Annotated in this window: 42 protein-coding genes (1 of these 42 running past the window's edge); 30 read left to right on the forward strand and 12 right to left on the reverse strand. The window is 40.4% G+C overall.

Annotated features, from left to right (window positions below; translation table 11 throughout):
- Positions 1–370 precede the first annotated feature (370 nt).
- The 3 genes from CWB85_RS10355 (at position 371) to CWB85_RS10365 (ending at position 3,555) form a co-directional block, all read left to right on the forward strand.
- Positions 371–2,551, forward strand: coding sequence for a tetratricopeptide repeat protein (locus tag CWB85_RS10355; protein WP_138554814.1), 2,181 nt, complete (start codon positions 371–373; stop codon positions 2,549–2,551).
- A 110-nt stretch (positions 2,552–2,661) separates the two neighbouring features.
- On the forward strand, positions 2,662–2,859 hold the full coding sequence (locus tag CWB85_RS10360) for a hypothetical protein (protein WP_016709211.1): 198 nt from the start codon (positions 2,662–2,664) through the stop codon (positions 2,857–2,859).
- A 12-nt stretch (positions 2,860–2,871) separates the two neighbouring features.
- On the forward strand, positions 2,872–3,555 hold the full coding sequence (locus CWB85_RS10365; RefSeq protein ID WP_249314829.1) for a response regulator: 684 nt from the start codon (positions 2,872–2,874) through the stop codon (positions 3,553–3,555).
- 51 nt (positions 3,556–3,606) lie between these two features.
- On the opposite strand, the gene CWB85_RS10370 is transcribed toward CWB85_RS10365, so the two are convergent.
- The 4 genes from CWB85_RS10370 to nirB form a co-directional block, all read right to left on the reverse strand.
- Entirely contained in the window at positions 3,607–4,878 is a 1,272-nt protein-coding gene (locus tag CWB85_RS10370) for a nitrate- and nitrite sensing domain-containing protein (protein WP_171039003.1), read from the reverse strand.
- A 283-nt stretch (positions 4,879–5,161) separates the two neighbouring features.
- Positions 5,162–6,025 carry a uroporphyrinogen-III C-methyltransferase gene (gene cobA / locus CWB85_RS10375; protein ID WP_138554817.1) on the reverse strand — a complete coding sequence of 288 codons (864 nt, stop codon included), beginning with the start codon at positions 6,023–6,025 and terminating at the stop codon, positions 5,162–5,164.
- A 23-nt stretch (positions 6,026–6,048) separates the two neighbouring features.
- Entirely contained in the window at positions 6,049–6,396 is a 348-nt protein-coding gene (gene nirD / locus CWB85_RS10380) for a nitrite reductase small subunit NirD (RefSeq protein WP_138554818.1), read from the reverse strand.
- Entirely contained in the window at positions 6,383–8,953 is a 2,571-nt protein-coding gene (gene nirB, locus CWB85_RS10385; protein ID WP_138554819.1) for a nitrite reductase large subunit NirB, read from the reverse strand. The genes nirD and nirB overlap by 14 nt, the downstream gene beginning before the upstream one ends.
- A gap of 594 nt (positions 8,954–9,547) precedes the next feature.
- Here nirB and CWB85_RS10390 point away from each other — a divergent pair.
- The 10 genes from CWB85_RS10390 (at position 9,548) to CWB85_RS10435 (ending at position 21,893) form a co-directional block, all read left to right on the forward strand.
- Positions 9,548–10,885, forward strand: a complete 1,338-nt coding sequence (locus tag CWB85_RS10390; protein ID WP_016709218.1) for an RICIN domain-containing protein — start codon at positions 9,548–9,550, stop codon at positions 10,883–10,885.
- 196 nt (positions 10,886–11,081) lie between these two features.
- On the forward strand, positions 11,082–13,349 hold the full coding sequence (locus tag CWB85_RS10395) for an agarase (RefSeq protein WP_138554820.1): 2,268 nt from the start codon (positions 11,082–11,084) through the stop codon (positions 13,347–13,349).
- The gene (locus tag CWB85_RS10400; RefSeq protein WP_138554821.1) at positions 13,339–14,325 is read left to right on the forward strand and encodes an SMP-30/gluconolactonase/LRE family protein; all 987 of its coding nucleotides are present in this window, start codon (positions 13,339–13,341) and stop codon (positions 14,323–14,325) included. Before CWB85_RS10395 ends, CWB85_RS10400 begins: the two co-directional genes overlap by 11 nt.
- Positions 14,326–14,501: 176 nt before the next feature.
- Entirely contained in the window at positions 14,502–15,611 is a 1,110-nt protein-coding gene (locus tag CWB85_RS10405; RefSeq protein ID WP_138554822.1) for a mandelate racemase/muconate lactonizing enzyme family protein, read from the forward strand.
- A 10-nt stretch (positions 15,612–15,621) separates the two neighbouring features.
- Entirely contained in the window at positions 15,622–16,644 is a 1,023-nt protein-coding gene (locus tag CWB85_RS10410) for a zinc-dependent alcohol dehydrogenase (RefSeq protein WP_138554823.1), read from the forward strand.
- A gap of 11 nt (positions 16,645–16,655) precedes the next feature.
- A complete protein-coding gene (locus CWB85_RS10415) occupies positions 16,656–17,420 on the forward strand; it encodes an SDR family oxidoreductase (RefSeq protein WP_138554824.1) in 765 nt (254 codons plus the stop codon).
- 4 nt (positions 17,421–17,424) lie between these two features.
- Entirely contained in the window at positions 17,425–18,873 is a 1,449-nt protein-coding gene (aldA, locus tag CWB85_RS10420; protein ID WP_138554825.1) for an aldehyde dehydrogenase, read from the forward strand.
- Positions 18,874–19,075: 202 nt separating this feature from the next.
- A complete protein-coding gene (locus tag CWB85_RS10425; protein WP_138554826.1) occupies positions 19,076–20,248 on the forward strand; it encodes a cytochrome P450 in 1,173 nt (390 codons plus the stop codon).
- 40 nt (positions 20,249–20,288) lie between these two features.
- Positions 20,289–20,597, forward strand: a complete 309-nt coding sequence (locus CWB85_RS10430) for a 2Fe-2S iron-sulfur cluster-binding family protein (RefSeq protein WP_138554827.1) — start codon at positions 20,289–20,291, stop codon at positions 20,595–20,597.
- 18 nt (positions 20,598–20,615) lie between these two features.
- Positions 20,616–21,893 carry an NAD(P)/FAD-dependent oxidoreductase gene (locus tag CWB85_RS10435; protein WP_138554828.1) on the forward strand — a complete coding sequence of 426 codons (1,278 nt, stop codon included), beginning with the start codon at positions 20,616–20,618 and terminating at the stop codon, positions 21,891–21,893.
- Positions 21,894–21,899: 6 nt separating this feature from the next.
- Here the strand turns inward: CWB85_RS10435 and CWB85_RS10440 are convergent, their stop codons facing one another.
- Positions 21,900–22,763, reverse strand: coding sequence for a helix-turn-helix domain-containing protein (locus CWB85_RS10440; protein ID WP_249314831.1), 864 nt, complete (start codon positions 22,761–22,763; stop codon positions 21,900–21,902).
- A gap of 105 nt (positions 22,764–22,868) precedes the next feature.
- On the opposite strand from CWB85_RS10440, the gene CWB85_RS10445 reads away from it, so the two are divergent.
- Positions 22,869–23,687: an IolE/MocC family protein gene (locus CWB85_RS10445; protein ID WP_138554829.1), complete on the forward strand. Its 819-nt coding sequence runs from the start codon at positions 22,869–22,871 to the stop codon at positions 23,685–23,687.
- Positions 23,688–23,743: 56 nt separating this feature from the next.
- Here the strand turns inward: CWB85_RS10445 and CWB85_RS10450 are convergent, their stop codons facing one another.
- The 3 genes from CWB85_RS10450 to CWB85_RS10460 all read right to left on the reverse strand — a co-directional run bounded on the left by CWB85_RS10450 (position 23,744) and on the right by CWB85_RS10460 (position 28,138).
- Positions 23,744–26,095, reverse strand: a complete 2,352-nt coding sequence (locus CWB85_RS10450; RefSeq protein ID WP_138554830.1) for a beta-galactosidase — start codon at positions 26,093–26,095, stop codon at positions 23,744–23,746.
- Positions 26,096–26,181: 86 nt separating this feature from the next.
- Entirely contained in the window at positions 26,182–27,291 is a 1,110-nt protein-coding gene (locus CWB85_RS10455; protein ID WP_138554831.1) for an NHL repeat-containing protein, read from the reverse strand.
- An 82-nt stretch (positions 27,292–27,373) separates the two neighbouring features.
- On the reverse strand, positions 27,374–28,138 hold the full coding sequence (locus tag CWB85_RS10460) for a phytanoyl-CoA dioxygenase family protein (protein ID WP_138554832.1): 765 nt from the start codon (positions 28,136–28,138) through the stop codon (positions 27,374–27,376).
- Between the two features lie 235 nt (positions 28,139–28,373).
- Here CWB85_RS10460 and CWB85_RS10465 point away from each other — a divergent pair, with 235 nt between their 5' ends.
- The 4 genes from CWB85_RS10465 (at position 28,374) to CWB85_RS10480 (ending at position 34,608) form a co-directional block, all read left to right on the forward strand.
- Positions 28,374–29,144 carry an IclR family transcriptional regulator gene (locus CWB85_RS10465; protein ID WP_138554833.1) on the forward strand — a complete coding sequence of 257 codons (771 nt, stop codon included), beginning with the start codon at positions 28,374–28,376 and terminating at the stop codon, positions 29,142–29,144.
- A gap of 306 nt (positions 29,145–29,450) precedes the next feature.
- Positions 29,451–32,222: a TonB-dependent receptor gene (locus CWB85_RS10470; RefSeq protein WP_138554834.1), complete on the forward strand. Its 2,772-nt coding sequence runs from the start codon at positions 29,451–29,453 to the stop codon at positions 32,220–32,222.
- Between the two features lie 76 nt (positions 32,223–32,298).
- Positions 32,299–33,867 carry a tryptophan halogenase family protein gene (locus CWB85_RS10475; RefSeq protein ID WP_138554835.1) on the forward strand — a complete coding sequence of 523 codons (1,569 nt, stop codon included), beginning with the start codon at positions 32,299–32,301 and terminating at the stop codon, positions 33,865–33,867.
- Positions 33,868–33,888: 21 nt separating this feature from the next.
- The gene (locus tag CWB85_RS10480; protein WP_249314833.1) at positions 33,889–34,608 is read left to right on the forward strand and encodes a SapC family protein; all 720 of its coding nucleotides are present in this window, start codon (positions 33,889–33,891) and stop codon (positions 34,606–34,608) included.
- Positions 34,609–34,897: 289 nt separating this feature from the next.
- Here the strand turns inward: CWB85_RS10480 and CWB85_RS10485 are convergent, their stop codons facing one another.
- From CWB85_RS10485 to CWB85_RS10505, 4 genes are all read right to left on the reverse strand, one after another.
- Complete coding sequence (locus CWB85_RS10485; protein WP_016709237.1) at positions 34,898–35,194, reverse strand: type II toxin-antitoxin system RelE/ParE family toxin; 297 nt, start codon at positions 35,192–35,194, stop codon at positions 34,898–34,900.
- Between the two features lie 7 nt (positions 35,195–35,201).
- Positions 35,202–35,444 (reverse strand): type II toxin-antitoxin system Phd/YefM family antitoxin, encoded by a 243-nt coding sequence (locus CWB85_RS10490; RefSeq protein WP_016709238.1) that lies wholly within the window; start codon positions 35,442–35,444, stop codon positions 35,202–35,204.
- A gap of 737 nt (positions 35,445–36,181) precedes the next feature.
- Positions 36,182–36,796, reverse strand: a complete 615-nt coding sequence (locus CWB85_RS10500) for a GntR family transcriptional regulator (RefSeq protein ID WP_138554836.1) — start codon at positions 36,794–36,796, stop codon at positions 36,182–36,184.
- Between the two features lie 105 nt (positions 36,797–36,901).
- The gene (locus CWB85_RS10505; protein WP_016709240.1) at positions 36,902–39,238 is read right to left on the reverse strand and encodes a beta-galactosidase; all 2,337 of its coding nucleotides are present in this window, start codon (positions 39,236–39,238) and stop codon (positions 36,902–36,904) included.
- Positions 39,239–39,558: 320 nt separating this feature from the next.
- Between CWB85_RS10505 and CWB85_RS10510 the strand changes: the two genes are divergently transcribed.
- From CWB85_RS10510 to CWB85_RS10565, 12 genes are all read left to right on the forward strand, one after another.
- Positions 39,559–41,154, forward strand: coding sequence for an MFS transporter (locus tag CWB85_RS10510; protein WP_016709241.1), 1,596 nt, complete (start codon positions 39,559–39,561; stop codon positions 41,152–41,154).
- Positions 41,151–42,089, forward strand: coding sequence for a sugar kinase (locus CWB85_RS10515; protein ID WP_138554837.1), 939 nt, complete (start codon positions 41,151–41,153; stop codon positions 42,087–42,089). The genes CWB85_RS10510 and CWB85_RS10515 overlap by 4 nt, the downstream gene beginning before the upstream one ends.
- Before the next feature lie 9 nt (positions 42,090–42,098).
- Positions 42,099–43,187: a glycoside hydrolase family 117 protein gene (locus CWB85_RS10520; RefSeq protein WP_138554838.1), complete on the forward strand. Its 1,089-nt coding sequence runs from the start codon at positions 42,099–42,101 to the stop codon at positions 43,185–43,187.
- A gap of 11 nt (positions 43,188–43,198) precedes the next feature.
- Positions 43,199–44,254 (forward strand): UDP-glucose--hexose-1-phosphate uridylyltransferase, encoded by a 1,056-nt coding sequence (locus CWB85_RS10525; protein WP_138554839.1) that lies wholly within the window; start codon positions 43,199–43,201, stop codon positions 44,252–44,254.
- Positions 44,251–45,405 carry a galactokinase gene (gene galK / locus CWB85_RS10530; RefSeq protein ID WP_138554840.1) on the forward strand — a complete coding sequence of 385 codons (1,155 nt, stop codon included), beginning with the start codon at positions 44,251–44,253 and terminating at the stop codon, positions 45,403–45,405. Before CWB85_RS10525 ends, galK begins: the two co-directional genes overlap by 4 nt.
- 11 nt (positions 45,406–45,416) lie before the next feature.
- A complete protein-coding gene (galE, locus tag CWB85_RS10535) occupies positions 45,417–46,439 on the forward strand; it encodes a UDP-glucose 4-epimerase GalE (protein WP_138554841.1) in 1,023 nt (340 codons plus the stop codon).
- Between the two features lie 2 nt (positions 46,440–46,441).
- On the forward strand, positions 46,442–47,425 hold the full coding sequence (locus CWB85_RS10540) for an aldose epimerase family protein (protein WP_138554842.1): 984 nt from the start codon (positions 46,442–46,444) through the stop codon (positions 47,423–47,425).
- An 18-nt stretch (positions 47,426–47,443) separates the two neighbouring features.
- Positions 47,444–49,783 (forward strand): alkaline phosphatase D family protein, encoded by a 2,340-nt coding sequence (locus CWB85_RS10545; RefSeq protein WP_138554843.1) that lies wholly within the window; start codon positions 47,444–47,446, stop codon positions 49,781–49,783.
- A 206-nt stretch (positions 49,784–49,989) separates the two neighbouring features.
- Positions 49,990–53,448 (forward strand): TonB-dependent receptor, encoded by a 3,459-nt coding sequence (locus tag CWB85_RS10550; protein ID WP_138554844.1) that lies wholly within the window; start codon positions 49,990–49,992, stop codon positions 53,446–53,448.
- A 77-nt stretch (positions 53,449–53,525) separates the two neighbouring features.
- Positions 53,526–55,412, forward strand: a complete 1,887-nt coding sequence (locus CWB85_RS10555) for a TonB-dependent receptor plug domain-containing protein (protein WP_138554845.1) — start codon at positions 53,526–53,528, stop codon at positions 55,410–55,412.
- A complete protein-coding gene (locus tag CWB85_RS10560; RefSeq protein ID WP_249314835.1) occupies positions 55,378–56,760 on the forward strand; it encodes a cytochrome c in 1,383 nt (460 codons plus the stop codon). Before CWB85_RS10555 ends, CWB85_RS10560 begins: the two co-directional genes overlap by 35 nt.
- Before the next feature lie 7 nt (positions 56,761–56,767).
- Positions 56,768–57,671 carry the 5' portion of a DUF7133 domain-containing protein gene (locus CWB85_RS10565; RefSeq protein WP_016709252.1) on the forward strand. The gene runs 548 nt beyond the window's last position, so only the first 904 of its 1,452 coding nucleotides appear in the window; the start codon lies at positions 56,768–56,770; the stop codon falls past the right edge of the window.

The following is a 57,671-nucleotide window of genomic DNA, read 5'->3' on the forward strand; positions in this document are numbered from 1 at the left end:
ATATTATTATGATAATATTTTGAACGCAACTATTTTCGACCTCTGAACAGTGATTATACCAATCGTGTTAAGTTACTGACCATTTATAGCGACAGATAAATACAGTGATAACAAGGCATAAATTTTGACATGTAGTTGTTCTACTTGAAAAATTTATAACGCAGTTAGCGCTTTATTTAGCCCGCTAGAATGGTTAAATATTTAAGTCGATTGGTATTAATCCCTTATTAATCATGAAATAATGTCAGCTATTTTTATCTGTTTTATATAATTAATAAGTGTAAAATTAAGGATAAAAATGGCTGTATATATAGTGTAAAGGCTATCTATTTAGCATTCATTCGCATCACTTAAAATTAGAATAAAAATAATGCAGCATCTATTAATCGTCTTCTTATTGGTAATACTCTCACTTTCTTTTCACTCTTGGGCGGATCCTTTAGGCACTGCAGCGTTTGAGCGTTTTGTGCAAGGGATAGAGCAACAACAAAAGAAAACAGATACAGTAACTCAGGGGAAAGCGCTTTTAGCAGAATCATTGACTGAAGAACAGCGTGCATATGTACTACACAAAGTTGCTCTAGCGAATAATAAATTAGGACAATTTGATGAAGTCGAGCGTGATTTAGACAAATTAGAAGCGCTATTGAAAAGCTATGATAGTAACGAGTATCGTGGCAAGTTGTATATTACGAGAGGCGATTTAGCGATTAATTTAGGGCAGTTTAATTCTGCTCAGAATCACTTTAAAAACGCGATTGCGATGTTTGAGTTAACAAAAGACTACCGTATGCTCAGCCACACCCTCCGTTTTTACTCATTTTCACTTAAAGCGAACGGTCAATTTAGCGAGGCACTGATCGCTGTTGAAAAAGCCAAAGAAGCCGCAAAGCTGGCTGAAAATACGCCAGTTACAATGGCCGCTTTTAATGCTGAAGCAGGTATTTATAATGATTTAAAACTACCAGAAAAAGCACTAAAACTGCAGTTAGAATTATTAGCTTATGTTACTACACAAGCTGAAAACCCAAATACTTGGTATGCGCAGTTACATTATAGTATTGGTGATAGCTATGCGACGTTAAAAGAGCACGAAAAAAGTTTAGATGCGTATAAAAAAGCCTATCAGTATGATCTAGAAAATCAAATGTTTAACTACGCGGGTTATGATTTAGTTCAGATCAGCCGTCAACTTATGGCACTCAAGCGCTATGACGAAGCGCCAAGTTATTTACAACACGCTTTGGATTTATTTACAGAACTGGATAGCCCGAGAAATATAGCTTGGGTAAAAGGTAATCAAGCTGAACTCCAATTACTTAAACATCAGTATGCAACAGCGATTAACTTATTCAAAAGTGTCATGGCTAGCTTGGATGCTGTGGAAGATAAAGCGTTACATCAAGAGTTTTCACTTTTATATGCAAAGGCTTTACTTGGTACACAGGAGCAGCAGCGAGCGGTTAAAGTTTTAGAGGGCATATCGACAAACGAATCCACTTTTGAAGTACAAATGATGAAGCTCAACTTATTATCTCAAGCATATAGTGAGCTCAATAAGTTTGCTGATGCTTTTGCCATGAAGCAGCAGTCCTATACTATGCTAGAAGAGCAACTCGAACAGGATGCTAAGTCCAAAGCTTTAGGTTATGCAGCTCAAACGCAATATCAAACTACTCAAATTGAGCTCGCTGAGATTAAAAATCAACACAAGATCAACGAGATTAAAAATCAACAATATCTACTCATAATAGGTACTATCGCATTAATAATGTTGATTGGGTTGGTGGTTACTTACATTCTTTATCAACAGAAAAAGAAAATGAGCGAAAAAGAAGCACAAGTGCTCAATAATTCGATACAACTTAAGGAACAATTATTGGCAGATGTGTCGCATGAATTACGCACACCGTTAACTGTTTTAAAATTAAATATAGAGTCATTAGAGCATAATTTAGTTGAAAACCCAGATACGACTTACAAGATTTTACATCAAAGATTAGACCGCTTGAATCAGCTCATTACCGATATTTATGAACTTGCGCAATCAGACAGTGGTAGCTTTGTATTACACACAAAAAAATACAATGCGTATGAGCTGGTAAGTCACTTTGCTGATGATATTGCAACGCTAGTCACAGCTGCGGGGCTAGAGTTTAGTCAACACGTTAGTATTGATAAAACAATTACTATTGAGCTTGACAGTGATAGATTAAATCAAGTTATTCATAATCTGGCGCGTAATACAGTGAATTATACAGATACCCCAGGTAAGGTGATGTTTACTTCGCAAATAGAAAGTGGCTATTTAAAGTTATGTTTAAGTGACTCAAGCCCTGGTGTTTCTGAAGCGGACTTCGTTAATATTTTTGAGCGATTATACCGTTGCGATAAATCAAGGAGTCGTGATTTAGGTGGTTCAGGACTGGGCTTGGCCATTAGCCACAAAATAGTGTCTTTACACGGTGGGCAAATTAATGCGCAAGCCAGTGAATTTGGTGGGCTTGCAATTACAATATTACTGCCAGTTGAAAAGAGCAAATTACTGTAAATGATAGTGATTATCCATATTTCCTCCATATTGTTGAGCTTTAATAGCACCATTAAAGCCCAGTACCAAATGGTATTTGGTGTAAATATAAAATGGATAAGGCACACACTATGTCTTTTACACAAGCTATCTCACCACAACTCAGTTTTATAGAGCTGATAAGCCCATGTGATCATGATTTGCTTTCAGAGATCTCCAGCAGTGACGATATACCAGAGATTTTGGCTATGTTATTACTCGACGAAACATTATCATCTACTTTGAAGTTCTCAATAAAAAAACAGTTAAAAATGTTACAACAAAAATAAATGGGCTTTTACATGCAACACGTTTTGATAGTCGAAGATGATGCCGATATCGCACATCAAGTAATATTATTTTTTAAAGCGTCTGGGTTTAAAACAACTCACATTATGGATGGCGCTTCTGTTGTAGCTTGGGTTAAGTTAAATACACCAGACACTATCATTATGGATGTTATGTTGCCAAACCAAGATGGGGTCGAGTGCTTAAAACAAATTAGACAGTTTTCGATGGTGCCTATTATTATGGTAACAGCTAAAGTTGCAGAAGCCGATCGTCTGAGGGGACTGGAACTAGGGGCGGATGATTATGTTTGTAAGCCCTTTAGTGGCGCTGAGTTAGTAATGCGTGTGAAAGCGATTTTGCGCCGTTGTAGTGCACATGAATCGCAAGTGCATATGGAAGAACTCATCGAAGTAAATACAGATAACTTGACAGTGAGAATTAAAGGGCAACAGTTAATTCTCACTAAAGTTGAATTTGATCTCTTCTCACTTTTGTATCATGCACCGAATCGTATTTTTTCTAGACAACATATTCTGGAGCACTTACAGCCAAGTAATTTTGATATTGCAGATCGCGTAATTGATAGCCATATAAAAAATATTCGTAAAAAAATAAAACATTTAAACTTCTCTCCTAAGATAGTCGGCTCTGTATATGGAGCTGGCTATCGTTTTGATAAGCAGCAAATAGGCTAAGCGAAAATACCTGAACTATATGTGACCAATCGCTAATTGTATTGTCTTTGGCTAATCCACTAGCGTAATTATTTGCTCTGCAACTTGATGTAAACTGACATGGTTATCCATAGCTTGTTTTTGTAATTTTTTATGTGCTTGGGCCTCGGTCAATTTTAATTGTTCAATAAGTATGAATTTAGCTTGGTTAATGGTTTTTTGCTCATTGATAACTTTTCTGGCTTCGCTAAGTGCATTATTTATTTGTTTTATATGCTGACTTTGTTCGGCAATTAAATCGTACATGGTTTTATTTGCTGCGAGTTTCTGTGCTGCTACATTGGTATTTGCAAAGCCATTTAACTCAGCTGATAAAAGTGTAGCTGTGGTGAGCACACTGAAATCGGGACTGTCCTTAGTAAGAATAGCTAGCGTGCCTTGATGGGTATCTAAACTTTGCTTCGCTTCAACTATCCGCTCTTTTGCTGCCGATATTAAACGCTTAGAAATTTGTTGTTCTATTTGATGCATAATATCAATTCTGGCGGTTGCTATGTCAAACCAGACTTCACTAAGCTGTGACAATTCTTGATTCTTGCTTGGATCTAACTGGTGCAGCATAGTGCGTAGTTTTTCTATTTCTTGGCTTGACTCATCCTGTAGTAGAAGCTTGTAGCTTAGAGTAAGTTGCTCATCTGCATATTGACGAAAAAAATCAAAGCTGGTTTGTTGGTTTTGTTGAAAATGACTTAATAGTGCTTTTTGTTCAGCATCAAACTTATTACTGGCAAACGCCATTGCCCCATAAGCACGTTCTTGGCCGGCATACTCTTTACCTTGTATAAAGTTAAAATAAGCAACTAAGATGCGGGTGATCACCGGATCACTGGCACCATCAGCGGTTTCTAAAAAGACATTTAATAAGCTGGTGATTATTTGCGTAAAAGACTGTGTTGACTGGCTAGCACTGAGCGCTTGTTTGGCCACTTTTTCACGTAAGGAATGCAGTGTGTCCAGCGATTGTAGACTGATAGTTATTAAATTATATAGGCGGCTATTACCTACGCCGGGTTTGGTACATAAATAAGTTTGCGCGAGTGATTCAAATAAAGCGTGTTGTAAAATATCGGAGTGTTTTATTTGTTGTTGTAGTTGTTGTGCAAAGAGGGTTCTGTTTGAGGCGAGATAAATATTACTCATTGCTCGCTCTTTTTGTAGTTGATGGACAAATTGACCGAGCTTTATTAGGTTGTAACAACTTTTTTGTAACTGTTCTAGCGCGTGGATCTCTTCGTATTTAGCGGCTAATAGAAATTTTTTAGTGAGCGAATTATTGTGAGCCATAAATAGTTTTTTTGTGTTGTTATTTATGCTGACAGTTGCAACCTTCATTCCAGTTAAAAATAAACCCGAAATTTACCAAAGTTTAAATTAAAACTGTTTAATAACATGGTCTTATAGTTTTATTGCAAGGAGTTGAATGATGCTAAATTGAGCCGCTAGACTAAAATGATGTATTTTGGTGCAAAGAATGCACTGCAACGATGCTTACAGAAAGTGCGCTTGCTCAGTATTTTACTCCCGTAGGTTGAGAGCAAGCGCGCGTATGATTAGTGTTTATTGGTTGTTAAACCCCATAGGCTGTAACATTAAGTAACTCAGGGCTAATTGGCATAGTGTGATCAATTACCTCACCGATAATAATTAGTGTAGGGCCGTGGATCGCTTCTGAAGAGGGGATCTTATAGGCTTTATCCAATGTTGAAGTATTCACTCGTTGCTCTAAGGTGGTTGCTTGTTCAATCAGTGCAATAGGGGTGTCTTTTGGCCAACCAACAGCAATAAGCCCAGAGACTAACTGCTCTAATCTATTTAATCCCATATATACGACTAATGTGGAATTATCGCCATTGGGTATATAACGGTATTTTTGCCAGTTAGGTTGCTTTTTAGGGTCGCTAAATTGGGCCGTCATAAAGGTAATACTGGCCGCAACATTACGCTTAGTTAGTGGAATTCCGGTATAAGCAGAGGTTGCACATGCGGTAGTGACACCCGGTATAATCGCAAACTTGATTGCAGCCTGTTGCAGTGCGTCAGCTTCTTCACAGCTACGTGCAAAAATACTCGGATCGCCCCCTTTTAAGCGCACTACGGTTAAGCCTTGTTGCGCATATTTAACGAGTTGTTGGCAAATTTGCGGCTGTGTCATTGAGTGTTTACCAGCACGTTTACCAACAAATACGCGTTTACAGCTGGCAGGCAGTGAGGTGATCAGTTCATCGGCTACCAACCAATCATATAAGACGACATCGGCAGTGTCTAAGATTCGCTGTGCCTTGACGGTAATAAGCTCAGGATCGCCAGGGCCGGCGCCAATTAAGTACACGTGTCCCGTTTTACCTTTACGACTTTGGCTTGCAGTATTGCGGGTAAAAATGTTATCAAGCCAGTTATTTTCTATGCTTGAAAAGTATGAAAATACACTCATAATTATCTCACTTTTTAACAGGCTTAACTGGCTGCCAACACCGGTTGACAGCTAATAAACACTTGATCCTGCTCTACTTTAGTTTGATAGACAGGTACCCGAATTGTTTCTGCTTCTAAGCATTGACCGGTTTTTAGGCAAAAATGCTGTTTATACAATGGCGAAGCGACTACTAAGTTCTCTTGTAGTGAGCCAACAATTCCCCTCGCTAACACATTTGCTTTGCCGATGGGGTCAAAGTTACTAATAGCAAAAACTGATTGCTCATCATCAGGAATATAAAATACGGCAACTTGTTGATTATTAACCTGTGCGCAGATACCACTATTTAATACTAAATCATTTAATGTACCAATATTATACCAAGACATCTTCTTGCTCCTGTGTAATTTCTGTTACTGCGATTGGGCGTTGCTGCGTATATTTAAGTGTGCTTTTCTCAGCTTCAGTCGCGGGGCGGATCTGATTGCGTTCTTGAACAAACACAATATTTTCATCGGCATCCGGGCTATTGACGAATTGACGGAAACGCTTAACTGCATTTGGATCTTCAATGGTACGTAGCCACTCACATGCATAGGTGTCAGTGATATACGCCATTTGTTGCTCAAGTTCAGCACAAATACCTAAGCTGTCTTCAATTACAACTTGGCGTAGGTAATCTAATCCGCCTTCGAGGTTTTCAAGCCATACAGACGTACGTTGTAGCTTGTCTGCGGTATTAACGTAAAACATTAAAATACGGTCGATATAGGCAATCAAAGTGGGTGTGTCTAAATCGGTCGCAAATAAGTCTGCGTGGCGTGGACGCATACCGCCATTACCACATACATAAAGGTTCCAACCATTTTCGGTGGCAATAATACCAATATCTTTGCTTTGCGCTTCAGCACATTCACGGGTACAGCCTGATACGGCCATTTTTATTTTATGTGGCGAGCGTAGACCTTTATAGCGATCTTCAATTGCAATGGCTTGGCCAACACTGTCTTGCACACCATAGCGACACCAAGTGCTACCGACACAGGATTTTACAGTACGCAATGATTTACCGTAAGCGTGGCCGGTTTCAAACCCTGCGGCTATCAGTTTTTCCCAAATTACTGGCAATTGTTCAAGACGCGCACCAAATAAATCAATACGTTGTCCACCCGTCACTTTACAATATAAGTTAAACTCTTTAGCAACTTCACCAAGTACTATCAGCTTATCAGCCGTTACTTCACCGCCAGCGATTCGTGGCACAACGGAATAAGAGCCATCTTTTTGCATATTAGCTAAATAAGTATCGTTGGTATCTTGTAAGCCAACATGCTGCTCCTCTAAGATATAGTCATTCCATGTTGATGCTAAAATTGACCCCACAGCAGGCTTACAGATCTCACAACCATGGCCTTCACCATGGCGTTTAAGCAACTCAGCAAATGTTTTTATTTTCTCTACTTTTACAAGGTGTAATAGCTCTTGACGAGAATAAGCAAAGTGTTCGCACAGATGGTTATTTACTTCAACACCACGCTCTGCAAGTTCGGCATCCACAACCGATTTAAGTAGTGCGGTACAGCCACCACAACCAGAGCTTGCTTTAGTACAAGTTTTTACTGCGCTAAGTTCATTTGCGCCATTATCGATGGCGGTGATGATGTCACTTTTACAGACATTGTGACATGAACAGATCGTTGCGGAATCGGGTAACGCACTGCTTGAGAGTGTTGGGGCACCTGCGCTATCTGGTAAAATAAGGCACTCTGGGTGTTCAGGCAGCGCCATATCATTGAGCATGTACTGTAATAACGTGTCATAATCGCTGGTGTCACCTACTAACACTGCGCCTAGTAACTTATCACCAGCTTCGTTGAGGACTATTTTTTTATAGCAATCACGAATTGGATCTTGATATATCAATTCTTTCGCATTAGCGGTTATACCATGGGCATCACCAATTGAGCCTACTTCAACACCCAACAATTTAAGCTTAGTGCTCATATCGGCGCCGTTAAATTGAAGGTCGCCACCTGACAGCTGACTTGCTGCAACTCGTGCCATATTGTAGCCAGGGGCGACTAAACCAAATAATTTCTTATCCCATAGTGCACATTCACCAATCGCAAAAATATCTTTATCTGATGTTTGACATGCATTATTAATTACGATCCCGCCGCGCTCACCTAAAGTAAGTCCAGCTTTATTACCTAGGTTATCGTATGGGCGAATACCTGCGGAGAACAGCACTAAATCGGTTTCTAAGTGGCTGCCATCTGCAAAATTTAAGCGGTAACGACATTGCTCACCAGCTACAATTTCACTGGTAGCTTTACCTGTGTGTACACTAACACCGAGTTCTTCAATTTTATTTCTTAGTAATTTACCGCCTTGTTGGTCAAGTTGTACCGCCATTAATTGCGGTGCAAACTCAACTACATGCGTATCTAAGCCTAATTGTTTTAATGCATTTGCAGCTTCTAATCCAAGTAAACCGCCACCAATCACCACACCTACTTTGCTATCATTAGCACAGGCTTTGATTTTTTCTAAGTCTTCAAGGGTGCGGTATACTAAACAGTGAGATTGGTCATTACCTTTAATGGGCGGCACAAAAGGGTATGAGCCAGTTGCCAAAACTAATTTATCATAATCGAAGTGTGTGCCATCAGCTGTTACGAGCTGCTTTTGCGTCACATCAATGTGTTCTACCCACTGGCTAGTATGGACAGTAATATTAAGATTTTGGTAGTTTTCATGGGTTGTTAACGCTAAATCGGCGGCTGTTTTACCATTAAAAACACTGGATAAATAGACCCGATCGTAGGCAAGGTTAGCTTCACCACATAATACCGTGATCTGCGCATGTTCATCGCAACTACGCATTTGCTCAACAAAATGGTGCCCCACCATGCCATTGCCAATAACGAGAATTTTCTGTGGCATTTGTCTTTTCCTTCAAGCTGACGGTTTAAATTTTGGCAATAAAAAAAGCCCGACACAGTAAACCTTTCGATTAGTGTGCGCGGGCTTCGTTGCCATTACTGCAAAAGCAGTTTTATTGTTATGTGTCTAACTAAGCAATATTATTGCCATATTTATAACTTAATGTTTTTTATAAATTTTGTGTTTTTTCTTTATCAGCTGATCACTGAAACGTTTATTGCTGGTGCAAGCTGGGCACTGAAAGGGTGCAGTTGCGCTAAATAATGGCCCTGCCAGCAACGTAATAACTGACGTGGCTATTAATAGATTCAATCTTTATGTTTTAACCAGTTATGTAAATACAGCTGCAAGAGCTCATTCTTACAGGTGTTCAAAAGGTTGTATTAAATGCAACAACAAGTCTTGTGCGATTACCTGTATTACTATGGCGTTAACTTATTTACACTGCACACTGTTAAAGCATGAGCACCAAAAATTGATTAATGTTAATGGTTTTTTGTTAACAAAGTGTTTATTTTGTTTTTTATTTGTACTAGTCTGTATTGGTCACATTGTGTGACCAAAATGACAACATCTAACTTTTAAGAGGCAAAAATGAAAAATAACCTTTTGTTGATCGGCTGTGTTTTAACATCTACAAATTTAATGGCCAACGATTGGGATGCAATTCCATTACCAGTCGCGCCTGACAATGGTAAAGTTTGGCAGCTACAGGAAGAATACTCAGATTCTTTTAATTACACAGGGAAGCCGGCGGCATTTACCAGTAAATGGAACGATACCTACTTTAATAGCTGGACAGGTCCAGGCTTGACCTATTGGCAACGTGATGAGTCTTGGGTTTCTGATGGTAATTTAATTATTAGTGCTTCACGTCGTGCAGGTACTGATCAAGTCAATGCAGGGGTGATCACTTCAAAAACTAAAGTCACTTTCCCAATATTTTTAGAAGCCAGTATTAAGGTGAGTAACCTAGAGTTATCTTCAAATTTTTGGTTGCTAAGCGATAATGATGAACGCGAAATTGATGTACTAGAAGTATACGGTGGTGCGCGTGATGAATGGTTTGCTAGAAATATGTCGACGAACTTCCATGTTTTTATTCGCGATCAACAAACAAATCAAATAATCAGTGATTATAATGACCAAACCCATAATACGCCAAGCTGGGGAACATACTGGCGAGAAGGCTTTCATCGCTTTGGTGTGTATTGGAAAAGTCCAACAGATGTCACATTTTATATTGATGGCCAGCAAACGCCAGATGGTTCTTGGGCACAAGTAGTCATGAAAGACAAAGACTACACTGGGGCTACGTTAAATAAGAACACACATAATATGGATCAATCTGCTTATATTATTATTGATACTGAAGATCATGATTGGCGCTCAGAAGCGGGTAATATTGCAACTGATGCAGACCTAGCCGATGACAGTAAAAATAAAATGTACGTTGATTGGGTGCGCGTGTATAAACCCGTTAATGCAGCAAATACAAGCACTGTTACTAGTGGCGCGCAAATTAAAGCAAAACACAGTCAAAAGTGTATCGATATTAAAAACGGTGCAATGAATAACGGCAGTACTTATCAGCAATGGAATTGTAATTCTAATAACGAGAACCAAGCATTTGAGCTCGTTGAACTCGCAAATAACGAATATGCTATCAGTTCACAATTAACTGGCTTGTGTATGCAAATTGCAAATTCAAGTACCTCAAATGGCGCTGGGGTTGAACAGTGGGTGTGTGATCACACAAAAGCCAATCAACGTTTTACACTGAACAATACAGGAGATGGCTACTTTGAGCTTAGATCAAGCTTAAGTAATAAATGTATTGATATAGCAGGTAAATTACAAACCAATGGCGCGTCAGTTGTGCAGTGGCAGTGTTATAACGGCGATAATCAACGTTTTCAGCTGATTGAGTAAAAAGCAGCATATATTTTTTACAAACATAAAATTGTTAACAATTAATTGTTATTGATTTTGTGTTGTGTAATTATTCTACATAGTACCTAACCGCTTTTATTGCAAAAGCGGTTCTTTCATAATAAAAGAATAGGCTTGCTATGAAAAAAACACACACAAGAATGTTTATATCTCATCAGTACTACTGCTAGGCACTATGTTGTCAGGTTGTACTAATAATCAACTCGAAGAAAACACGCCCGCAGTCGACACAACAAAAAAAGAGCACATGCTGTGGGATTTCGAAAAACCTGAATACCAGTCTTTTTTACAGCATCACAATGCCACGACTAAGCTAATTGAACAGCAAGGTAATCATAAGTTACAGGTTATATTTGCAGCCAAAACTCATCACGAAAGCGATATTGAATTTGTAAATAGCTCAACGTGGAATTGGCAAGCGTTAGGCAACTTTGCTTTTGCACTTGATATAGAAAACCCTGATAAGGCGTCTACCCAGTTATATATAAAAACAGTGGATGATAATGGTAGAGCACAAAGTCGCAGTGTAGTGGTGCCAGCTGAATCAAATAATACTTATTATATTGAGTTAAAAGGGGCCGATTTAAATACAGAGTCGGGTATACGCTCCAACCCGCCTAGTTGGCATAGTAGTTATACCCCGGTATTGTACCGAGGGGGTGAAAAGAACATTGATGTTAGTAAAGTAACCAAGGTGACGTTTGGCACAAAAGGTTTGTTAGCGGATAAGCAATTACTAATCGATAATGTAAGACTAATAAAGCCAACCAACTTTGACACCGAATACCTAGTAGGCTTGGTGGATGAGTTTGGCCAAAATGCCAAGCGTGATTTTAGCAACAAGGTTTCATCCACAGAGCAATTACTTGCAATCTCAGCGCAAGAGCAAAGACAACTGAAAAAGTCACCTGTTGAGGGGCGCTCAACGTTTAGTGGTTGGCAAGCGGGACCAAAACTTAAAGCAACCGGCTACTTCAGAACCGAAAAGTACCAAGGCAAATGGAGTTTAGTTGACCCGCAAGGTTATTTATTTTTTTCAACTGGTATTGCCAATGTACGCTTAGCGAATACCACCACAATTACAGGTTACGACTTTGACCAAAAGTACATTAAGCAAAGGGCGGCGGGTGATCTGACTCCTGAGGATTCAATCGGCTTAAATACGGCACCAAAAGCTGCGTGGCCATCACGTTATATCAGCTCAGAGCTGCGCGCTAACATGTTTAACTGGTTGCCTGACAGTGATGATCCTCTTGCCGACAATTATGGCTATCGCCGTGAAGTGCATAGTGGGGCAGTTAAAAAAGGTGAAACATTTAGTTTTTATCGAGCAAACTTACAACGCAAATACCAAACACGTGATGAGCAAACATTAATGAAAAAATGGCGCGATACCACGACTGATCGTATGTTGTCGTGGGGATTCACCTCTTTTGGTAATTGGCTTGACGATGATTACTATCAGCAAAACCGACTCCCTTACTTTGCCAATGCATGGATCATCGGTGATTTTAAAACAGTAAGTAGTGGTAATGATTACTGGAGCCCGCTACCTGATCCATTTGATCCTGTTTTTATTAAGCGCGCGGATATCACCTTAGCAACCGTGGCAGCGCAAGTGAACAATAGTCCATGGTGCGTTGGTGTTTTTATTGATAATGAAAAAAGCTGGGGCATGATGGGCTCAGTTAATTCGCAATATGGGTTAGTGATCAACACATTATCTGTAAATGCAACACAAAGCCCTACTAAAGCTGAATTCGTAAAACTGATGAAAGATAAGTACCAAGATATAGCTGCTTTGAATGCTAGCTGGAACAGCAATATTGCATCGTGGCATGAGTTTTCTAGTGGCATTACAGTCAAAAATATCAACAAGCAAGTTGAAGCTGATTTTTCCACTATGCTATTTCATTATGCTAACCAATATTTTGCCGTGGTAGAGCAAGCAACAGCAAAACACTTACCAAACCATCTCTATATGGGAGCTCGTTTTGCTGACTGGGGCATGACGCCAGAAATTCGTAACGCAGCAGCTGCTCATGCTGATGTGGTTAGCTATAACTATTACCGAGAAGGGCTCAATGATGATTTTTGGCACTTTTTAGCAGACATTGATAAGCCAAGCATTATTGGTGAGTTTCATAATGGGGCGTTAGATTCTGGACTATTAAACCCAGGGCTTATTCACGCCGAGTCGCAACACGACCGCGGTGTTAAATACCAACAATATATGTATAGCGTGATCGATAATCCATATTTTGTCGGGGCGCATTGGTTTCAATATATAGATTCGCCATTAACAGGGCGTGCCTATGATGGCGAAAATTATAACGTTGGCTTTGTTAATGTGGCAGATATTCCTTACATGCCCCTTGTTAATGCTGCTAAAGAAGTTAATCAGCAACTTTATCAACGCAGGTATACAAATAATGCTAACTAGTTATATTCAGGCTTGGGTAGTGCTTACAGCTGTGCTTATTAGCACCGCTGTAGATGCAGAGCCAGTGATAAAACAAGGCCCGTATGAAATCTACGATAACAGGGCGTTGCAGGTTTTAAATTTAGATGCACCAATCGAAACACTGGCAGCTGGTTTTGAGTGGCTTGAAGGGCCCGTATGGGTTGAAGACGGTGGGTATTTGTTGTTTTCAGATATTCCCAGCCACCGAGTCTATCGCTATCAGCCTGAGCAAGGTGTGCACCTTTATTTAGCCGATAGCGGTTACTCAAATGGCCTAGCCCTGAATAACCACAATGAGTTGGTGTTATTGCAATCACGCTCACGAAAAATTGTCACTATGACATCGTCGGTTAATGATCCTAAAACAAACTATCGCGAATTAGTGAGTCGTTATCAAGAGCAACAGCTCAACAGCCCAAACGATGGTATTTTTAATCAGCAAGGTACTCTATTTTTTAGTGATCCCCCTTATGGACTGGCTAAGCAGCTTGATGATCCCGCTAAAGAGCTAAGCTTCCAAGGGGTATATTCATTGAATGCAAAAGGCCAACTTAGTGTGCTTGATAAGCAATTAATTTACCCAAATGGGGTTGCGTTGTCTGGGGATGAAAAAACACTGTATGTGGCGGCATCAAATCCTGATAAACCCGCTTGGTATCGATATCAATTAAACCAAGATGGCACTGTTAAAAATAAAACGTTATTTTATCAATTGCCGGCAGTGGCAGATAACAGTCATGGTCTACCGGATGGATTAAAAATTCATCCCACTGGGATTATATTTGCAACAGGGCCTGGTGGGCTTTGGTTGTTTGATGAAAACGCTCAGCTATTAGCCAAAGTATCATTGCCTACCATCAGCGCAAACTTAGCATTTAATGCCCAACAAAACCGTGTGTATATAACCGCTCATACACATTTATTGTCATTTTCTTTAAACACTGGTCTTCAATAATCGTTTAGATCACTAGCAAGTTAAGCGGTTGCAGCTTAACTTGCTAGGCCACTCTTAGCTGCACGTCTGCGGCAAAGTTATTTTCATTTTATTAACTATATTACCTTTACAATAAATTTATGTTGTTGTAGATTGTTAACAATAGACAGTATCTTGTAAACTAAACTGGTGGCTAGATGAGAGATTCATTGCGAGCAATAAAAAATATAAAAGTAGAGTATTACCAAATTCCTCTCGCTGAGGTGTTAAGTGATGCTAAACACGGTGATCATACTCATTTTGAAGTTATCGCAGTGCGTATAATGACCAAAGACGGTTACGAAGGTATGGGTTACACCTATACCGGCGGTAAAGGTGGCCGCGCTATTTATTCGTTATTAAATGACGAAATTAAACCTGGTTTGATCGGGGCTGATTCATCAGCAATTATGTCAATTTGGGATAAGCTACAGTGGGACCTACATTACGTAGGCCGCGGTGGTTTATTAAGCTTTGCAATCTCTGCAGTAGATATTGCTTTGTGGGATATCAAATGTAAGCGCTTATCAGCACCACTTTGGCAAGTTGCTGGTGGACACAGAGATAAAACCGCGTGTTATGCCGGTGGTATTGATCTTAACTTTGATCAGCAAAAGCTCCTTAAGAATATTCAAGGTTACTTAGACCGTGGTTTTAATGCGGTAAAAATTAAAGTAGGCAAACAAGATTATAAAGAAGATGTGGCACGAGTGACCGCCGTTCGTGAGCTAATTGGTGCAGATAAAACGTTAATGGTTGATGCTAATTACTCGATGAATGTAGAACATGCAATCCGTTTTGCAAAAGCCATTGAGCAGTTTGATATAACCTGGTTTGAAGAGCCAACAATTCCAGATGATTACAAAGGGTTTGCACGGATTGCGCAAGCGACCTCAATTCCTTTAGCTATGGGTGAAAACCTACATACGTTATATGAATTTGGTTATGCGATTGATCAAGCAAAACTTGGCTTTTTACAACCTGATGCCTCAAATATCGGCGGTATAACAGGGTGGTTACATGTTGCTAGTTTAGCGTATACCCACAACTTGCCGATTTGTAGCCACGGTATGCATGAATTACATGTATCGCTATTGGCTTCACAACCTCATGCGGGATTCTTAGAAGTACACTCATTCCCGATAGATGAATACACCACGCGACCATTACAACTTGATAACGGCGAAGCCTGTGCACCAGATTTAATTGGTACCGGTGTCGAGTTTGACGCGCAATTAGTTAAGCCTCATTTAGTTAAGCAATCATAAGGTATTTACCATGCAAGCAGCAGAATATATTGGCAATAAATCATTTCGCATCGTCGAAGGAAAACAAGTAAAGCCACAAGCAGATGAAGTACGTTTAGATGTTGGTTTTGTTGGTATTTGTGGTACCGACATGCATATTTATCATGGCGTAATGGATCAGCGCGTTAACCCTCCGCATACCATAGGCCATGAAATTTCAGGTGTGGTTGCAGAGCTTGGTAGCAATGTAACTAACTTAAAAGTGGGTGATCGTGTCGTTGTACGCCCACTTGATTACTGCGGTGATTGTCCTGCATGTAATGCCGGCCATAGCCATGTATGTCATAACCTGAAATTTATGGGTATTGATTCAGTTGGCGCGTTTCAAAATTCATGGACAGTAAAAGCGCGTACTATTCATAAACTACCTGACAACGTAACACTTGAGCAAGGCGCATTAATTGAGCCTTTATCTGTTGCCTGTCATGATATTTCGCGTTCACGCTTAAAAGCCGGTGAAAAAGCAGTAGTGATCGGTGGCGGTCCAATTGGGCAACTCGTGGCCTTGGTTGCTAAAAGCGTCGGTGCTGACGTGTTGATCTCTGAAGTAAATAACGAGCGTCGTAAGTTTTCTGCGCGTTTTGATATTGAAACCATCAACCCACTAGAACAAGACTTGCAAGAGAATGTGTCTAAATGGAGTGATGGCAAAGGCGCTGATGTTGTTTTTGAAGTATCGGGTGTGCAACCTGCAGTTGAAGCTATGACCCAAATTGCAGCAGTACGTGGCCGCATTTGTATGGTTGCTATCCATTCTCAAAAGCCGCCAGTTGATTTGTTTCAATTCTTTTGGCGTGAACTAGAACTTGTTGGCGCACGTGTTTATGAAGATGCTGATTTTGAAATGGCGATTGATTTAGTTGCTCGCGGCAAAATTGATTTAGAACCATTTATCACTTCGGTCAGTGAACTGGCTGATATTAGCTCAGCGTTTGCTAGCATGGACAATAACCCTACGGGTATGAAAGCCCTTGTTTCTTGCCAAATTAAGTAATGGAAAATAACATGTTAGATAAATTTAGTCTTAAAGGTAAAACAGCATTAGTCACAGGTTGTAGCCGTGGTATTGGTAAAGCAATGGCACTGGCATTGGCTGAAGCCGGCGCTGATGTAATTGGCGTATCAGCGAGTTTAGCAAAATCAGGATCCGATGTTGAAACGCAAGTGCTTGCTCGTGGGCAAATGTTTTATGCTTACCAATGTGATTTTTCTAATCGTGAGAGCTTATATGCTTTTATTAATGATGTGAAAAAAGATCACCCTAAAATTGATATTCTAGTCAATAACGCAGGCTCAATTTTACGTGATCCGGCGGTAGAGCACAGTGATGAATATTGGGATAAAATCATTGAGATTAACTTAAACTCACAATTTATTTTAAGCCGTGAATTAGGTAAGGAAATGGTGGCTCGTGGGCAAGGTAAAATTATCTTTACTGCGTCATTATTAACCTTTCAGGGCGGGATCACCGTACCTGGTTATGCAGCAAGTAAAGGAGCGATTGGTCAATTAACCAAAGCACTTGCTAACGAGTGGGCCAGTAAAGGTGTTAATGTGAATGCCATTGCACCGGGGTATATTGCCACTGATAATACCGAAGCATTAAGAAATGATCCTGAGCGTGCAAAATCGATTCTAGATCGTATACCACAAGGTCGTTGGGGAACACCTGATGACTTTAAAGGGCCAACCGTATTTTTAGCATCAGATGCCTCAAACTACATGAACGGTAGTGTTCTATTAGTTGATGGCGGCTGGATGGGACGATAAAACCATGACAATAAAAAACAACGTAAACTTTATAAATGGTGAGTATATTAGCTCATCAAATAGCGACACCATCAGCGTGCTCTCACCCAGTACCGGCGAGCAAGTGGGTGTCATTCCTAAAGGCAGTGTTGAAGACGCACAACTTGCGCTTGAAACAGCCACGGTAGCACAAACTCAGTGGGCACAAAAAACACCGCGTGAACGCGCTACAATTTTACGCCGTTTTGCTCAAGGTATTCGTGATAATAACGAGCGCCTTGCTGAGCTATTAGTCCAAGAGCAAGGCAAGTTAATTGATGTTGCGCGTATGGAAGCCAATGTTACAGCCACATTTATTGAATATGCCTGTGATAATGCGTTGACGATCAAAGGAGATATCATTCCTTCTGATCACGAAAACGAAAAAATCTACATTCATAAAGTTCCCCGTGGTGTGGTTGTGGCAATCACAGCATGGAACTTCCCGTTGGCATTAGCGGGGCGTAAAATTGGTCCTGCGCTTATTACTGGTAACTCAATAGTCATTAAGCCAACCCAAGAAACACCATTAGCTACGATGGAATTGGGTGAAATTGCCAATCAAGCAGGTATTCCGCCAGGTGTGATCAACATTGTTAATGGGACAGGCTCAGTCGTTGGCCAACACTTATGTGAGAGCCCGCTGACAAAGCTAATCACCATGACCGGTAGTACCCGTGCAGGGCAAATTATTCATCAAGCAAGCGGTAAAAACTTAACCCCAGTAATGCTAGAACTTGGCGGTAAAGCACCGTTTATTGTGATGGAAGATGCTGATCTTGATAAAGCCGTTGCTGACGCTGTGGTAGCGCGTTTTGCTAACTGTGGTCAAGTTTGTACCTGTGCTGAGCGCTTATATGTGCACAGCGATGTCTACGATAGCTTTATAGAAAAATTCATTCCAAAAGTGCAAGCCCTTAAAGTAGGCGACCCAATGGACCCAAGTTCAGATATGGGGCCTAAGGTCAATCAAAGTGAAATTAATAATATTCACTCAATTGTTGAAAAAGGCATTGCACAAGGCGCTAAGCTTGTAACTGGTGGTAAAGTTGCCACAGTAGCAGGGTTTGAAGGCGGCAATTGGTATGAGCCAACGGTACTGGTTGATGTTGAGCAAGACAACATTTTAGTGCACGAAGAAACTTTTGGGCCGGTATTACCAATCATCAAAATCAACAGCATTGATGAAGCCATTGCTTATACCAACGACAGTGAATATGGACTCTCAGCGTACTTATACACTAAATCTATGGAATACATTCATCGCTCAATTGCAGAAATGGAAGTGGGTGAAGTGTATGTTAACCGTGGTTTAGGTGAACAACATCAAGGTTTCCACAATGGCTGGAAGCTAAGCGGTATGGGCGGTGAAGATGGCCAATACGGTTTAGAACAATATCTTGAGAAGAAAACCGTTTATTTAAATGAGCAGTAATTAGGCAGGGTGGATTCTCTCACATTTGCCCACCTAAAGCCGATGCAAACGCATCGGCTTTTTTGTGCCTGTGAGTTAATTAACGCCATGCTAAAAAGGACATGAAATTACCATTTTTTAATCTATTTTGCGTATTTAAGCCAAAAATATCAGACTAGTATAGTGCATTAAATTTACATTTTTGGTCGTAAGGTATTTCAGCATGACAGCAAAAGTTACAGGTGTGAGTGATTTTCCTGATGCATTCAAAGAGCAACGTAATGCATCGGGCATTGGGCAAATGGACGATCAGAATGATCCCGTAAATATGCTCTTAGGTTTAAAAGATGTACGAAAAGCCGCGCATAATTGTACGGTGTTTCAGTCAGGTGCTAAACCTGGGCGGATTGTTATTCCATCTGAAGTGGCAATTCGTGAAACACGGCAAATTCCTTTTGAAGTCGACCCGCCAGAGCATGGTGGCTTTCGTGAGTTATTAAACCCATGGTTTAAACGCCCGTTAGACGATGCGTATCAAGCTAGTTTACAGCAAATCATTGATGACACAATTGACTGTGCTTTGCGTGCGCAATCACTGGATATTGTGAGTGAATTTGCATTGCCCCTGCAATCGAAAGCGCTGACGTTGTTATTAAATACCACGATGGATAAAGCGCAAACCTGGATTGATTGGGGCACCCATGTATTTAGAAGCGAAAATAGTGATTTAGATGGCGATAAAGCTAATATTCTCTATGACTATATTGATCATGAAATAGATAAAGCTATTGCTAACCCAAGTGATGACTTGTACTCAGTATTACTTGCCGCGCAAGTGAATGGTCAAAAAATGACGAAAGAGCAAGTTAAAGGCGTCATGATCCTAACCTTTGCTGGTGGCCGCGATACGGTAATAAATGCCATCACCAATTCAATTGCTTACTTTAGTGAAAATATCAGTGACTTACAGCGTATTCATGATGAGCCTGAAATCATCAATCGTGCTGTTGAAGAGCTTATTCGTTACTTCTCACCATTAACACAGATGGGGCGTGTTGCAACCGAAGATACTCAAGTCTGTGAGCATGCAATAAAAGCGGATAGCCGTATATCACTATGTTGGGCATCGGCAAATCGCGATGAAAGCGTGTTTAAAAACCCTAATAACGTTGATTTTGATCGAAAAGTAAACCCTCATGTGAGTTTTGGCTTTAGTCATCACAACTGTTTAGGGGCCACTCATGCACGACAATTATTACGTCAATTAGTGTTATCACTGGCAAGTAAAGTAGCCAGCATAGACATAATCAAAGCCGTCGAAAACATTGAAAAGCTCGGTGAGTTTTCACGCAAGGTAGGCTTTAACCGCCTACAAGTCAGTATAAAAGCAAAGTAACGAACACTGTAGCAAGTGCAAAAAATAAGAGGATAGAACGATGGCTAAAGTAATTTTTATGACAAAAACCAATGGCGCTGTTGAGGTTGAAGGAAGCAGCGGCTCATTAATGGAGTTAGCTGCCGCGAATGGCGTTGCAGGTATTGATGGTGACTGTGGCGGCGTATGCTCATGCGCAACATGTCATATTTACGTTGCGCCTGATGATTTTGAAAAAATAGGCGCACCAGATGAAATCGAAAGTGACATGCTAGAACTTGATGATAACGTGACTGAATATAGCCGTTTATGTTGTCAAATTGAAGTTTCTGAAGATCTCGATGGCATGACCTTTGTTGTTGCTAACTAGATAGTTGAGCGATTTATTATGCAAAATATACACTCACCAACGCATTCACTTGATTTAAATATAGTGATAATAGGCGCCAGTCACGCAGGTGTGAACCTTGCGTTTAATTTACGTCAGCAAGGCTGGCTTGGCAGTATTACCTTAATAGATAGTGATCCTGAGTTACCTTATCACAGGCCGCCATTGTCTAAAAAAACATTGCAAGCAAGTGACACATTATCAACACCGCTTAAAGCTGAAAAAGCCTACACAGATAACAAGTTAGTACTGCGACTAGGGCAAACGGTGACAGCCATTGATAAGCAAGCAAACGTAATTACCTTAGATGATGACAGCCGCCTTACGTTTGATAAATTGGTGCTAGCAACGGGGTGTTCTGCTTTTATTCCGCCCATACCTGGATTGATCGATACCCTTGATGAGGCGGGTAACCCCCAGTATTTTGCAATGCGAACGTTTGCGGATGCCAAAGCGATTAAAGCTGCTTTAAATAACAGTACAGACAAACAGGTTGTCATTATTGGTGGCGGTTATATTGGGCTTGAATCAGCGTCATCGTTTGTTGCATTAGGCGCTGATGTAACCGTGATTGAAAAACAAGATAAAATATTATCACGTGTTACATCAAGTGTGATGTCTGACTTTTTAACCCAACTGCACCTAGGTAAAGGCGTAGCTCTACACACAGGCAAAGACGTTGTCGAAATACAACACCAAGGTAATAAACACCAGGTTGTGTGTAGCGATGGTAGCCATTATCTCGCAGATTTTATTTTAGTCGGGGTCGGCGTTAGGCTAAATACGCAATTGGCCAGTGATGCGAGCTTGGCGATTGAGCAAGGTATTAAAGTGAATGATGTTTGCCAAACGTCTCACCCTGATATTTTCGCAATTGGTGATTGTACAACGCACTTTAGCAAAATTTATCAACGTTGGATCCGTTTAGAGTCAGTACAAAATGCCGTTGATCAAGCTAAATCTGTGGCGCAGTGTCTAACGAATAAAGCGCCATTAGCTCCTGCGGTGCCTTGGTTTTGGTCAGATCAATACGAGTACAAATTGCAAATTGTTGGTTTGTCACAGGGGTATGACGAATTAATTGTTCGTGAAGATTCACCGACACAATTTTCGGTGTGGTACTTCAATGCTGAGCAATTGTTATGTGTTGAAGCGGTTAACAATAGCAAAGCCTATGTACTGGGTATGCAAGCAATTAAACAAAATTTACAGGTTAATAAACAGGTATTAAAAGACACCACAACGGCACTTACAAAAACATTATTACTAAGTGAGTAGCTGGCTTTAGGGCTGTAACTTCTGGCGATATTGTTGCCGATATTGGTAGGGGGTCACTTTGAAGTGATGCTTAAATTGCTTAATAAAATACGACGGGCTGGAAAAGTTTAAATCGTACGCTATTTCGGTCACCGATACATCTGTTTGTCCTAGCAGGCGTGCAGCGCTGTAAAGCTTGTGCTGCATAAGGTGATCAGAATAAGGCACTCTAAAGTGCTTCTTAAATACCCGCGAAAAATACGACGGCGATAAATGGCAAAGTTTCGCGGCTTGCTCAAGTGACAGGGTTAAGCCGTGGTTTGTTTTAAGTTCATTAATTATTGGTGTCAGCTTTTTAAAGCTGGCTGAGCCGCTTAATGGTTTTTGCTGCGCCGATAAGCTGCTTTTACCGTATTCGCACACCATCGTAATTAAGCTATTAAACAGTTGAGTACAGGTTTTACTTTTAGGGTTTTCGTTAAACTCACTCAGCATCCACGTGAGTAATTTATGAATTCTTTTTTGTATTTCAATACTAAAGCTTAAATGTAAACCGGTTTTAAGCAGCTCAGTAAACTCACTTAAAGCCGGATCGTTTAGGCGTTCAGGCATAAATTGCACTATGTACCAAGATTTAGAGCGAGGTTTGAGCTCAAAGTCATGGGTTTCCATGGCGGGGGTAAACACGGCTTCATAATCAGCTAATGTTGATTCACCTTGATGGTAAAAATAAGTGCCATCAATGCGTTCAAAAAATATAAATTCATGCACTTGATGAAAGTGCATAAAACACGAGTAAGCATCGTGCTGAAGATAACTAACGTGATGAATTTCAAACTCGTAGCCGTCTTTAATAGAAAACGGTTCACAATAGATTGTTGGCTTTGGCATATAGTTTATTGTTAACAAATTATAGTTGAGTTTAGCGTGCATTATTTATTGCTGCAATGATTGTGTAACAGCTGTGCATGCTGAATTTAGATAAAAGGCACTATTATGAAATTAAAGTTTTTATGCCCTTACTGGGGTTGTGAAGGGACAGCAGCCGATGAATTTGTAGCAAAGGTACTTGATGCTGGATTTGCTGGAGCAGAAATTAACTTTCCAGCAGATGAAAAGTTTATCAGTGGCATTCAACGTGCCGCCAATGAAGATAATTTTAGTGTGGTAGCGCAACAATGGCTTGCACCTAAGGTTGAATCGTTTGCACAATATCGTGCTAAATTTAATGCACGATTACGTTTTTTAGCAACACTCAACCCTGTGTTTATAAACTCACATACCGGAAAAGACTTTTATAGCGTTGCACAAAATAGCCTGTTACTCAACGATGCTTTAGCGTTAGAGCGTACTTTGGGTATCACAATTACTCATGAGACTCACCGAGGACGGTTTAATTTTGCAGCCTTTGCTACAGAGCCGTATCTTCAAAAATTTCCAGCTCTAAAATTAAATGCTGACTTTTCGCATTGGACTAATGTCAGTGAAAGTTACCTAGAGGAACAACAAGGGTCACTAAAACGCGCGCAACAGCACAGTTATTATATTCACGCTCGAGTAGGTCATACTCAATCAGCACAAGTGAATGACCCATTTAGCCCCCAATGGCAGGAAACATTAAGCTTGTACGTAAAGTGGTGGCAACAGATTATTGATCTAGCACAAGCACGCGGCCAGCAAACATTTTATATTTGCCCGGAATTTGGACCTTGGCCTTATATGCCTAATAAACTTAATTCGACGATACCATTAACACAGCAGTGGCAGCTTAATGTGCGAATGAAAGAGTATCTGATGAAGCACTTAATTGTGTAGGTATGACCGGCTAGTGAATACACGCCGGTCATGTGGTTCAGCTTCATTGAGGAAAGCTACTTACCATAGCGCTTTTCGTACATGGTGGAGGTAACGTCTTTTACTGCTTCGATCATTTCAGGGTAGGGGATGTCAGTGGTGGTAACAAAGCCTATATTAGCGTTTTCACCATCAAATGCCCGCCCAGATACGGGTTCATCAACATATTGGAACCAATGAGCGCCAACCATGTAGGGTTTTTCGAGTACGCTTTGCATGTAATTTTTATACATAGCAGCACGGTCTGTTTGATTTGCAGCGTGAACAATACCTGGGTTAAACAAGCCTGAGTCGGTAGCTGTACCAATATGGAATTCGCCAATTACAACTGGTAGATCAACGTCTTCTAAAAATTGCCAGTAATGATCTTGCATACCTTCCTCGTAAATATTAAAGCTCAATACATCCGAGTATTTTACCGACGCTTTAATAATTTCATCTGGCATGCCCCAGTTAGCCATGCGAGCACCCATGTATAAATGATTAGGAAGCTTTTTAGCTAATGTACCATTGACTACTTTAAAGTATTGTTCGCCTAGCATTTCTAACATTTTCGATATGTCGGCTATTTGTGCGTCAGTGTAGGTAGTAAACGTAACGCCATTATTAAGTTCATCCCAACTTGAAATATCGCTTTGCCATGCTTTATTTAGTGCATTTATTGAGGTGTACTTTTGTTTAAGGTGTGTTGCAAATGCGTGTTTAGCTGGGCTTTGCTGTGCATCTTTTGATAGGGCATCGAGTATGATCCCGTAGCGTTTTTCTACGCTGCCTTCACGTTCGCCCCAACTTTTTTCGTTATCGATAAATATGCCTATACACCAAGGTGATGATTTAATGCTTTTAGCTATGGCATCAATGGTAATTTCTGCGCGTTTTTTAAACTCAGGATCATAAAAATCGGGCATCAGTCCCCAGTGATTAGTATGTCCAGAGAGTGTTTTAAAGTCGCCGATAATCCAACCATTGGCAAAATAGGGCACTGATTCTTTATCGTAAAAAGCCGGATCGACCCAGTTGCCAAATGATGTAAAACCCCAATCCTTCATGCGATCAAGTGTTACCTCATGCCATTTATCTAAATATGATTTAGGTGATGTTTCGCCATAGCGACGTTGTAAGTTTGCACGGTAAAAACTATATGTTTCGCCATGTGCAACAGGGCCTTTATGTGTTGAGCGTCGGTAACTGTAGTGCTCGCTAAGTGGCTCATTGTAATCGGGCAGCCATTGAAACATATTATGACGAAGCTCAGAGGTAATAAAGCGGCTTTGGCGAGCGTCATCTGAGACTTTAATGATCCCCATCGAATCTTCAGGGGTGATCTCATCGCTACTGCGATTGCGGACCGAATCATCTTTGAAGTCTACGCCGGTAATGGTGGTAAGATTAGCCATGCGCACATTGGCCGGGCCATGGGAGAAAAATAAGTAGCCTTCAGGGTCAACCATCCACCATTTACCGTCTACTTTTTCTGTTCTGAAATAGCCTGTGGCCTCTAATTTAGGACCTTTGGCATAACCACCAAATCGAGAGCGGTCGCTCATGCCTTTGGATTTTTCAAGTTCAGCTAATTCAATATCAGCCAAACGTTTAAGCTGCTCATCTGAGGTGATAGTTAACGCATTGGTTTGTTTTGTGTATTGACCATATTTATCAATTATATTGACCATCCAATTGGGATCGGATGGTGGGTTTTTTCTGAGTTTAATATCACCAATTAATAATGACTTATCTTCTAACACACCGATAGTGAAGAGGTTCATTGCACTAATTTTTGTAAAGTCGCCGCCATCATCACGCCAAGAGCGCCACACCATTAATCGATCATTTGTTTGCCAAGGTGGTGCATCTCCCCACATGCCAGTATTGGTTTGGGCTTCTTTACCATCTAACGGAAAATACACAGTACCTGAGTAATTCGCCGGTAAACTAACCGAGCGGCTTTGTAGTTGCCCTTCTGGGTTTTCTATTGATAGGTAAACGTGTACTGAGCTGGCGCTGGTATTTTCAACGTCAAAAGCCACGTTATAGTTATTATACGATGATAAATCCCAAGGACTGGGTGGGGCTATTTTTAGTTCAGAAATATTTCCCTTTGCAGAAAAATTTAACGCTAACTTATTACTATTTGCAGACTCAATGAATTGGTGCGATGTGTGCTTATCGAAAAACCAGCTTTGCTGTTGTTGCTTTGAAAAATCAACCAGTTTAGTTAATGTTTCAGCTTGATAGAAAGGATCCACTGGGGTGTTAGCTGCGCGCTCTTGCACAGGTGTTTTATTTGTATCGCTACACCCATTGGCAAAAATACAGGCTAAACTGAGCGCAATTAAGTTAACAGTCAGTGAAGTGTGAGTTGTTGTCATAATAGTTTTGATCCTGTTGTAAACTAGAATGAATAACATACGATCATTGTTAACAATAAACAATGATCGTATTCACTTTTATTGCATTAATTCTGTTTTATTAACTTCATAGGATAACTATTTGACGAGTTCCATTGGCCAACATAAAGATTGTCATCTTGATCAACACAAATACAGTGTACATGGTTGAATATTTGCCAATCTGTTTGCATTGGCTGTAATTCGCCTTCTATATATACAGGTTGTGGCGCACCCAAGTTAGCCACTATTTTATTTGATTGATCAAAAATACTGATAAAACCAGAGTCATCGGCATTACGCTCGTCAATATGCGACCAACACACTGGAGCGTAAAATAGTTCACCTTTAAAAACTGGCCCACCAATATACGCGCCGTTCGCGCTTATTTTTGAAAGGTATTCACCTTGTAGAGAAAACACTTTTAAGCACTGTTCAAAACGTGAACTGACAATTAAAGTCGGGTTGGTGGCATCACGTAAGTCAACCTCGATGCCATGGGTATTATGTAAGTTGTAGTTAGCATCGCTGTTATCATGCCCACCCCAGTGCTTGATATACCGGCCGTGTTTATCAAAGTGCAGTAAAAAATCACTACCGTAACCATCAGTAACGTATAAATCACCATTTGGAGCTATGGCTATATCAGTAGGGCGAAAGGGCTGCTGTGGCGTATAAGCACCGTATGTTTGCGGGTGGCCAATGGTGTAAACAAGCTTGCCATCTAAAGTCATTTTCGCAATAAATCCGGCTTGTGGAATGACATTATTAGTCGGGCTATGCCATTGCTCTTTGCTGTGACCATCCCAATGACGATTAACAATCCAGCCACTGTCTACAACATATAAGAATTCTTGCTCACCTTCTTTGACAATTTTTAAAGCATGGCCGCCAGGAAAGAGTGTGCCAAAAGCATCGAGTAGTTCACCTTGTTGTGAATACACCAAAATATTATTTTGGGTATTATCAGTGATCATAAAAATACGCCCTTGTGAATCCATTACCATGGCATGGCAGTTTTCGATTGGGTACTGCTTAGGATCGAGTTTGCCCCAATGCGCATCTACTTTATATTTAAATTTGCCGTGACCAATTATTTTACCATGGGGATCTTGGCCGTTTTTAGGGAATGGGTGCGCAATTTGCTGTTTTTGTTTTTCAGTTAGGCTACAAAGCATTGGTTTTTCCAAATTAAAAAACCAACTCAAGAAAAGGGCTAACAGTCTATGAGTTGGTTTGGCTAGAATTACGGATGAACAGTTAAGCGGGTTTCCAATTCAAAATGGCATCGTCGTTAACCGGTTCTAATGGATAATAAACAGCTTCGTTTTCTTTAAACGATTGATTAGTGATTGCGTTAAATGCGCAGATCATTGACCAACGCGGCTCTGCAGCACGGTTTTGGTTTGATTTATGTAATAAATTACAGTGGAAAAACAGAACATCACCAGGTTCAAGCTCTACATTGACCAGCTCATGGTATTTCATGGCTTCTTCAACAAACTCTAAACAGGCACCTTTTTGATCCCCCGTTTTACTATGATCAAGTCGGCCTAAATGATGTGAGCCTTTTAAAACTTGTAAGCATCCATTTTCGATAGTCGCTTTATTAATGGCCACCATACAGCTAATGGCTTTCGGGTAAAGCATGTAGTTATCGCGATGCCAGTAACCAAAGTCTTGATGCCACTCCCAAGCGCCGCCAACAAAGGGTTCTTTCATCATTATTTTAGTACTTGTATGGTAAACCTCTTCACCAATAAGCTTTTCACATACATCAACTAAACGACGACCACGCGAAAACATACTGTAAAAATCATCACCGGTTTTTTGCCACAAACACACTTTACTTACTGCACCATCGGCATCTTTTTTATGCCATGCTCGCTCGTATAGCGAATCATCATTAAAGGCGGTGTGCTGTAAGCGGGCAATTTCTTGTTCGTCGTAATAGCCTTTTGCAATAACGTAGCCGTCTCGATGAAAGTCAGCAATTTGTTGTGGTGTTAGTTGTCTGTTGTTCATAAGTGGGTGTCCTGTAAATGACTACTTGTTGTAAATTGTTGACAATAATGAGTTGGATTTATGAAGTGGTCAAGCTTGAATTTATATAAAAATATGATATTCATATATAAATAATAGTGATGATGATTAACTAATTGTTTCTACATAAATTCAAATATTATGAGCTAGAAAAATTATTTTTATATTCATATATGAATATGGCGAATTGCCTTGTTTTTGCACGGTTGGGTGGATAATGAACACAAAAGTAAAAAGTAAATACGCGGTACCTGCGTTAGATAAGGGGCTCGATATACTTGAGTTTTTAGTTCTTAAAGGCAGTGCTTGTTCACAAAGTGAAATAGCGGCTGGGCTTGGTCGTAGTGCAAATGAAATTTACCGAGTGCTGGTTGGTTTAGAGTCTCGGGGCTATTTAATACGGGATGAATTTTCGGGGCGTTATAGTTTATCTTTAAAGCTTTATAATTTATCTCGGTCTATTTCGCCGATTGATCAAGTGCGTCAATGCGCCATTCCTTATATGGAAGATTTAGCGGTGAGTTTGGGACAGTCATGCTATTTAACTATGCTGTATCAAAGCCAAGCTATGACGGTGGTACAAGCTCGCAGTCACAGTGCAATGCACTTAAGCATTGCAGAAGGATCATTATTTAAGCTAAGTAAATCAACGGCGGGTCAATTATTATTAGCAAATAGTAACGAGCAAGTTCGTGGCATGTTGATTGAGCATGATGCAAGTTATAGTACGTTAAAATCTAAAGCGCTAAGCCAGTTGCAATATGAACTCGATGTTATTTGTACACAAGGCCACCTTGTACAGAGTAACCCTTTGATCACCGGTGTCGATGATTTTTCTGTGCTGATAGGTAAACCGCAAGCAAAACTGATAGCTGCACTGACTATTTCATCTTTTGATGCAGAATTAACATCAGCAGTGAATGCCCAAGCAATGGTCGCAGAGCTTAAAAGTACTGCAAGCAAGATCACTGCTTTACTAAACAATTAAACTGGTGAGGTAATTTACCGAGTAAATTGTTTGCGCTTGATTCCCCTGCATTCGAAACACCATTAAAAACCATGCTAATTTAGTTAGTTACCAATACTCACTCCCCATTTTTAAATCACCTATACAGTACTGTTAGTTTAAGTTGTCAGCGTAGTTGTAAAATTTTTGTTCGATTTAATTTGACTTAACAAGCTGTGTTCTATTATTGTAAAGTTAATTGTTAACAATATTTTGATAACAATTCAGGCTAACCAAAATCAAATCATTACTGGCAACGTCGGCTAAACACAATATTTAGGTGTAAAAATGATAAATACAAAATTTAAGTTAAACGCAATTTGTATCGCTATGCTGGTGTCAACACCACTGGCTTATGCAGAGCAAGAAAATACAACTGATATAAATAATGATGTAGAAGTTATTCAGGTTACGGGGATCCGTAGTGCATTGAGTAAATCAGCATCCATCAAGCAGGATTCATCAGGGGTAGTTGATGCTATTTCAGCAGAAGACATAGGTAAATTACCAGATACAAATTTAGCCGAGTCATTACAGCGTATCAGTGGCGTATCAATTGATAGAGCCAACAATGAAGGTAACCAAGTGACAGTGCGTGGCTTTGGTCCGAGCTTTAACTTAGTGACGCTAAATGGTCGTCAGATGCCAAACTCTTCAGTCATTCAAGAAAAGGGTGTCTCACGTAGCTTTAACTTTAGAGAGATTGCTGCAGAGAGTGTCTCAGGCGTATCAGTTTATAAAACAGGTAAAGCGAATGTCGCATCTGGTGGCATTGGTGCCACGATTGATATCAACACTGCCAAACCGTTTGATTATGATGGCTTTAAAGCGTTTGCAAATGTAAAAGCAATTAATGATACCAGCTCTGAAAAATCAAGTGTAACACCCGAAGTCTCAGGTATGATCAGCCAAACGTTTGCAGATGATATGTTTGGTGTGCTGTTGTCTGTTTCACATTCTGAGCGTGAAAGTGGTCGTGAACGTGTGGGTACATCACAAGGTTGGGTGAAAAATCGCGCTAACCCTGATGGCGTTGATAGCAGTGCTATTGATACTTCAGTCAACCCTACGGGTACTTACTGGGTGCCGTGGACACCAGAAATGGAGCGCTTTGAAACTGAACGTACCCGTGATAATGCGCAATTAGTGTTACAGTTTGCACCTACAGATAACATTGTTGCCACACTTGATTACACTCTATCGCGCTTTGAAGAGATCAGTGAAACGAATAAAATGTCGTTTTGGTTTGATAATCCAGGTGGTACGGCAGATCAAAATGGTACTGTGGTCGATATTACCAATCCAAACGATGAATTGAATTTTTGGGCATGGGAATTATACGAGAAAAAAGAAAACGATTCTTTAGGTTTAAATTTAGCTTGGCAAGCAACAGATTCACTAAAATTAAGTTTTGACGCGCACGATTCAACATCACATTCTAATCCTGATGGTAACACGGCTGAAACCATCGCCAACCTGAAAAACATTCCTGGCTCAGTTGCCATGATAGGGGCTAATTTCTCTACCGAAGTACCTAGTATCACCATTGATGATTCGACTTTACCCGGCGGTGCATACGCGCAAGAAAATATTGTATCTGATTTATACCAGCGCCGTGGTTATGAGATGGAAAATAACATCAAGCAATATCATGCCAGTGGTATGTGGGAAAACTTAGAAAGTGGGGCTATATCGGCAATTCATTTTGGCGCAATGTATACCGATTATCAGATTGATACCTATTTGTCTGAGCAATTTTCATTTGTTGATATTCCATTAGATAATTTAGGCATGACATTTGATGATGCGACAGGCTTTGCTGACGAGTTTTCAGGCTCGGACCAATTGTTCCCATATATGCCAAGGTACAGCGCTCAAGACTTTGTTGATATAGTTAGAGGTGAAGGGTTATTTAGAGAGCCTGATATTTCAACCAATGGTGTTCAAGAGCAAACTCTTGCATTTTATGTTTCGTTAGATGTAAACACCGAATTTAATAACATTCCTATCGATATGAATGTGGGTGTTCGTTATGAGAGCACAGATGTAACTGGTTATTCTGTAAAACCGGCAATTATCGCGCTGAATTATCGCCATGCTGAAGAACTTCGTCCTGTATATGCAGCTGAAGCAACACCACAAGAGCTGGAAGGTGAATATACACGTATTTTACCTAATCTTGATTTAAGCGCTGATCTAGATAATGGTTACAAAGCACGTTTTTCATATAGCCGAACGCTTGCCCGTGCAGGCATTGGTGCTATGTTCCCGTCTACAACGATAAATGCACGCCCTGATGGCCCATACAATGCCTCACAAGGTAACCCAAATTTATTACCAATAACTTCCGATAACTTTGACTTCTCCTTTGAATGGTATGGTAACGATGGCAGTTATGCATCGGTAGGCTACTTTAAAAAGTTTGTTGAAAACTTTATTGGTGCAGGTGTAGTACAAGGTACATTAGATGATATAAACGGTGAGCCACTGCGCGATCCAAGTGTAAACCCGCGTCCTGGTTGTCCAGATAGTTCTGATACACCTAACCCTGCTTGTATGAGTCAGCCGTCAGATCCAATTGTAACATTTGATATTTCAACACCTGATAACTTACAAAATCGTGAAGTTGATGGTTGGGAGTTAAACGGTCAATACATGATTGAAGATACTGGCTTCGGTGTGGTTGCTAATTATACCTTAGTTAACAGTGACGAAGAGTTTGAACCGTATAACTTTGATCAAACCATTGCTCTAGCGGGCTTGAGTGACTCTGGTAATTTGGTTGGTTTTTATGAGAATGATGATTTTCAAGTTCGTCTTGCATATAACTGGCGCGACGAGTTCTTACTTTCATTAGGAACAGAGCCAACATTTACTGAAGCATACGGTCAGTTAGATTTTAACTTCAATTATACAATTAATGAGGCATATTCAATTAATTTTGATGCGCTGAATCTAACTAATGAAACTGTTCGTCGTCATGGTCGCTTTAGCGAGCAACTCGTCTCTGCTGAGCAATACGGCCCACGTTATAGCATAGGTTTTACTGCTAAGTGGTAACTGATCGTTAATTATGAGCAAGGCACCTACTGCCTTGCTCTTTTTGGATTTGCTCTATAGCAATAAAGAGGTTGCTATGAATAATCACTTACAATCAATTGTGGTTGTTGGCGGTGGAACAGCAGGCTGGTTAAGTGCAGGGATCATCGCCGCTTACTTACAAAAACACCATAGTCTTAATTATAAAATTACCTTAGTAGAATCATCAGATATCCCAACTGTGGGAGTAGGAGAAGGGACCTGGCCCACCATGCGACGTACATTACAAAATATGGGCGTTGATGAAGCCGATTTTATTAACCAATGTAATGTGTCGTTTAAGCAAGGCGCAAAATTTGCAAAATGGCATACAGGTAAAGAAGACGACTTTTATTACCATCCACTGATGATGCCGCAAGGCTTTAATGACACAGATTTATCCTCTGCGTGGCTTAACTTACACACGCAACCAAATGGGCAACTACAACCCAGCTTTGCCAATTACGTATGCCCCCAACAGGCATTATGCGAACATAATCTCGCACCCAAATTAATTACAACCGCACAATATAGTGCTGTTGCCAATTATGCCTATCATTTAGATGCAGGGCTATTTGCTACTTTCTTAAAAAACCACTGTGTTAATAAACTTAATGTAACGCATGTAGTCAGTACGATTGAAGCGGTAAATAATCATAAAAATGGTGATATAGCTTCATTGAGTTTGGACAACAACACGACGCTGGCTGGTGAGCTATTTATTGATTGTAGCGGTTTTAAATCATTACTGCTGGGTGATAATCTCAAAGTCGGGTTTAAATCATGTAAAGATGTATTGTTTGCTGACAGCGCACTGGCTGTGCATGTTCCTTATGATGAAAATCAACCCATCAGCTCTCATACTATTTCTACTGCACAAAGCGCTGGTTGGATTTGGGACATTGGCCTACAAACGCGCCGTGGAGTAGGGCATGTGTATTCCAGCCGTCATATCAGTGAGCAAGAGGCAAAAAACCAGTTGTGTGACTATTTAAATATAGCCCAGCAAGATAGAGCCTCTCTCGCAGTTAAAAAAATTACTTTTGAGCCAGGCCATAGAGAAAAATTTTGGCATAAAAACTGTGTTGCAGTTGGGTTATCGGCGGGGTTTTTAGAGCCATTGGAAGCATCTGCATTACTGTTGGTCGAAATATCAGCTAACTTCATTGCCGAGCAATTACCAGCAAACCGGCAAGTTATGGATATCACAGCGGCGCGATTTAATCGTACCTTTAGCTACCGTTGGCAGCGAATTATCGACTTTTTAAAACTGCATTATATGCTCAGTAAACGCACCGACAGCGAGTTTTGGCTGCAACATTGCGCCGCTCAAAGTATTCCACAAAGTTTGCAAGATAGCCTTGCAATTTGGCAAACACATGTCCCTAATGACAGCCATTTTGACTATTCCGTTGAGGTTTTTCCCGCCGCAAGCTACCAATATGTTTTGTATGGCATGGGCTTTAAAACCGAGACTACACATTATGGTAATAACCCACACTATCTTAAAAAAGCGCACAATTTAGTCATTAAAAATGGCAAAGATACGGCCTTATTAGTTAATAAATTACCGGGTAACCGGACATTATTAGATCAAATAAAACAGTTTGGTTTAGCGGCAATTTAGCGCGTTTAAATGAGTAATTATATGATGACAAAAGCAACTTTATTGGACAAAACAATACACGCAAACCTATTTATAAACACGTCGGTCGGGCATGAGTTTGGCGATAATATTAACTATATTCCGATTGTGGCAGATGAGCTTAAGCAGCTGGTGTTAGATTACCCTGTGTATTTTATGAAAAACTCCCAAACAGGTCAGTTTGAATTGTTTGCCTTAACGGGGTTTACAGCCGGACAGAACTTGTTTGTACATCAAGGTAAATGGCGAGCACAGCATATACCGCTGCACATTAAGCGCCAACCGTTTAAATTAGGCCTGCGTGATAATTCGCTTACAGAGGCTACAGACAACGATTTAGCTGTTCTGATCGACGAGGAACATCCGCGAGTAAACAGCGACACCGGTGAGCGAATTTTTGATGAGCAGGGAGAGCCCAGCGCCTACTTAAATAGTGTGTGTGAGCAATTAATGACACTGATGCACGGGAATAAGCGCACTAATGCATTTATCAATACCTTGTTACAACATGAGTTGATAGAAGCCGTACAACTGAGCCTTACTCAACATGGCGAAAAGCAAACCTATACTGGTTTATACGCGATTAATGAACAGGCATTGGCCGAACTTAGCACAGAAGCACTTAAGTCATTACACGAAATGGGTTATCTACAAGCCTGTTATATGATCATTGCCGCCACAGGACATATACAGAAGTTATTAAACTGGCAGAGCGAAGCTTAAAATTGCAGATGTTAGATTAGAGGCCGTTTTGAGCGAAACCGGATAGTGATAAATTATGAAGTCAAAATTTGATTCCATTGGCTCAGAAATCATAGTTAAAAAAGTGATCTCATAACGTGAATCTCCAAAAAGAAATGGGGTTATATACAGCTGTCTGTGATTTGTCCAATATTACTGATCTCTACCACTTTGGTGTATTTTTGCATTTGTAAAACATTAGGCAAAGTTAACTATTTGTTTACCAATGTAGAATTTAACCCTAACTTCAAGTGTTATGGTTAATTATCCACTACAAATGGTTTTGTGGCAGTTGTGATTGAGAGAGTACAGCTACAATCAAAATGAAGCCATCTTCTTTGGTAAAGTAAGTTATGTGCTTACCTACAGGAAAGTAGAACCCGTTGGAGTAAATATCATCACAACCTTTACCAACAGTTGGATTGTCAGCAAGCATTTGAAATCCAGTTAGCAATATATCTTTGTAGATACGCCACTGCTTCTCAGAAAAATTATTAATGGTGTAGCTTTTGATTTTTCGCAAATGAGATTGAGTTAATTTACTTAATTTGTATTTATTCTTCTGCATAACTGAATTACAAAGCCTGTAAAAAGTCTTCGCCATCAACTACGTTATCTTGTGCTAAATCTTGTTTAGCAGATTCAAAGCAATGTTTAAGGTAGTCAGCTTTCATCGCTTCTAGTTCTTCGTAATCTTTAATAGACATGACTACTACAGCGTCTTTACTGTTTTTGCTGATCTTTATTGGTGTACGTTGGGCATTAAGAAGTAACTCACCAAAGTTACGTTTTGCGTCATTTGCTGTTAACGTGTGCATGGGTATTCTCCAAATTTGGAATTACAATATAATTATAGTCGATCGTGTTAAATGTTCAATCTGATTAAATCGTGCGATTTGAGCGAAAGGTAAACTAATCCGGTAGCCGGAGGTCTCCTCCAGCCTCCACACCATCCATCATGCGCTTTTTACTTATAGGAAGTGCAATGGGTGGTTCATTTCCCGTAATGAATATTGATCCAAATATCTCTCAATGGCACTAAACCTTGTGAAGCTAAGTAGTCATTGCCTAGTGCAATATTAATTCCTTTTGTTTTGAGCTTCTATAAGGGCCTTCGCTTTCAAGTGCCTACTGTTGGTATTAGTGATACCACATACTATGGCTAGTCGCTCGCTGACACCCAATTCCATTAAACTGCGCAGGGCTATTCCTTTGTAAATAGCGCCATTGTCGCCAGGAGCACATTCTTATTCTACGGCGGCTCCAGTGCTATACATCCACTGTTAACTGATTGGCGTTGGCTATTAGGTAATAGTGTCCTTAGCCGCGCAAATACTTTTGGGTTTAGAATCTTTATTACTCTTAAGCGCAGCGCCCCTTAAACTCTTTGTGATTAATGCTTAAATGGCGTTTTTGCTCTGGATTTAATGACTTACAAGCTTTTGTATACGGCAAATAATAGAGCGCTATGCAGGTTTTTCGATTCGGGTATTAGCTGGTTTTAAAACTAAAAAGCCGCTTTGCAGCGGCTTTGTTAAGCATAAAATTTATTTCTTTATTTGATATTGTGTTTAATCGCTTTAATTGCAGTTGCACTGTCTTGCGCTTTTAGGGCTTCAAGGATGGCGCGATGCTCGTTAACGCATTCAGAGCTTGAGGTTATGCGCTTGTAATTTAAACGCATACGCATAACATACGGATACCAAATATTAACCAGTTCTTCGCCACCAGCTTGGTAAATTAAGTATTGGTGAAACGAAATATCGATTTTAGTTACTTCTGTATAGTCTTCACGTTCTAGTGCATCTTGCAGTGCTGTGAGAATATCTTCTAAGTCCGCGATATTCTGCTCGGTTAAATTGCCGTTTAGCTCTGTAACCGCATATTCTTCAATGCTACGGCGTAGTTTGATCATTAACTTTTGCAGTTTAGGATCAAGTACGCTGTTTACTGATGCACCACAGTTATTTCGTGAAATCAATAAACCTTCTTTCGTCAATTGCAGTATTACATCACGAATAGGGCCACGGGATAAGCCAAAACGTTCTGCTAACTCTTTTTCATTTAATTTAGTTTTAGGAGGCATCTCACCAGAAATAATATCTGAACGTAGCTGTTCAGCTATTTGATCTTTTACAGATAAAATTTTTGTTGGTTTAGTTGCGGCCATATTTTTTCCTACGTTTATTTTATGCTTTGTTTTTCTTTACTTAGTGTATATAAAAAAAAGCGAATGGTCTATTGTCAACACATTACAATAGACCACTATTTAAGCTTATTTTTTAAATCGGCGCTCGTACATTTCATTATTCACAGTTTTTGCTGCTTCAACCATTTCAGTATAAGGACGATCTGTGACTGTTATGAAACCAACGTTATAGTTCTCTCCATCATAAGCACGCCCAGTAATAGGCGAGTCTATGTATTGGAACCAATGAGCGCCAATAAAGTATGGGTTGTCAAAGACTGAACGCATATAGTCAGTGTACATTTTTGCGCGGTCTTGTTGATCAGCGGCATGAATAAGCCCTGGGTGGAACAAGCCAGAGTCTAATGCGCCAACATGGAATTCACCAATAATAGTCGGCTTATCAAATTCACTTAAGAATTCCCATTTTTTAGGCTTGATGCCTTCTTTGTATGCATTAAAACTGATCACGTCAACATGCTTTGCTGATGCTCTAACGACTTCAATGGGCATGCCCCAATCAGGAAAACGCGCGCCTAAATACAAGTGATTAGGTAAATGTTTATCCATTGCCGCATCAACTACACTAAAGTATTTGTCGGCGTAGGCGGTTAACATGATTGAAAAGTCAGCAAGTTGATCGTTGTTTTTAACATCTACTTTTACGCCTTTATCAAACTCCTCCCATGAGGCTAAATTTAAATGCCACACTTGATTGAGTTGATTAATATCAGTGTATTTTTGCTTCATTAAGCGAGAAAACTCAGCTTTTGTCGGCACTGTTGCTGCGTCTCTGCCCAGCGTGTTGATCACAATCCCATAATGGCTCTGTACAGAGTCAGGGCGACCAAAGCTTTTTTCGTTATCAATAAACACGCCCACTGCCCAAGGTGAGTTTTTAACCTCTTTTGCGACGTTCTCTACGGTAATATCTGCACGCTCTGCAAAATGGGGGTCAAATACGTCAGGCATTGCTCCCCAAAAATCATTACCACTTGAAACGGTTTTAAAGTCACCTATGATCCAGCCATTAGCAAAGTAGGGCACTTGTTGATTATCGTAGTAACTTGGATCTGTCCAATTCCCTAGTGAGGTGAAGCCCCAGGTTATCATGCGTTGCAGAGTAACTTCGCGCCACTTTTGCATAAAGTCGCTATTATTTTGGCCGTATTTACGCTCAAGGTTGGCAGAATAAAAGCTGTAGGTTTCGCCGTGCGCAAGTGGACCTGAATGGGCGCTTTTACGATAGCCATAGTGCTTACCCATTGGCTCATCATAACTTGGTAACCATTCAAACAAATCTTTACGTACTTGTGATGCGACAAAGCGACTTGGTAGTGCTTCTTTGTTAACTCGGTTTAACCCTTTGGAATCTTCAGGTGTTAAGCCCGATTCATTGGCGCTTTTAAAGAGAGACTGATCAAAGTCATAACCTGTTAATGTGGTTGAGTTGGCAAGACGAATAATATCTAAACCGGTTGCCAAATAAAGGTAACCATCTGGGTCGACCAACGACCATTTACCATTGTGTTTTGCTGTTCTAAAGTAGCCGGTGCCCTCTAGTTTTGGCCCTTGTGCCCAACCGCCAAAGCGCGAGCGATCTGCCGGTCGTTGTGCTATTAATTGTTTGGCTTCTTGTTGTTTGTCGGTAATTAACTCATCAACTGAATGTACTTTATAAGCGAAATCTTGTTTAGCATTTTGGCCAAATTTATCAACAATATGCGTTAAAAATTGAGTATCAAACTCAGGATTCGTACGTAAATCAATAGATTTAATTTGCAGCGCTTTATCATGCAGTGCACTTTGTACACTCAATGAAATTTTGGTGATGCCTTTGAGGTTTAAGTTCTTTTTACCCCACATTGAGATAAATTGAGTTTCGTCTGATTGCCAGGTAGCAGGGTTCGAGCGTAATCCTGAGGTAAAGTTAAGCTCTACACTTTCATCACCATCAGGAGTTGCTAGGTCATGTCCATCTAGCTTTGCATAATATGTATGAAAGTCACCAATAGGCACATTGACTGTACGGGTGTAGTTGGCACCGTCAATGTCAGAGATATCTAAGTATACTTGTACGGAATGCTGGCCAGGGTTTGCAAGCTCAAATGCGATATTAAAATCTTTGAACTGGCTCCAGTCCCATGGCGTATCGGGAATAAAGGTGACACCTGAATAAAGGTTTTGCTCTGAATTAAACGCAATATTTAAAATATTATCGTTATTAGTGACCTGAGCACCGCTGGTTTTTATTTTAACCGCTGTGTCAGCCGTATGCTGGGCATCATCTAATAAGTGCAACAGGGTCGAGCTGCTGCTGGTTGCTTTCGCTGCCACGGGATCTGACACGTTATTAGTCTGTTGATTACACCCTGTGAGGGCGAGTACCAGTGCTGTTACTGCTAGATTTTTTTTATATTTCATTATAGTCCAACCTTTTTAACAATTTAACACACCATACACGAAAAAAAACAAATTGAAAATTGTTAACAAAGTGCAATTTGTGTAATTGTCCATTTCTACACTTAAATTATTGATATTAAAAACTTTAAAGATTTACAAAAATTTTGCTTCCCAGTGTGAAAACAGAGTTTTTTAAAAATATATGTTGCATGCGAGTTAATTATGAAATAACCTCGAATGAATTACTCATGGTTAATTGTTAACAATTTTAAAGGGCTTCCTTAATTGTTAATTTTTGAATTAATACACACAATGATAACAACAAAATTGGATAAAGATGTATGAATGGTAGCAACCGTAATGTGTTCTTTTTTGCCTTGGTCGTCGCCTTTGGCGGTTTTATCTTTGGTTTAGATGCTGCTTTGATCTCAGGAACGGTACGTTTTGTATCTGCTGAATTTAACTTAACGGATATACAAATTGGTACAGTCGTCAGTGCTCCTGGTTTTGGGGTGTTATTTGCACTGCTGATCACCGGTTATATATGCAATGTGTTTGGTCGTAAGAATACACTCATTGGCATTGCATTCATTTATATTTTCTCTGCGATATCTTCGGTTTTAGCGCCGAGCTATGAAGCGTTGGTCATTGCGCGTTTTATTGGTGGTTTAGCGTTTACCTCTTTATCTGTTGCAGCCATGTATATCGGTGAAGTATCGCCTGCTAAATACCGTGGCAAACTGGTTTCTATGATTCAAATAAATATTGTGGTGGGTTTATCGGCAGCTTATTTTGCTAACTATTTATTAGTTGAGCTATCACAAAGTAGTTATCAGTGGGTCAGCACCTACGCTATGCAAGAAAATTTATGGCGCTGGATGCTCGGGGTAGAAGTGATTCCGGCTCTACTTTGGTTTTTATTGTTATTTACTATTCCACAAAGCCCGCGTTGGTTGGTGATGAAAGGCAACGAAACTCGAGCAAAAGCGGTACTGTTACGATTAACTAAAAATAGCACGTTGGCCGATGAGCAACTGCAAACTATAAAAACAAGTTTAATTGATTACTCAGACACAAGCAGCTATTTAGCATCTTTTAAACAGCTACTTGATAGCCGCGTTCGTGCTGCGGTGATTATTGCATTAACTATTGCGCTGGTTCAGCAAGTAACGGGCATAAATGCGATTATGTTCTACGCACCAACAGTATTTGAGCAACTAGGCATAGGCACTGATGCGGCGTTTTTAAACGCAGTGTTAATTGGCTTAGTGAGTATTGTTTTTACTGTTGTGGCGATTTTATTAATAGATAAATTGGGCCGCAGACCTTTAGTCATTGGTGGCTTAGCAACGGCGACCGTGAGTTTATTCATGTGCTATATCGGCTTTAGCCAAGCTGAATATAGTTTATCAGCGCAACATATTGCGGAATTCTCGAGCTTAAATACAGTCAGTGGCTTAGATCAGTTGATTGGTCAGGTATATCACAGTGATGTTGAGTTTAAACAAGCATTAGCCACGGTGTTTTCAGCATCCCAACTACAAGGGTTTGAAAGTGATTTAATTCAACGTGCCGCAACGATTAATGCGCCGCTTATATCATTTGGTATTGCCGGTTTTATTGCTGCGTTTCACTTTTCAATAGGCCCAATTATGTGGGTGATTTTTTCTGAAATATTCCCAACCCGTATTCGCGGTGTTGCCATTCCAACGTTTGCGTTTATTGCCAGTGTTGTGAGCTATTTAGTACAGCAGTTTTTCCCTTGGCAATTAAATAACTTTGGCGCGGCGAATATCTTTTTGTTCTACAGCATTAGCGGTGTAATTGGCTTTATATTGCTTTATAAAATTATGCCTGAGACAAAAAACAAATCGATAGAAGAAATTGAAGAGCAGTTAGCGGGTGTATCAGCAAAAAAAGCATTGGAGGGCGCGTGAGTACCTTATTAGCCATTGGTGAATGCATGGTTGAACTTGTGCCTAAAGGGGTGAGTGAATGTCAGCAGTCTTTTGCCGGAGATACCTATAACGCATTAGTGTATGCCAAACGTTTTGCAGAGGAATTAAATTGTGAGCTTTTCAGCGCCGTTGGTGAGGATATTCTAAGCATTAATATGCTTAAAAAGTGGCAGCAAGAAGGGATCGGTAGCAAACAGGTGATCAAAACTCCTGACCATAATGTGGGTATCTATGCCATCTCGACTGATCAGCATGGAGAGCGTAGCTTTGACTATTGGCGTAATCAGTCTGCTGCGAAACACATGATGGAGTTATATGCCAAACAACCGTTTGATTTTGGTTTAGGCAAAAATGATTGGGTATTTTTTAGTGGTATAAGCCTTGCCATTTTAGAGGATGATTCAAAGCAACAGTTAGTTGATTTATTAACTAAATTAAAAGCGCAAGGGGGCATTATTGCGTTTGATCCTAATTACCGTGCGCGTATGTGGCAATCAAAAGCGCATGCAATTAAGTGGTTAGAACGCGCCTACCAAATCAGTGATGTGGTGTTGCCTGGGCTTGATGATCACTACACTTTATTCGGCCATACCGATGCGAATGATATTGTTGATTATTGCCAGCAGTTTGCAATTGATGAAGTGGTGATTAAAGCCGGTAGTAAAGGCATGCAGGTGTTTTGCCAAAATACCTTAAGTGCGCAATGTGCATTTCATCCTGCACCACAACAAGTTGATAGCACCGCCGCAGGAGATTCGTTTGCAGGTACCTATCTAGCCGCAAGAATGACACAGCACGAACCACAAGTCGCTTTACAAATGGCTGATAAAGTTGCTTCCCAGGTGGTGCAACATCAAGGTGCCATTTTACCTTTTGACGTTTACCAAGCGCTTAATTTAAGCAGTGCAAAGTAAGGAATAAATATGTCTGACAATCAACAAAAATTGAGTTTAGCAAGCCTGCGAGCAATTGAACGAGGCTATGATCAAAAAGGCCCACAGTGGTTAACAGAGTTTGATGTAACCCCATTAAAAGGTGACTTTGCTTATCAAGAAGGCGTGATCCGCCGTGATCCATCATCAGTTTTGTATATTGAGGGTGTTTATCATTGTTGGTACACCAAAGGCGAAGGTGAAACGTTAGGTTTTAATGCAAATGACCCAGAAGCAAAAGTATTCCCTTGGGATTTGACCGAAGTATGGCATGCCACTTCAAAAGATAGCATTACGTGGCAAGAGCAAGGCGTAGCGATTGCCCGTGGTAAAGCTGGTCAATACGATGATAGAGCTGTATTTACGCCGGAAGTTTTTGCTCATTTAGGAAAATACTATTTAGTGTATCAAACTGTTGAAACACCCTATAGCAATCGCCAGTACGAGCATATTGCCATTGCACAGTCAGACTCACCTTATGGGCCATGGCAAAAGTCTCCTGCGCCTATTGTCAGTCCAAGTAAAGATGGTGTGTGGTCAGGTGACGAAGATAACCGCTTTGCAGTGAGCAAAAAAGGCAGTTTTGATAGCCATAAAGTGCACGATCCGTGCTTAGTGTTTTTCCAAAATAAATTTTACCTGTATTACAAAGGTGAAACCCAAGGGGAGGGCATGAATTTTGGTGGCCGTGAAATAAAACATGGCGTTGCTATCGCTGACAATGTGTTAGGTCCCTATGTTAAATCTGAATACAATCCTATCTCGAACAGTGGCCACGAAGTCGTTGTGTGGAATTTTAGAGGCGGTATTGCCAGCTTACTAACGACCGATGGCCCTGAAAAAAATACCATTCAATTTGCTAAAGACGGTATTAATTTTGAAATCATGGCACATATCAAAGGTGGCCCGGAGGCCATTGGTTTATATCGCCCAGTAAAAGGCTTTGATGAAAACCCAGCGCCAGGAATAAGCTGGGGACTTTGCCATAAATACGATGCCAGCTGGAACTGGAACTACATTTGCCGATTTACACCACGTAAACAAGTGCTTGATGCGGGCACATTTCAAAATAGTAACTAAGGTTTGCAGTAATGAGTAATCAAAACAATCAATTTGATCCGACAGAACATCCACATCGTCGTTTTAATCCCTTATTGGGCGAGTCGGTGTTGGTATCGCCGCACCGTGCTAAACGTCCTTGGCAAGGCCAAGAAGAAAGCGTTGATCATGAAGTAAAACCGGCCTATGACGAAAATTGCTTTTTATGTAAAGGTAACACGCGCATCAATGGTGAAGTAAACCCAGATTATAAGGGAACCTTTGTATTTACTAATGACTTTGCTGCACTGCGTGAAGATGTGCCAAAGGCAAGCAAAAGTGATCCGTTATTTAGCATGCAAACAGAGCGCGGTACAGCACGGGTTATTTGTTTTTCGCCTGATCATTCAAAAACTCTGCCTGAGCTCTCGATCAGTGAAATCACTAATGTAGTAGATACTTGGCAGCAGCAATGTGCAGAGCTTTCGCAAACCTACCGTTGGGTTCAAGTGTTTGAGAATAAAGGCGCTGTAATGGGCTGTTCAAATCCGCACCCGCATGGACAAATTTGGGCGCAAGATCAACTCCCTAGTTTAGTTGAGCGTAAACACCATAATTTACAAAAGTACTATCAGCAACATGGCAGTAATTTATTACTGGATTACGCCAACCGCGAGTTTGCATTAGATGAACGTGTTGTCTGTGCTAATGAAGACTGGCTAGTGGTTGTGCCATATTGGGCTGCATGGCCTTTTGAAACCCTATTATTACCGCGTTTTGCAATTACAAGAATGACTCAGTTAACAAGCGCGCAGCAGATCAGCCTTGCTGAGATAATCAAACAAATTACCGTTAAATACGATAATTTATTTCAATGTTCATTCGCCTATTCAATGGGGTGGCATGGTGCGCCATACGATGATCACGATGATTCATTTTGGCAACTGCATGGTCAGTTTTTCCCGCCATTGTTGCGCTCTGCTACGGTGAAAAAATTTATGGTGGGGTATGAAATGATGGCTGAAGCACAGCGTGATATAACGCCAGAACAAGCGGCCACTATTTTAAAACAACAATCACTCACGCATTATAAAGAGGTGAATGCATGAACATTGAAAGCACTGTGCGCAGCGCATTTTTAAAACACTTTACGCGTGATGCTGACTTTGTTGTGAAGGCACCGGGTCGTGTAAATTTAATTGGTGAACACACCGATTATAACGATGGTTTTGTACTGCCTTGTGCCATTGAATACGCCACTTATATTGCCGTTGCCCCGCGTACTGATTCAACTGTAAATGTATTAGCCCTTGATTGTAATAATGAAGTTGACAGCTTTAGCGTAGGCCAAGAAGTCGCTCATCATCAAACTCAAAGCTGGAGTAATTATGTGCGCGGCGTGGTTGATGAATTACAAAAACGCGGGCACCAATTAACGGGCTGCGATATTTGTATTACCGGTAATGTGCCGCAAGGTGCAGGGCTTAGCTCATCGGCTGCACTGGAAGTGGGGATTGCTTACGCGTTTAACCATTTATGCGATTTGTTTATTGAACGTAAAGAGATCGCCAAAATTGGTCAAGCGGCTGAGAACAATTTTGTAGGCTGTAACTGCGGCATTATGGATCAGCTTATTTCTGCGTGCGGTCAACAAGGTCAAGCGCTGGGAATTGATTGCCAGTCTTTAGACTTAATTGAAGTGAGCATTAATGAAGGCATGACCATCATGATGATCAATTCAAATGTAAAACGTGGTTTAGTTGATAGCGAATACAACTTACGCCGTGAGCAATGCTATGCCGGTGCCGAGGCGTTTTCAAAGCCAAGCTTACGTCATGTTTCAATTGAAGAATATGAAGCAAATAAGGCGCAGCTTGACCCCCAAGTTGCGAAGCGCGTCGAGCACATAGTGTATGAAAATGCGCGTACATTAGCTGCGATGCAAGCATTTACTGATAACGATATTGGTCGATTAAGTAAATTAATGGCACAAAGCCATGCATCGATGCGTGACTTATTTGAGATCACCACAGTGCAAATAGACGCGTTAGTTGAAATTATCGATAACGTACTTGGTGATAAAGGTGGTGTGCGTATGACCGGTGGTGGTTTTGGTGGTTGTGTTGTGGCATTTGTACCTAATGTTATGGTGGCAGAAGTAACGGCAGCTATTGAATCTCAGTATCAGCAACAAACGGGTATAAAAGAAAGTATTTATACCAGCCTCCCAGCATCTGGTGTATCAGTAATAAGAGCATAAGGATTATGAAAATGGAAAAAGTACTGGTTACCGGAGGCGCTGGTTATATTGGCAGCCACACAGTGTTGAGCTTGTTACGTAGTGGTTTTGAGGTTGTGGTAATAGATGATTTAAGTAACTCAAGCCGTGAATCATTAGTCAGAGTACAGACACTAGCACAAAAAAATGTAGAGTTTGTTCATGCCAGTTTATTGGATGAAACTAAGCTTAAAGCAACATTCAGCGCTCATAACTTTAGTGCTGTTATTCATTTTGCTGGTTTAAAAGCCGTTGGCGAATCGATGCAAAAACCGCTTAGTTACTATCAGAATAATCTGATCTCAACCCTTAACTTGTGCCAGTGCATGGCTGAATTTAAGGTCAATAAGTTAGTGTTTAGTTCATCAGCAACGGTTTATGGGGAGCATGCAACGCCACCTTATACGGAAGAATTACCGCTGAGTCGCGCATCCAGCCCTTACGGTCAAACCAAAGTCATGATTGAGCAGATGCTGCAAGACATTGTAAAAGCAGGCTCGTTACAAGTTGCAAGTTTACGTTACTTTAATCCAATTGGTGCAGATCAAAGTGGCTTAATTGGTGAAGACCCTTTAGGTATTCCTAATAACTTAATGCCATTTGTAGCGCAGGTTGCAGTAGGAAAACGTGATAAATTATCTATTTTCGGTGGCGATTACCCAACTGAAGATGGCACTTGTGAGCGTGATTATATCCATGTGAGTGACTTAGCCAATGGGCATGTTAAAGCACTGCAATGGTTAAGCCTTCAGCAACAACCATTGTACGAGGCATTTAATTTAGGCACAGGCAGCCCGTTTTCAGTATTAGCTATTGTGAAGAGCTTTATACGCCATACAGGTGTTGATATTCCATTTGAAATAGCAGCAAGACGCAGTGGTGATTTAGCTGCTTTTTGGGCTGACGCTAGTAAAGCAACCAATATACTTAGTTGGCAATGTGAATATACTTTAGCTGATATGATGAAAGATACATGGCATTGGCAAAGTAAAAACCCGCAAGGCTATCAGAGTTAAGTATGGCTGTGCAGACTATCACTTTAACGCAGGCTAATGGTTTGCGGGTGACCTTGAGCGGTTTTGGTGCTGCTATTCACAGTATCGAGGCGCCAAATGGCGAGCATCTGGCACTGAGCTATCAGCAGCAACAAGACTGGTTAACGAATCCTGCTTATTTAGGTACGACCGTTGGCCGAGTGGCTAATCGCATTGCTAATAGCCAGTTTTTAGATGAGTTTTCCACAGTAAAGTTGACTAACAATGAAGGTCAACACCATTTACATGGTGGTAATAAAGGGCTTAGCCATGTGAATTGGCAGATTGTTGATGTTGATCATATTAATAATCGAGCCGTATTTAGTTATATCAGCATCGATGGCGAGGAAGGTTACCGAGGCAATGTTGAGTTTACCGTGACCTATCAGTTAATCGATAATAAATTGACTATTGATATGCAAGGTATTGCATCACAACTGACGCCAATAAGCATAACCAATCATATTTATTGGAACTTGGGCTCTAAACAGCAATTAGATATAACTGATCATCATATTCAATTACCTGCACGGTTACGATTACTCAAAGATAGCGAAAATATCCCCACTGGTGAATTTGCAAATGTTTATTCTACAGTTTACGACTTTGCGCACTCTAAACAATTAGATAAGCAACTGCCTGATACCGGTTTTGACGATTATTATTTATTAGATCCTGCCGGAGAAGGTAAATTAAAACATCATGGCACTATTGCCCATATTAAAAGTGGTTATCAAGTTGCTGTTTATTCAACAGCCCCAGGTAGTCAATTTTATACCGGTTATTACTTACCTAGTAATTACAACCACATTAATGGTAAAGCCATGGGACCTTATGCTGGGTTATGTATTGAACCTCATGAGTTACCTAATGCAGTAAATCACCATCATTTTTTAAGCTCAATGTATGGCCCTGAGCGCCCATATCAACATCAAATTGAATTTCATATTCAACTACCAACACAATAAGAATAAGCGAGTAAAACGATGAAAAGGAGAAGTTTTTTAAAACTATCTGCAGGCTTAGTGGGCACTAGTCTACTGAGCGGGTGTGCTGGACTTTTTGCCTCGTACCGTAGTGATCTTGCTACAACATCGGCTTTGGATAACGCACAGTTTACACCGCAAGTATGGTTGGGTGAGCAGTTTTGGGGTAATCGTTTGCAGGACTGGCAAAGGGTTGGCAATGAATTACAGTGCACTCGTGAAGGGAAAGATTTTGAAGCCCGCACGGTATCATTATTAACACGCCAGCTTAATAACAGTCTACAGAGCGGACGCATTAAAGCCACCGTGCGTAATCTAACCCCAGGTGAGAATGGCTTTTGTGGCTTTTTGTTGGGTGTTGGCAAAGGCGAATTAACCGCTAAAGGCGCTGCATTGGCGCAACGCGCTGGTGGGGTTAATGGCGGGATCATTGCTGCATTTGATAGCGGTGGTAAATTATCATTTCGTCAGTTTGATGATGAAAATAAAGCGCTAAAGTTTGAAACCATCAATCGAGAATTGTTTAACCTGAAACAGTACCAAGATGGCGCTAAAATTACACTGGATTGTCATTTAGATCCCATAGATAGCGAGCATTTTGATATACGCTTAGTTGCTACTGATGCGGATACTGCTCAAGAGCTCGGCTTTGCGCTATTACACAAAGTGCCTGCAGAGCAGTTACAAGGTGGCATCTCTTTACTAAGTTCATCAGAGCCATTAGTTGCAGGTGCGCGTTGGGGGTTTAGTGATATTGAAACCGGTGGTGCGAAAATAACACAGAACAATAGTAATACCCTTGGTCCTGTTGTGGGTTGTATGTACACAGTTAATAAAAATATACTTAAGTTAACCTGCCAACTGATGCCAGTCGATACACAGGTATTAGCAAAACTACGGTTGGAATACCAACGTGAAGGCCAGCAGCAATGGCAATTAGGAGCTACTGCACCGATTGAAGATGGTTTTGTGGCTAGGTTTAGGTTGAGTAACTGGGATTATCTAAATGCTTATAAATACCGGGTTGTGGATCCCAAAAAACCAGATACTGCCTTGTATTCAGGTATCGTCGCGGCAGATCCACAAATCAGCAAAGAATTTACCATCGCGCTGTATTCTTGCATCATTCCGACATCAAAAAGTTTAGATAACACCCATTACACGCCACTTATTGCTAAAGAGCGAGAGATTGGACGTTATACCAAAGATAACATTTTGTTTCCGCATACTGAATTAGTGGAAAATGCGGCATATCATCAACCGGATATGTTTGTGTTTTGTGGTGATCAATATTACGAAACATACCCTACTCGCTATGGGCGTCACACGCCAGATGCAAAACTCGATACCTTATATAAGTGGTATTTATGGTACTGGGCATTTGCTGACAGCATCAAAGATAAACCAACAATTATTCTGGCCGATGACCATGATGTACTTCAAGGTAACTTATGGGGTGATGGCGGCGAAAACTCAGAATTACCTAAAGAAGAAGATGGCGGTTTTAAATGGGATAAAGATTTGATCAGAATGGTTTATCGTATTCAACATGGCCATAACCCAGACCCTTATGATCCCACTCCGATTAAATACGACATTCCAGTGGCCTACGCCGCGTTTGAATACGGCGGCATTAGTTTTGCCATTGTTGAAGATCGTAAATTTAAAACACCACCAGATTATAAAGTAAACAAACTTGCGACAACGGGTGAGTTATTAGGGCAACGCCAAGAATCATTTTTAAAAGCGTGGCAAAGTATGCATCCTGGAAAACCTAAGGTGTGTATTACTGCCTCCATGTGGGGCTCGCCACAAACTGATGAAAATGGTGAAGCATTAATTGATTATGATTCAAATGGCTATCCTGCTGATGGTCGAACTCGGGCAGTTAAATTGGTTAGCGAGGCAAATGCTTTAGTCATTGCTGGGGATCAACATCTAGGTTTATTAGCTTACCAAGGTATTAATCGTTTTGATGATGGTAGTTTATTTTTTGCAGGCCCTGCGAGTGCTGCATTTTGGCAGCGTTGGTTTGAGCCTAAAGTGGCACTGACTAATCAACGTAATAACGATATGAATACTGGCGATTTCACCGATTCCTTCGGCAATAAAATGAGAGTGCTTGCTGCTGCAAACCCAAAAATAACTCATACAGAGTTTGCACGTCAGAATAATACATGGGGTAAATTTTTAGCTGACCGAGAACTGAAAAGTGAAGGGTACGGCATTATTAAAGTGAACCATCAGGCTAAGCATTACCAATTAGAATGCTGGGAATGGAGCACAAACCCAGCAACAGGTAAGCAATTTGCTGGCTGGCCATATATAAAGCCCTTTTAACATTCATAGGATGTTTAACTAACAATTTATAGCACTCATATTTATTGATTTTTAAAAGTGAAACACAGCGTAATTGCGGTTTCACTTTTTTATTAATAAATTATATATTGTTAACAAAATACAGTTGACAATGACTTGTTGTTCATACTATTGTTTACAAAATAATAACGTAACAACATAATAAACCTTCAACGGGGAACACACACATGACAACCAAAAGTAAGACATTCAAATTAAGCGCTTTAACCGTCGCTTTATTTGCAACGCACTTTGCCTATGCCCAGCAAGAAGAAAAGAAAACAGAAGCGGAAGATGATATTGAGATCATTGAAGTTAGCGGCTTAGCGGCAAGTGTTAAAAAATCAATTAACGATAAACGCTTTGCAGAAAACGTTGTTGATTCAATTAACGCAGAAGATATCGGTAAATCGACAGACCAAAACATTGCTGATGCGCTATCACGTGTAACCGGTGTTTCAGTGCAGACAGTTGACGGTGAAGGTGCGCGAGTGACTGTACGTGGTGCGAATTCACAACAAAATAACATCAGTATGAATGGTGTTCAGCTTGGCTCAACAGGTTATAGCCAAGGTGTCGATTTATCACAGTATTCTTCAGATATCTTATCTAAAATCGAAGTTGTAAAAACCCCAAGTGCAGATCATGAAGAAGGGGCGTTAGGTGCAAACATTAACCTAACTACCACTAAGCCACTTGATTTAAATTATGAAATAAACACCATGACACTTGAAGGCCGTTACAACGACCTATCAGAAGAAGATAATTATAAAGTGTCAGGCACTTTTTCTCGTAAGTTTTTTGATGATACGTTTGGTGTGGTTGTTACAGCCGTTAAAGAAACCAATGCTTATCGTAAAGATCAATACTCAGCCACAGAGTGGTATGCTTTACAGTCTCCTTTAGCGAAAGATACAAATGGTAATATAGTTGAAAATGCTGCCGGTATTACACCGCGTACAGTTCAATATCAATATCATGAAAGTCAAAATGATCGGGTTAATTTTAATCTAGGTTTACAGTGGCGAGCGTCAGAAAATACCGAATTTAACTTTAATGCTATTGTTGGTAAGCAAGATATAAATAACTCTATGCATGGCATTAATACTCGCTCAGTAGAGACGAAAAACTTGGTTGAAGGTGAAGACCCTGGCTTGGCAGGTGTAACTGCTGAGTTTACGGATCCTGAGCAAGACTGGCGTACCATTGATTTAGAAACCAATACATTTACTAAGTTTGTTAACCGCTTTGGCAGTGGTGGTTTGGTACAATCTGAAGGGGATTTTGAAAATAACAATCAAATATTTTCTTTAGATATGAAGCATAACTTCAGTGATTCACTAACAATGGATGCGGGTATTGGTTACTCTAAAACTGAGCAAATCCCCAATAACTCTGTGTATGTGGCATTACAAAATTTTGCCAATATTAGTGCGTGGAGCTTAAAAGATGTACCGCCAGAAGATATGGAGCCTGTAGGTTATGATTGCACTAGTGGTCAGTGTAATTTAGTAACCGGTACTGGTTTGATTGACTATGGCGAACATAACACCTTTGGTGACCCAGAAAGCCTGTGGGATAACTACAGTACTACAGGGTTTAATCCGGACGAATTAGATGCACAGCATTTATCATATATGGGCAGAACCTTAAATACGGTTGAAGATGAGCAAAAATCATTATATGTAGATTTTGACTACGTTTTAGATTCAGATAACTTTCGTTCTTTAGAGTTTGGTGCTAAATGGTCTAAACGCACTAAGTATGTTGATGCACAGCAGGGTTCGTTTAACAATGTAGGCGAAGGGGTTGTAATAACAAACCCAAATACAGGTTTACCAGCCGTGTTAGGCAGTGGCTTACGTGATATAACCGGAGCCATGATTACTGATGGCAATGAGTTCCCTGTTGATGATTTTATGGCCGGCCTTGGTTATGGACGCGACAATGTTACTGACGGCTGGAATAGTTTTTCAGCTTTCAAGGCGTTTGAAGTTGCGTTAGGTAGCCCTGAAGTTGCATTTGAAACAGATGACTCAAATACAAGAAATACAGAATTAGACAACCTTGCATTTTATACAAAACTTAACTTTGAGTTACTAGATGGCCGTATAACTGGTGATGTCGGTGTTCGTTATGTCAAAACAACGGTTGAAGTTCAAGGTGCATCAGGTGTGCAATTTGCGTTTGACCCTTCAAATAATGCCCGTTTAATGGACCCATTTAAGCTTGCTGAACTTCGTGATTCAAGTTTACCGCTGTGCGCAGCAACTTTGTTTTATGGCACGAATTATAATGAAGAAAGTCGTTGGTCTAGAACGGATGGTTTGGGTTATGACACCTTAGGAACCAATGATAAGACTGATGATGTTAGGATCCCAGATCAAGGTCCGTGTCATGATCCTAATGCAATTCAAGGGAACCCAAATGAATCTGAATGGTGGTTATGGCGTCACTCTGATGTGTCTACAGAAAAGCACTGGATTTATGGTGAACGTGTTTATGATGAAGCAGGTAATTTATTACCAACGGAAGACAGAAGCTTGCGCTCTTTTGCTGTTACTGATGAGCATGAGTATGATTTATTTTTACCGAGTTTAAATCTAAACTACTTACACAACGAAGATACTATTATCCGTTTTGCTGCTTCAAAAACCATGGCGCGTCCACAAATTGATTCTCTTCGCCCTGGTTTTAAAGTTAGAGAAACACAATGGGGTGGTGAAAACCGTAATAACTCGATTACATTGACGAATCCTAAACTAGATCCTCTTGAATCATTTAATCTAGATTTATCTTATGAATGGTACTTTAACAAGTCAGGTTTATTAGCGGCTACGTTATTTTATAAAGATATGACTAACTTTGAAGAGTCAGAAACAATCGTTACTTACATGGATGATTTACGTGACGTAGGTTTAACAGAAGGCGAAACCTATGATCCAAACGATCTCGTTCTGATTGCCGGTCAAGATAGTTTAGAAGGCTGTATGCCTAAACGGTTCCAAGGTGGCCAGGATTATGAGTTAGACTGGATGTATTCAGGTGATTTAGAGCAAATGTGTGCCAAATTTAATACTACCCGTATTAAAAATGGTAAAGGTGCGTCTATCAAAGGTCTAGAGCTACAATACATGCAAACCTACGACAACCTACCAGGTATTTGGTCTGGTTTAGGTTTACAGGCTAACTATACTTATCAAGATTCAGAGTATGACCAAGAAGTCTCTTCTATCGATAGCAACGTTAAAGTGCCATCACTTGCTGTTGCTTATACACCTGAACACAGCTACAACTTAACGGGTTTCTGGGAGAAAAATGGTCACCAATTACGCCTATCTTATCAAGGGACTACAGATCAGTTAGTACAACGTTCTTGGGAGAATGGTTCGCTTTGGGAAGAGGGTCGTCAAACACTTGATTTCTCAGCTACTTATCAAGTTTCAGATATGATTTCAGTGTCTTTCCAAGTCGCTAACTTAACAGATGAAGGAGTTCGTCAGTACTTCACTAGCCGATTCTTACAAGCGGGCGGTGTTACTTTTGATGAAGGTAGCCCACTTGAAGGTGAAGCAACTAAGTCACGTACGGTTTATCAATATCATACTGGACGTACATTTAGACTTAATACCCGTATTAATTTTTAACGATTTAGCCTAAATATGGAGCCCGCAGTATTACTGCGGGCTCTTTGGTTGTGTTATAAAAAATAAACAGGGTTGTAATGTTTTATCAAACGAAATTAATGATGTGTGCGACAATAATGTCGTTCTTCTTTGTCGCGTCGGTTAACGCTCAGATTGAGCAGCTACAAGTTTACGGTAATTTCTATCCCGTAAAAGCGAATCAAATGCCGAGTTCACTATTCGTACTCGAAAAGAGCCAAATAGACACTATCGCAGGGTTGTCGGCTCTCGATGTATTAACCTTGGTGCCTGGTGTTCGAGTACAAAAATCTGGCGTAAGCCAAGAGATTTTTTTACGTGGTGCTGAAACAAACTTCGTTATTGTTCAAATAGATGGGGTGCAAGTAAATAACCCTTTGGACAGTCGTGGCGGCAGTTTTGATTTGGGTACGCTATCGAAAGACTCGATTCAACGTGTAGAAGTGATCAAAGGCGCCCAATCGTCAATTTATGGTTCTGATGCCATTGCCGGTGTGATCAATTTTATTACCTATGATGCTGATACCAATAATACTTTGGTTTCTGCTGGCGCCTTTGATAATGGCTCACAAACAGCGATGGTTAAGTTAGCATTTGATAGTACAGCAATAGGTGTAACAGCGATCAATAGTGATAACTCGGCTACCGGTGATGAGCAAGAGTCCATTGAACTGAATGCACACACTGTCATTACGTATAATAACGACAGTGAAACTAAGATTAGTGTTCGTTTAAGCGACTATCAACAAAAAGCGCTTGCAGACCAAAGTGGCGGCATTTTGTATGCTCAAGACTCGACAAAAGATGACAAGCAAGGCCAAATATATTCAGGTAGTGTACGTCACAATCAACAGATTACCCAATACCATCAGTTAGCGTTACAGGCAGAAGTTTTCAACTCGTCAGATAGTTTAAAATCACCAGGTATAACACCTTATTTTTCAGCGCCACCAACCTACTCTGAGAACGACTATTCGTACTATAAATTACGATTTTTAAATGGATTGCAGTTTAACCATGCTCTGGTCACTGTGGGTATTGATTTTAAATCAGAATCGGGTGAAACCAACGGCAGTACGCAAATGCATACCTTTACAGATATGGGAGAAATGGTTGTGTTTGATCTGCCTACCGAATATGACATAGACAGAGAAAACCTTGCAGGCTTTGTAGATGCTAAGTGGCACTTAGATAAAGTCACGGTTTTCTCTGGTATTCGATACGACAACACCAAAGATTTTGGGGATCAAACGACGTGGAAGTTAGGCGCAAATTATGAATTCAATGAGCAAGTACGCGTGTTTGCAAATACCGGCACTGCTTTTAAATTGCCAAGTTTGTATGCATTGAGCAATAACTTGATCGGTAACCCTAATTTGACCCCTGAAGAAGCAACAAACCACGATATTGGTATTGAGTTTATATTAGAAAAAGCCAACGTTAGTCTGTCAGTATTCAACTATGAGTATACCGATCTTGTCGATTTCGATTTCGCCACATTCTCACTAGTAAACCGCTCTAAAATCATCAGCTCAGGTATTGAGTTGATTGTTCAAGGGCAGTTGAACGATGACTTTTCATATGATTTCGATCTTACTTACATCGATCTTGAGAGCAGCGAAAACGAAATTCTTACGGGGCGTCCAGATTGGCAGGGCGGGTTAGGTATTCAATACCAAGTAAGTGACAGTGTTACCACTTCGCTGAATTTTGATTATGTTGGGGAAACTATCGGAACAAGCCAATACACAGGCGAAAATAGCGTTTACGACTTGAATGCATACAACAAAATAGATGTCACAGCACAATGGAAAATTCGTTCACACATAAGATTAGACGTTTATTTACAAAATATTTTCGATAAAAGCTATCAAGTGGCCGTTGGTGTACCAGGTCAAGACCTTGGATTTGGTGCAAACGTCCAATGGACGTTCGATAAATCTTAGAATATGGAGTGTATTCGATATGATTAAACGATTCTTGATAGTTGCTTTAATGATATTTACTGCTGTTGAAGTCAGTGCTGACGAGCTTGATGAAAGTCTGATTCAAAGCAGCATTAACCCTGTTGTATTGCAACAAGGGAAAGTATTGTTTGAACAGGTTTGCGCGTCTTGTCACAACAAAGATTTGAGTGGTGCAAGTGGATTTAATTTAAAAGATGGCGAATGGGTACATGGAAAACGACCAACACAAATATTAAACAATGTAAAAAACGGTTTTATGAGTGCCGGAATGCCAGGGTTTGCTGATGTATTCTCTGAGGTTCAGCTTCGCTCAATTGTTTCATATATATTGTCAAAGCGAGAAGGCTGGGATGATATTCAATACAAGCTCTATCAATTAGACAATGAAAATGATCAGGTTGTGACTGAAGACAAATTGATCAAGTCAGGGCCGCTTGTAAACAACCTTGCTGACTTTGCAATACCAGAAGTGCAACATTATTTTATTGAGTTTGAAGGCGATTTCTACGCCCCTAAGGAAAATGACGCTCAGCTTTGGTTACAGTGGGGGGCACCTCATGAGATGGAAGTCTTTATTAATGGTAAACAGGTTTTAAAAGGCGGCACGCCATGGTTTCCAACTTGGCGACTTAAGCGAGGGAAACAGCGTTTAAAACTTACTTATCGCTCAGGAAACACTAAGCCGGGGCAAAGAAATTTAACCGTTATCGCTACTAATTTAGACATGACCATTAAGCTATTTGCAGTTTCGAGCCGTGCTAAAACAATCATGGACGACAAAAAGTTTGAAATAAAAGCAACGTCAGACACTGTCGTTATTAGAAAACGCATCCATTCGCTTCCGCCTTTGAGCATATCAGTTGGGACGCCAGCTAAGTTGAACTACGCATTCAATAGTAAAACTTGTTCTATCAACGGATTATGGCAAGGAGACTTGCTCAATATAGGCCCTAATATATCAGGTCGGGGTGAAGATCCAAGTTTACCATTGGGTGAATGGATATTTAAATCACCTCAAGGCATAGAGCACACAACCGCTGAAAACCAGGTTTGCAGTTATAAAGGCTACCAACTGCTTAACTCAGAGCCTGTCTTCAACTATGCAATTGGCGACACGAATTTTAGTGTCACTGCAATGGTTAAACACAATAATAAAATAAGTTTTTTGTTCAATTCAAACACCCAAAAAAAAACCGTCATTTTACGTTTGCCAACTTCTGAGAAGCTAATTTGGTCATCCGAGAATGGCAAAGTCACTGCTGATAAAGCAGTCATTACTACTAACAGTAAAGGCTCTTTTCAATTAACAGCCTCAATTCAGAAGTGAAACCAGCATGAAAGTATTAACTAATCTTTTATCACCGATAATAACGCTGTCAGTTACTTTATCGATTAATGCACAGCAAGCACCAAAACATGAATATACACCTGACGGTTACACAATAGTCACCGTAGAAACACCTAAAGATGTTCGTTTTCATGTTACAGGGTTAGACAGTGATAGTGCTGGCGTTATTTGGGTCGCTACTCGTTTCGGTGAAGTTTGGTATCTTAAACAAGGGCAATGGTCAAAGTTTGCCGAAGGCCTACACGAACCAACGGGATTAATGGTTGATGACGATGGATCAATTTTAGTGGCGCAAAAACCAGAACTGACGCGATTAATTGATACTAACAACGATAATAAAGCTGATGCTTACATACCTTTGGCAAATGATTGGGAGTTTCACGACAATTACCACGAATTTACCTTTGGGCCTGTAAAAGATAATTTAGGCAATTTATTTGGAACTCTCAATTTGAGCCATAATAACCCTGATGCTTTCACTATGGGTGCGATGGGGACCGCAGGTGGACATCGGGGATTTGCGTTTAAAGTAGATGAAAAGGGTCGTTACTCCCCCTATGCGCACGGCTTACGTTCTCCTGCGGGGATCGGTGCAAGTCCTAGTGGCGAAATATTTTTTACTGATAACCAAGGGGACTGGGTACCAACCTCAAAAATGCATTTGTTACAGGAAGGAAAGTTTTATGGACATCCCGTATCTCTCATCGAAATTGATGGTTTTACTAAAGAAAAAGTTAAAAACCTATCTTTAGACACGTTGGCTGCAATGAGTGAAAAACCAGTGGTTTGGATACCACATATAGAAGTAGCCAACTCACCTGGCAACCCAGAGTGGGATACAACCCAAGGAAAATTCGGGCCATTTGAGGGGCAAATTTTTATTGGTGACC

The organism is Pseudoalteromonas sp. S1727, assembly GCF_005886375.1.
GTDB classification, from domain to species: Bacteria; Pseudomonadota; Gammaproteobacteria; order Enterobacterales; family Alteromonadaceae; genus Pseudoalteromonas; species Pseudoalteromonas haloplanktis.

Excerpts from the sequence above, each read along its gene's own strand:
- CWB85_RS10485 (WP_016709237.1), bottom strand. The coding sequence starts at position 35,194 with ATGCAGAAGAATAAATACAAATTAAGTAAATTAACTCAATCTCATTTG.
- CWB85_RS10440 (WP_249314831.1), bottom strand. The coding sequence starts at position 22,763 with ATGCCAAAGCCAACAATCTATTGTGAACCGTTTTCTATTAAAGACGGC.
- nirB (WP_138554819.1), bottom strand. The coding sequence starts at position 8,953 with ATGCCACAGAAAATTCTCGTTATTGGCAATGGCATGGTGGGGCACCAT.
- CWB85_RS10405 (WP_138554822.1), top strand. The coding sequence starts at position 14,502 with ATGAGAGATTCATTGCGAGCAATAAAAAATATAAAAGTAGAGTATTAC.
- CWB85_RS10450 (WP_138554830.1), bottom strand. The coding sequence starts at position 26,095 with ATGACAACAACTCACACTTCACTGACTGTTAACTTAATTGCGCTCAGT.
- CWB85_RS10545 (WP_138554843.1), top strand. The coding sequence starts at position 47,444 with ATGAAAAGGAGAAGTTTTTTAAAACTATCTGCAGGCTTAGTGGGCACT.
- CWB85_RS10555 (WP_138554845.1), top strand. The coding sequence starts at position 53,526 with ATGTTTTATCAAACGAAATTAATGATGTGTGCGACAATAATGTCGTTC.
- galE (WP_138554841.1), top strand. The coding sequence starts at position 45,417 with ATGGAAAAAGTACTGGTTACCGGAGGCGCTGGTTATATTGGCAGCCAC.
- CWB85_RS10505 (WP_016709240.1), bottom strand. The coding sequence starts at position 39,238 with ATGAAATATAAAAAAAATCTAGCAGTAACAGCACTGGTACTCGCCCTC.
- CWB85_RS10395 (WP_138554820.1), top strand. The coding sequence starts at position 11,082 with ATGTTGTCAGGTTGTACTAATAATCAACTCGAAGAAAACACGCCCGCA.
- CWB85_RS10445 (WP_138554829.1), top strand. The coding sequence starts at position 22,869 with ATGAAATTAAAGTTTTTATGCCCTTACTGGGGTTGTGAAGGGACAGCA.
- CWB85_RS10435 (WP_138554828.1), top strand. The coding sequence starts at position 20,616 with ATGCAAAATATACACTCACCAACGCATTCACTTGATTTAAATATAGTG.
- aldA (WP_138554825.1), top strand. The coding sequence starts at position 17,425 with ATGACAATAAAAAACAACGTAAACTTTATAAATGGTGAGTATATTAGC.
- CWB85_RS10500 (WP_138554836.1), bottom strand. The coding sequence starts at position 36,796 with ATGGCCGCAACTAAACCAACAAAAATTTTATCTGTAAAAGATCAAATA.
- CWB85_RS10355 (WP_138554814.1), top strand. The coding sequence starts at position 371 with ATGCAGCATCTATTAATCGTCTTCTTATTGGTAATACTCTCACTTTCT.
- CWB85_RS10520 (WP_138554838.1), top strand. The coding sequence starts at position 42,099 with ATGTCTGACAATCAACAAAAATTGAGTTTAGCAAGCCTGCGAGCAATT.
- CWB85_RS10455 (WP_138554831.1), bottom strand. The coding sequence starts at position 27,291 with ATGCTTTGTAGCCTAACTGAAAAACAAAAACAGCAAATTGCGCACCCA.
- CWB85_RS10490 (WP_016709238.1), bottom strand. The coding sequence starts at position 35,444 with ATGCACACGTTAACAGCAAATGACGCAAAACGTAACTTTGGTGAGTTA.
- CWB85_RS10410 (WP_138554823.1), top strand. The coding sequence starts at position 15,622 with ATGCAAGCAGCAGAATATATTGGCAATAAATCATTTCGCATCGTCGAA.
- CWB85_RS10525 (WP_138554839.1), top strand. The coding sequence starts at position 43,199 with ATGAGTAATCAAAACAATCAATTTGATCCGACAGAACATCCACATCGT.
- cobA (WP_138554817.1), bottom strand. The coding sequence starts at position 6,025 with ATGAGTGTATTTTCATACTTTTCAAGCATAGAAAATAACTGGCTTGAT.
- CWB85_RS10390 (WP_016709218.1), top strand. The coding sequence starts at position 9,548 with ATGAAAAATAACCTTTTGTTGATCGGCTGTGTTTTAACATCTACAAAT.
- CWB85_RS10415 (WP_138554824.1), top strand. The coding sequence starts at position 16,656 with ATGTTAGATAAATTTAGTCTTAAAGGTAAAACAGCATTAGTCACAGGT.
- nirD (WP_138554818.1), bottom strand. The coding sequence starts at position 6,396 with ATGTCTTGGTATAATATTGGTACATTAAATGATTTAGTATTAAATAGT.
- CWB85_RS10400 (WP_138554821.1), top strand. The coding sequence starts at position 13,339 with ATGCTAACTAGTTATATTCAGGCTTGGGTAGTGCTTACAGCTGTGCTT.
- galK (WP_138554840.1), top strand. The coding sequence starts at position 44,251 with ATGAACATTGAAAGCACTGTGCGCAGCGCATTTTTAAAACACTTTACG.
- CWB85_RS10510 (WP_016709241.1), top strand. The coding sequence starts at position 39,559 with ATGAATGGTAGCAACCGTAATGTGTTCTTTTTTGCCTTGGTCGTCGCC.
- CWB85_RS10430 (WP_138554827.1), top strand. The coding sequence starts at position 20,289 with ATGGCTAAAGTAATTTTTATGACAAAAACCAATGGCGCTGTTGAGGTT.
- CWB85_RS10465 (WP_138554833.1), top strand. The coding sequence starts at position 28,374 with ATGAACACAAAAGTAAAAAGTAAATACGCGGTACCTGCGTTAGATAAG.
- CWB85_RS10475 (WP_138554835.1), top strand. The coding sequence starts at position 32,299 with ATGAATAATCACTTACAATCAATTGTGGTTGTTGGCGGTGGAACAGCA.
- CWB85_RS10370 (WP_171039003.1), bottom strand. The coding sequence starts at position 4,878 with ATGGCTCACAATAATTCGCTCACTAAAAAATTTCTATTAGCCGCTAAA.
- CWB85_RS10480 (WP_249314833.1), top strand. The coding sequence starts at position 33,889 with ATGATGACAAAAGCAACTTTATTGGACAAAACAATACACGCAAACCTA.
- CWB85_RS10460 (WP_138554832.1), bottom strand. The coding sequence starts at position 28,138 with ATGAACAACAGACAACTAACACCACAACAAATTGCTGACTTTCATCGA.
- CWB85_RS10360 (WP_016709211.1), top strand. The coding sequence starts at position 2,662 with ATGTCTTTTACACAAGCTATCTCACCACAACTCAGTTTTATAGAGCTG.
- CWB85_RS10550 (WP_138554844.1), top strand. The coding sequence starts at position 49,990 with ATGACAACCAAAAGTAAGACATTCAAATTAAGCGCTTTAACCGTCGCT.
- CWB85_RS10540 (WP_138554842.1), top strand. The coding sequence starts at position 46,442 with ATGGCTGTGCAGACTATCACTTTAACGCAGGCTAATGGTTTGCGGGTG.
- CWB85_RS10470 (WP_138554834.1), top strand. The coding sequence starts at position 29,451 with ATGATAAATACAAAATTTAAGTTAAACGCAATTTGTATCGCTATGCTG.
- CWB85_RS10365 (WP_249314829.1), top strand. The coding sequence starts at position 2,872 with ATGCAACACGTTTTGATAGTCGAAGATGATGCCGATATCGCACATCAA.
- CWB85_RS10425 (WP_138554826.1), top strand. The coding sequence starts at position 19,076 with ATGACAGCAAAAGTTACAGGTGTGAGTGATTTTCCTGATGCATTCAAA.